Below are 57671 nucleotides of genomic sequence, written 5' to 3' on the forward strand. Positions count from 1 at the left end.
TGATCAGGTCTGGTCTCATCCGGACTGCCTCTTCCACATTAACCGGGGCAACTGCGTCATATGACTGATCTCCTAATAAACAAATGCCCAGCACTTGCAAATCTCCGCCGAAATCACCATAAAACATAATTCGCTCGGGCTGTGCCGGAATATTCACATCATGACCCAACCAATCCTGAACCAGTGTTTGTTGCTGAATAGATCGGTCATATTGACGAGGCGATAATCCGGTCATTTGACGAAAACGCCTGCTAAAATAATACTCATCCTTAAAGCCGACCCGGGTTGCTATATCCCGAAGCGGTTCATCGGATTTACGCAGCCAATCCTTAGCATGTTTAATTCGTACATGGTTCACATAATCAAGCGGCCTGTGGCCTGTTAATTGTCTAAACAAGTTTGTATATTGCACTGGTCGGATATCTGCAAGACGGGCCAGTTTCGTTACTGTGATTTCCTCAGCGTAATGGTCTTCTACATATTGAATTGTACTGTGTAGTCTGGATTCCATACTCTGCTCCGTTTTTGGTGAAGTGTACCGGGTGATGACCATCTCCATCCATCTCTGAAACTGTGCATTCAAATGGCTGTATTCGGCATCTGTTTGATAATCCCGAATGGCATACAATTGCTCCAACAGCCCACTCAACTGGGCATAAGGATAACCGTTCAATTGATTTCTGTGTTCGAATACAGGACGCGTATACTGCTCAGGATCTCCCGTCAACACATGAATAACATCAAATGATATCACCATATATTTCAATTCCAATCGATTTCCATGTTCAATCTGATATCCCTCGCCTGGAGAAAGCGGGTAAACACATCCGGTGGTAAAGGGAAACTGTTCATGCCCTATATATATTCGACCTTCCCCTTCTTCACAGATCAAAAATGTATGTTTATCGCATGCCACTTCCAGCATCACCTGTTCTGGTTGTTCAATTCGTTGTTCCAGATGATCCAGTCGAAACATAAATGCTGAAAAATATACCCCCCCCGCATCGCCATTCAAAGCCTGCATGATGGTTCACCTCGTTTTTAAAATGAGAATGATTATCATTCTATATGTATGAACTGATTATAAGCGAGCTTTTGTCATTAATCCAGATCTCGCTGTAATCAGCACAAAAAAGAGCTTTCAACGAAATGTTGAAGGCTCTTTTTTAGTCGGCATTTTCGTTCTTAATCCAATACAATATTATGATGTATCAATCGATAAACAATTATTGAATCATTTGTTTCGGCAACTCTTTCAAAAGCCATTCTCTTGAAGTTGCATCACTTGAAGCCTTGATCAGGTCAAAGCGATACACTTTTCCTTCTTTTACAGCGGGCAGGTTCTTCCAAATCGGGCTATCCAACAATTCTTTGGTAGACTGCTTCGCATCATCCGTTACTGGGTCCAGTATAAATACGCGATCACCCGCTATTTCAGGCAGCTTTTCAGTAGAAATCTCTGCAAATCCCATTCCTTCATCTAATATTTTCTGAATTTCCGCGGTTGGCTTCATCCCATCGGCACCATATAACAACTGTGGCAGTCCTGCTCCGGCCATTACAAACAAGCGATTACCGGGATACATGGTGAATACCGAAGTCGTTTCCCCTTCTTTCAGTCCATTCTCATGAAGCTGCTTCCACATCTCTTCCGTTGCTTTATGATGGGCCGTGATCCAAGCTTCCGCTTCTGGCTTTTTGTTCAATAGATCACCAAGAGTTCGCATGCGATCGTCCAATGAGGCAAATGAATCAAAGGTAACCGTGGGTGCGACCTTCGAGATTTGAGCATATTGTGCCTCATCGCTATTCGAGAAAATGATCAGATCAGGATTCAGGGTAAGCGCCTTTTCAACGCTCAATGGGAAACCTACATCTTCCGCTTGGGCTACCTGATCATCATATACAGTTCCATCTTGACGAAGAATACCTACTGGTACAACGCCCAGCGCTAGCAGATCACCTGTAACTTCACCATGATAAATTACACGCTTCGGCGTAACCGGAACCTCTACATCATGGCCTGTCCAGTCCTTGAACATCCGGGTTTCACCCTCATTGTTATCCGCGGATGCCGTCTGTTCCTGATTGGACTCATCTCCGTTTGTCTGTGTTTCATTAACCGTTTTGGAATCATCTGTTCCGGCAGATGGAGTTGAAGTCTGATTTCCACAAGCCAGCAAAAGAATGGACAACCATGTAACTGTCAATAATACTGCCGTATTTCGTAAACCCTTTTTCATTTCTATTTCTCCCCCTAATAAGTGCTTCGTTCCTGTTTATGAATGATATTGATTATCATTATCGAGTATTATCATAAAACAGGATTTCCCCTAATCTCAATGGACAAAACAAAATATCTCATTTCAGTTTTGTACAAAAACTCAATATTGGCTCCACCCAAGTGTTCATGAAGTATTCTCCCCCTATACAGCTCGGGATTGACGTGATAAATTAATGAGTACTATATTGCCATCTTTAATAACCGGAGTGATGTATAGCATGACTAATCAGCCTAAAACATCGGGTGGTTCAGCCTTTACCATACCTACATCCGATGTAATGACACAACTTCCAACACAATTTTTTGCTACCCTAGTTCAAAATGTAAACCGCGAAATCGCAAATGGTCACGATGTGATTAACCTAGGTCAGGGTAACCCGGATAAACCTACACCAGCCCACATTGTCAAAACATTGCAGGAGTCGGCGGAGAACCCGCTCTATCACAAATATTCGCCTTTTAGGGGACATGCTTTCCTGAAGGAGGCCGTTGCTCAGCGTTACAAGGAAGATTACAACGTGGACCTAGACCCCGAAACGGAAGTTGCGATTTTATTTGGCGGCAAAACGGGCTTGGTCCAGTTGCCCCAGGTATTGCTCAATCCTGGCGACGTATGTCTCGTACCTGATCCAGGTTATCCGGATTATTGGTCCGGTGTGGCACTGGCGAAAGCGCACATGTCTTTCATGCCACTGCTGGAGTCCAATGCATTTCTGCCTGATTATGAAGCAATCTCTACCGAAGATCGGGAAAAGGCCAAGCTGATGTTCCTGAACTACCCTAACAATCCAACATCGGCAACTGCCCCTCTTTCCTTCTATGAAGATACGGTAGAGTTCGCCATTCAAAATAAAATCGTCGTAGCCAGTGACTTCGCGTATGGTGCAATTGGATTTGATGGACATCGTCCAGTGAGCTTTTTGCAGGCACCAGGTGCTAAAGAAGTCGGCATTGAGTTCTACACATTATCCAAAACCTACAATATGGCAGGTTGGCGTGTCGGATTTGCTCTGGGCAATGCGGAGATCATTTCCAAAATCAATCTGCTACAAGATCATATCTACGTGAGCCTCTTCGGGGGCATCCAGGCCGCTGCTGCGGCAGCTCTGACATCTTCCCAGGAATGTGTCACTTCACTGGTTGCACGTTATGAATCACGTCGCAACGCTTTCTATGACGCACTCTCATCCATCGGCTGGCAGGCCCCTAAACCAGGAGGTTCCTTCTTTAGCTGGCTGCCTGTACCTGCAGGCTTTACTTCTGCTTCATTTGCTGACGTGTTACTACGTGAAGCAAAAGTCGCGGTAGCACCTGGTATTGGCTTCGGTTCACATGGTGAGGGCTATGTCCGCGCAGGACTGCTAAGTGATGAAGATCGATTAAGGGAAGCTGCGGAGCGGATTGGCAAGTTGAATTTATTCAAGTAATTTACAGGTGCATAACCCCTTTGCATCTGCCAAGTTTCCATGGTATGTTATAAGGAAATATTGAACGAAACGTGATGACGGGACCAGTACGAGAGGATCAGCCGCGCCCAGAGAGTAAATTCCATCGGGCTGCAAGAATTTACCGCGGCTTCTCTCCGAAACCTACCCCTGAGCGGCCTGTGATGCACAGGACAGTGCCTTCTGTTACAGGGCATGAAGCCGGATGATCCAATCATCAATAAAGGTGGTACCGCGGAAGTAACGAACTTTCGTCCTTTTTAATTAAAAGGGCGGGAGTTTTTTTTGTACCCAACGGTCTGCTCCAGGGTTAATCATTAATATTTTTTAAGGAAGTGAAATCATGACCTCACGTATTGTAGTTAAGATCGGAAGCAGTTCGCTTACTACGGAAGAAGGCGGGCTTGATCGGAGTGCCATTACTTTTTTTGCTGGAGAAATTGCTGCCTTGGCCGAACAGGGCCACGAGGTTCTTCTGGTCACTTCGGGAGCGGTAGCTGCCGGATTCCGGGAGATCGGTTACCCTCAGCGTCCCAAGCAGTTGCATGAAAAACAAGCCGCCGCGGCTGTTGGGCAAGCTTTGCTGATGCAGGCATATCAACAGGCTTTCGCAGCGCACCGCGTTACTACAGCACAAATTCTGCTCACTCGTACCGACTTTCACAGCCGGAAACGTATGGGCAACGCGGGTATGACCGTGGAAGAACTGCTCAAACAGCGCGTCATTCCGATCTTTAACGAGAATGATACCGTATCTGTCGATGAATTGAAGTTCGGAGATAACGATCTCCTGTCCGCTCTGGTAGCGAATCTGGTCAAGGCACAGCATCTGGTCATTCTTACAGATACCAACGGTCTGTACACGGCCGATCCACGAAAGGATCCGTCTGCGTTTCGTTATGACCGCATCCCTGAAATTACGGCAGAAATTTACGCCTATGCTGGCGGTTCAGGATCATCCGTAGGTACAGGCGGCATGCGATCCAAGGTAGATGCAGCCAAAGTGGCAACGCGTGGAGGCGTACCTGTCTTTGTTGGAAGTGTGAAGGAACCTGGAGATATGCAAAGAGCGGTTGATGGCACCGGAAAAGGAACGTATTTCGAGACTCGCCTTGCCGCTCTCTCTCGCAAAAAACAATGGCTTGGTTTCATGTCTACTCCGCTTGGTACCGTCGTTGTGGATAATGGTGCCGAAGAAGCACTGGTCCATGGTGGTCATAGTCTCCTGCCTGTAGGAGTTAAACGCGTGCTGGGTACTTTCCATGCCGGAGATGTTGTAGAGGTGCTGGGTATGGATGACACCTTGCTCGGTCGTGGTATCGTCAATTATGATGATGACCAGCTACGGCTCATCGCAGGACTGCCAAGTGGCGAAGTAATGAAGCAGTTGAACAGCATTCATCGACTTGAGGTTATTCATCGGGACGAGTGGATTACGTTAAAATAGAACACCTATAATCCTACCGAGTGTACTGCTCAGGTTTATATGAGATAGCCATTAAATAATCTTTTGTTTCCACTTATATATATGGGAGGAATTTATGATGAGTGAAGTCAGGGAAAAAGCGAGCAAGGCCCAAGCCGTGGTTACGCAGCTGAATCGACTGAGCACAGAACAAAAAAATAACGCCCTGCTGGTCATGGCGGACGCATTGATTGCCCAGTTGGATTCCATTATTGCAGCAAACGCTGACGATCTGGAACGTGGCAGACAGCAAGGCACGCCAGAATCGATGCTGGATCGCCTCGCTTTAAATAAGGAACGTATCGCTGGTATCGCTGAAGGACTGCGTCAGATCGTGGAGTTGCAAGACCCTGTAGGCGAAGTGCTGGAAACTTTCACTCGTCCGAACGGATTGCATGTTGAAAAATTGAGAGTGCCCATCGGTCTAATCGGCATCATCTACGAGGCACGTCCAAATGTTACAGTAGATGCAGCCGGACTATGCCTCAAAACAGGTAACGCTGTACTACTGCGAGGCGGCTCCTCTGCCCTCTCCTCCAATCGTAAAATTGTGGAGGTACTTCATCAGGCATTGGCAACAACAGATATGCCAGCTGATGCATTGCAGCTTGTTGAGGATGCAGACCGTTCCTCCGTGGACGAAATGCTTAAGTTAAATGGACTCCTCGATGTCATCATCCCACGTGGCGGAGCTTCACTGATCCGCAATGTAGTAGCCAATGCAACAGTGCCTGTGATCGAAACCGGCGCAGGAATCTGTCATACTTATGTGGATGAATCTGCCGATCCGGTCATGGCAGCGGAGATTGCTATTAATGCCAAGGCACAGCGTCCATCCGTGTGCAACTCCATGGAAACCCTGTTGCTGCACGCCGTTTACGCCGAGGAACATCTCCCGACACTGGCTGAACAACTCCGTGAGGCGAACGTCCAGTTGAAGGGGTGTGACACGGTCCGCCGTCTCGTTCCCTCTGCCCTTCCTGTGACGGAAGAAGATTATGCAACAGAGTACAATGATTATATTTTAAATATTCGTGTAGTTCAGAACCTGGATGAAGCGATGGAGCATATCGCACGTTATGGTACAAAGCATTCAGAGTGTATCGTCACCAAGGATACGAGTAATGCAGAACGTTTTTTACATGATGTAGATGCAGCCGCTGTATACCATAATGCTTCCACACGTTTCACAGACGGATTTGAATTCGGTTATGGAGCCGAAATAGGGATCAGTACTCAGAAGCTGCATGCTCGTGGACCTATGGGGCTGCCTGCATTAACGTCAACCAAATACCGTATCACTGGAAATGGACAAATCCGGCAATAATATCGAGCTACAGTTATATAGGAGGAACGATAAATATGAGTCAAGAACAACAGACGTTATTACAACAGAAGATTACTTTTCACGGAGCAGGTGCGATGGCTGAAGCCATCGTGCGCGGATTAATTTCCCGCCTTGTCGTACGTCCGCAGGACATTACGATGCTGAACCGCAGCAACCAGAAACGTCAGGAGGAGCTCAGCACCCGTTATGCCGTACATACCGGAACTGCTGCACAATCGCTGGATCATCTCGCTGCTTCTCCAGTTATTGTACTCTGCATGAAACCGAAGGATGCTGCCGCAGCGCTGCGTGAACTTGGGCCTCTCCTGTCGTCGGATCAATTAATCGTTTCAGTTATTGCCGGATTATCGATCCGTACGATGCAATCCCTACTGGGACGCAAGCAACCGATCGCCCGCACCATGCCGAATACATCCAGTACAATCGGACTTGGCGCAACCGGACTTGCCTTTTCTGAAGAGATTACGGATGAACAACGCAGTACAGTCATGACGATGTTCGAAGCTGTTGGAATCGTGACCATCGTGCCTGAAGATAAACTCGAAGTGCTCACAGGTATTTCCGGAAGTGGTCCGGCTTATGTATACTATTTGATGGAGGCCATGATTGCCGCAGGTATTCGTGGCGGCTTGTCCAGCCAACAATCCCGCGATCTGACTGTTCAGACTGTCCTTGGTGCTTCACGCATGGTGCAGCAAACTGGCTTAGAGCCAATGAAACTCCGTAGTGATGTGACCTCCCCGGGAGGCGCAACTCAGGCGGCTCTAAAGACGCTGGACGAAGGAGATTTCTTTGAAAATGTAATCGCAGCCGTCAACCGCTGTGCAGAGCGCTCACGGGAGATGGGGGCTGCTTTGGAAGGAGATTTAAAATGAATAATATGTGCACAGCCACATATCGTCTGCATGATGATCGTGCAGACTTCCGCAAGAAGGCTGAGTCCATTGCTATCGGCATGACTGTTGGCAGTTGGACTGAATTGCCTCAGGCCAAGCGTGAGGCGATGCAGAAACATTTGGGCGAAGTCATCAGCGTTGAGGTGCATGAAGCTGAGGGCATGGCCCCAGGTGAGCGTTACGCCGATATTACCATCGGTTATCCGGATGTGAATTTCAGCCGTGACATTCCTGCCCTACTCGTGACGGTCTTTGGTAAAATCTCAATGGATGGACGTATCAAACTGACACGGCTTGGATTCTCGGATGGCTTCCTTAGCGCATTCCCTGGTCCTAAGTTTGGACTGAATGGTGTTCGTGATCTGCTAGGTGTACATGATCGTCCATTGTTAATGAGTATCTTTAAATCAGTTATTGGACTGGATGCTGACGAACTGAAGGAACAGTTTATTCGCCAAGCTCTTGGTGGAGTAGACTTGATTAAAGATGATGAAATTCTGTTTGAGAACAAACTGACTCCGATTGAGAAAAGAGTCGAGGTCTGCATGAAAGCCGCGGAACAGGCACGCAAGGAGACAGGTAAGAAACTTCTTTATGCCGCAAATTTAACTGGACCTACCTCACGCCTGAAGCAACAGGCTGAACGTGCCATAGGCGCAGGAGCAAATGCACTGTTGTTTAATGTCTTGTCTTATGGATATGACGTTCTGCACGAACTTAGCAGTGATCCGGACATCAATGTGCCAATCATGGCTCACCCTGCGCTTGCAGGTGCACTGTATCCTTCACCACACTATGGTATCTCAGCATCTGTCCTGCTGGGACAACTGATGCGACTTGCTGGAGCGGATCTGGTGCTCTTCCCTTCCCCTTACGGATCGGTTACGATGCCGAAGGAAGAGAATATGGCCATTACAGAACAATTGCTGTCATCTGAACTTCCAGTCAGAACCAGCATGCCTGTGCCTTCAGCAGGTATACATCCAGGGCTTGTACCGCTTATTCTGCGTGACTTCGGCACTGATGTCATCGTTAATGCTGGCGGAGGTATTCATGGACATCCCATGGGCACTGAGGCAGGCGGACGGGCATTCTTGCAGGCTATCGAGGCAGCCCAACGTTCCATTCCACTGGCAGAATATGCAGTCGAACATCCAGAACTGAAAAGTGCACTGGATCTGTGGGGTGGCGAACGATGAGAAGTGATAAAAAAACAGTTATTTTCTGTGATTTTGATGGCACGATCACCCTTTCGGACAATATCGTAGCGATTATGAAACATTTTAAACCTGAAGGCATTGAAGCGATTATGAAAGACACGATTGAACAGCGAATTTCGCTTCGTGAAGGTGTGGGAGCAATGTTCGCTCTGTTGCATTCTTCGCAGAAAGATGAGATTGTGGAATTTGTACTGGGACAGGCAGGCATCCGAGAAGGGTTCAGCGAATTTCTTGCATACGTTCGGAACGAGGGCATTGAATTTAATGTCACCAGCGGCGGAATGGACTTTTTTATCGAGCCTTTGCTCGCTCCATTCGATATTCCACAGGATCACGTTTATTGCAATGGGGCGGATTTCACAGATGAATTCATACGTATTGAATGGCCTAATCCATGTCAGCCTCCTTGTGAGAATGGCTGCGGCATGTGTAAAACGACGGTTATTCGTACATTCCCGGAAGAACAATATAATCGTATCCTCATTGGAGACAGTCTAACGGATTTTGAAGGTGCCAAAATTGCTGATCTTGTCTACTCCCGTTCTATCCTGACAGATAAGTGTATAGAGCTGGGTGTGGATCATGTCCCATTCACAACCTTCTACGATATTATGGAAGATATGAAACAGAAGCAAACACAAGGAGTGCTGTAAAAATGGGTTTTGAAAAGATTACATTGGAACATAAACGCCAGGTCCTCGAAGAGCTGGCTGATATCAAAGCGCTGTTTGCCAGCCGGAATTGGTTCCCTGGTACAAGTGGCAACCTGTCGATGCGTGTGGGCGACTTCGACCCGGAGCAATTCTATTTTGCAGTTACTGCATCAGGCAAAGACAAATCTCTCCGTACACCGGAAGACTTTCTGTTTGTGGACAAACATGGTAAGGCCATTGAGACCACAACCCTGAAACCGAGCGCTGAAACGTTGATTCACTGCGAAATCTATCGTTTAACCGGCTGCGGTGCCGTGTTCCATGTGCATACCGTATTTAACAACCTGATCAGTGAATTCTTTGGAGCAGATGGACACGTACCAATTCAAGGCATCGAATTGATCAAGGCTTTCAACATCTGGGAAGAAAATGCGGAGATTCGTGTACCGGTTCTGCCTAACTTTGCGGATATTCCATCTATCGCTGAATTGGTGCCAGGTGTACTTGATGCCAATGTACCAGGAATTTTGCTGCGTAACCACGGTATTTATGCCTGGGGCAAAGATGCTTTTGAAGCGAAACGTCATCTGGAAGCGTTCGAATTCCTGTTTGAAGTAATGTATCGTCAGCTGCTGCTGAAGGGTGCTACGAAATAGCAATCATTTATTCGAAATCAAAGCTGCATAAACAAAAACCAGCTAATGTTTGTCAAGCATTTCAGGTTGGATGAGTTCTCTTTTCGTGTTATACTTTTTTCGACCAACACGAATAACCTCCACGGCCATGGAGGTTTTGGTTAAATATGGATTACGCTTGGTAGGGCTGCCCCTTCTGCAAGATGGCGAAAATGTGATGCAACAGCTTGTTCGCGCAAGCGATCACAACCACCTTGTAGGGCTTGCCCTCGTTTCTTTTTTTCTCGTAGTACGAATGGATTCTTGCATTTGCATTCTTCCGCATTCCGCATTGCACCGCTAAATACAGCGATCGTCTGAGCCTTTTAGAGCCTCGTTTCGTGATTCGTGTACTGGTCGCTGTGAACTTTCCTGAACTGAAAATCCCTGGGTCAAGGCCTGCAAACGCCACAAGTTGCTTCGCATCACTAAACTGTTTTACATCACCTAGTTCAGCTACAATAGCTGCCGCCAATTTCATTCCAATTCCCGGGATGCTTTTCACAAGTTCAACTTCGGGTAGGCTTGCCGCTATTTCCTCCATTTGCTTTTCGAGCCCCTCCAGTTGCCCGATTATTGTCAGCAATAACGTGACCATCCCGAGAAGAGCCTGGCTTTGAGACGGACTACGCCGAGTTTTTTTCCAGTCACACAGCATTTCCTCCAGTTTTCCGACTTTTTCAATCGCCCACTGCTGGGAACGAGATTTTCGTGTGCCTCCTTGAATAATTTCAATCCAATCCGCTGTACCTTCCTCTAAACAACGGGCTAGTATCGTCAATGACGTTACCGAAAACACATTCGAAAATAACCCTTCGTACCTCGGAAACACTTGCTCCAATAGGGCTCTACTGTTCAGTTTTGCCTGCACAAAGATTCCTGTAACGAATTCATGCTGCCGTGTCAAATGTTGCAACTCCGTATACGTCTCATCCCAGGTCCGGTGCGGCTTCACGTCGCCACGGTAGTACATCTCTGCCAGATGCCAAGCATCCAGTGCATCCGTTTTGACTTTGCGTAGCTGGGCTCCCTTGGCTCGTTTGGACTGCAACGGATTCACCATATAGTAGGTGTAGCCACTTCGTTCCAAGTACGAAACCAATGCGCGATGGTAATGCCCTGTCGCTTCCAGAACCACCACGGGCGCCAAGCCCGTTTCGGCCTGAAGCGTGTCTAGCATGACCGAGAAACGTTCGAATCCATTCTTTTCATGTATAATCTCTACTGCTTTGCCATACGGTTCATTTCTCTTCCTAAACGCTTGAACTACACTCGAACCTTTGGCAACATCCACACCGACAACAGGTTCCATGTCCTCACTCCTTATCTTTTGTTTCGCCGGTCCTTTTCCACGATGGTTCCAAACCCATAGCTTCGCTTGTTATACGGGGTCAACTGCCCCTACCAGCCCAAACATGGTCTTTTGGAGGTCGTGGGAGAACTGTTTTTGTTACGAGGTCCTAGCCCCTAAAGCCGCCACGTTCTCCCGGCTCCCCCCATCGTAAAACGACCACAAAAAAAGGCCAACCAGTAATTACTGGCTAACCTGATAATACGAAACACGCCAAGGCTGGTATACATAGGCCTCGGCGTGTTTTTATGTTTGGGGAATTCCTTGTTTTCTATGATTTCTTTGTTTTCCCTTTTGAAAAGAGAATCAAAAAACTGGGGATAACAGCGATTAGAAGGTTGCTCTGTCATCGTAGTGTTAGTGTAAATATTCTTCAGTTCACTCTAAAGACGATCATCCCGATCCTTGAATAAAAAGAGACTGTCTGCTCCCTCATCAGATCGATGAACCGCACTATTCGTATTCGCCCCGCGCTGCTTGCCGAACAATAACTTCAGACCGCCAAAAATGAGCAGCAAGGAGACAATCACGGTGTTCACATACGAACGAATCTCGTACGTCATAAATGCATCCGGAAACAGCTCATTTAGCTGTGGAATGACCAGACGGATAAACAGATAGTACAGTCCGAGAGCAGCAATTCCGAATCCAATCAGGCGCTGGTGACGAGTCCAATCCTTGAAAATAGGTTGATCGGTCAACGGTTCGCGGCCATACCGGCTTGAACACTGCAGTCCGTCAAAGAAGCTGTAGAACCAGATTAACGGAATCATGAACAGGAACACCGATAAATGAAGCAGGTCCAGAATGTAGATGCTGCCGAGAAACAGGAACATGAGTTGCATGCCTCTTTTTTGCAGTCCCAGATACAGATGACCCGCACCCGGGAAGGCTGATAACAAGGTTGCCAGCACTTTGCTGCGCCGTCCAGAAGCCCTGCCCATCTCCAGCTCCTCGAACAACGTACGATCCTGTAATACCTCACCGGCCTGCTTGCGATGCACATGCTGGACGGCATCAAACATGCAGTATACCCAGATGACAGGCAGAATGAGCAAGAACATCAGAAATACGGATTCATTCGTAATGGAAGCTACAAAAACCATCATGGCAAATGAGCCAAAGAACGCGATCAGGAATGATAAACCGCGATGTAACAGTCCGAGATGCAGATGTCCCAGACCTGGAACAAAGGAAAGCAAAATCGTGAAGAATCGTTCGCTTTCACTGCCTTTTCGATACATGGGTTGACCGTAAGCCCCTTCGGGGCCACCATACTCACCACCCTGATGCTGATGTATTCCCTCCTGGTCCATGTCCATCTGTCCCAAATGACCTTCCTGACCAGCGTATGCTCCCTGATATGCCACTCCCTGATGAGGTCCACAGTAATGTGCTCCATATCCATGGTATCGGGCATCATTAGGCGATGGGGCACGCAGCAGAACGATAATCATATCCAACATGCTGACACACCAGAAGAATATGGCTCCCAGGGCTCCAACAATCATTAATTCCCTTTCACTCACCAGAATGGCCAGCATAAACGAACCAACAGCTGTCCCAAAAAAGAGTAATGGATAGATTACCGCTCTGGCAGGGCGACCCCAATAGAGAAAACCCAGACCCGGAATCAGGTTTAATAAGAATGCAAGTAATTTGTTACGATCTGATTGCACAGTCGTCATCCTTTCTTTTCAGGCAATGCGAAACAATTTATGGTCCAGGCTTGAAGTGATCCAGCCATGATGTGGCTGCCTCCGTCCATTTTTCCGTAAATGACCCCCTGTGATCACCTTCCTGAAACTTATGATAAGGCGCAACCTTGTCAAACAGCCCTGAGGAGAGGAAGATTAACGTCAGACAAGCCGCTACAGCATAATGAAACACTTTGTGATCCAGCCAGAGACGTCTTCGTCCGGAACGCGATTTGCGCTTTGACTTGGAGGATTGCATCTCCGTAATTTGATTCATGACCGAATCGGCGAAGCCTACCGGGTCCTTCAGTTGTGGCAGCTCCCGATGAATGCCGAGTGCCTCGAGATAGTTGTCCATCGCTTCCGGAACGTCCATAAGCATCTGTTCCATCATACTTGCCTGGTCTGCAGTCATTCGGCCTTCAATATAATCAGTCCATTCCTGGACGGTATACATCCTTTTATTCCTCACGCCACTCATCCTCCTTCCAATGATTTCGAATCCACTGCCGGGCACGATACAGACGGGACTCCACAGTTTTTACGGCCACCTGTGCATCACGGGCAATCTGCTCATAATTTTTCTCGCTTAAGTAATACGCAGTAATAATGTCCCTGTGCTGGGCAGGCAGCTGGTTGATTCGCTCGCGTAACTTTTCCTGACGTTCTTCACGCACGAGGCGGACAAGTATGTCTTCTTCACGACCGGGCATGTTCATTATTTTTTCTTCTCCGCCCAGATCCTCAGCGCTTCGTCTGCCCAGCTTGCGTTTGGCATCAATTGCTTTGTGAAAAGCAATTCGGGTTAACCACGTTTTGAAACCTTCGGATCGGTAATCGGGGAGAGATTTAACCATTTGTATGAACGCCTCCTGCGCTGCATCCTGTGCTTCCTGATCGTTCCGTAATACGGAGTAGGCCACATGGTATACATGCTGGCTGTACTTATCAATCAACAAACGCATCTGGGATGTATCGCCTTGACGGATTTGTTCGATTAAGCGCGCTTCATCAATAACTCTCCCCTCCTCTCCACTACAATAGACGACAACTGGTTTATGGAACCCTGCATATTCATTCAATTTTTTATAAAAGGTTGCACATTGCCTGAAAAGTAGTTCAACTTTGAACTTAACATGTCTGACTTAACATCTCTATAATCTAAAAAAACAGGCTCAGAATATCTTCTGGCCTGTTTTTTGGTTTATTCTGAATGAAGATGTTGCTTGATCTAACTTCGGTATTAACGCCCTCCGTTACGAAACCGCTGCGTATATGCCTTGGCGTCCTGCACATTCTTCACGCGGTTACGGCTCCATTCAAGCAGAATTCGATCGATATAGCGGAAATGGACTTTGCCAGCAAACACCGCTTCCTTCAATGCCATGAGAATCAGTTCCTCCTGATAGCGATCCTGATCCAGCCAGCTGGATATCGTCTCGCATTCCATCGGGGAAAGCGGGCGGCCAAATTCTTTTTCAAAAATAGAGAACATATTTCGTTCTTCCTCTTCTTTTTGAACACTGTTCGAATCGGGGTGCAATGCATTACTGTCCAGCTGCTGCTTGCGGGCCACGGCCATATCGTCTGCTATACATCCTGCCAGCTTGGCATGTAATCCGTGCAGATCATAACGTTCATACTGAATGTCACGCTCTTCATCCCGATGCTCGTCAATGTGAATGTACCCGTCTCTCATGAGACGTTGCAGCATTCTGGCGATACCTTCAGGGGCAAGACCCATACGGGTAGCAAGCTCTTCAAGCGTTGGAAACTCATTGAATTCAACTTGCCGGAATCCAAATAATTGAATCAGCAGAAGTACCTCTGCGTCACTTAACCCCAGCTGATGATAATTGCGCAATAAGGCATATGGGAGCTGCGCTGTCCCTGATGCCATACCGTATGCCGCCCCATTCAACCAGGCTTTGGAGCCGGTCTCTTCCATGAACTCGCGGTTAAGCATTAAGGATACAGACGATAGAGCATCCGAGGGAATGCAATTGTCTCACGTACATGATCCAATCCACAGATCCATGCTACCGTCCGCTCCAATCCCAGACCGAAGCCGGAGTGAGGAACCGATCCGTATTTACGCAAGTCCAGATACCACTGATATGCCTCTTCCGACAATTGATGCTCATCAAAGCGCTGCTGCATCAGTTCCGGATCATCAATACGCTGAGAACCGCCAATAATCTCTCCGTATCCTTCCGGTGCAATCATGTCTGCACAGAGGACCACTTCAGGACGATTTGGATCAGGTTTCATGTAGAATGCCTTGATTCCAGCCGGATAATGTGTGATAAAGACAGGTGTATTGTACTTCTCGGCAATTGCCGTTTCATGCGGAGCACCGAAGTCTTCTCCCCAAGGAATATCGAAGCCTTGTCCATTCAGGAACTCAATCGCTTCATCATACGTAATGCGCGGGAATGGAGCTACAATGTTTTCAAGCTTGGATACATCACGTCCGATGGACTCCAGTTCAGCACGGCAGTTTTTCAGAACCGTTTGAACCACGTGAGCAATAAACTTCTCTTGCACGCGCAGGCTTTCCTCATGATCCACAAACGCCATTTCCGGCTCAATCATCCAGAACTCAATCAGGTGACGACGAGTTTTGGATTTCTCAGCACGGAATGTAGGACCGAAAGAGTACACTTTGCCTAGCGCCATCGCTGCTGCTTCCATATAGAGCTGTCCACTTTGCGTCAGATAAGCATCTTCATCAAAGTACTTGATGTGGAACAGATTCGTCGTTCCTTCAGCAGATGAAGGTGTAAGAATTGGAGGATCAACCTGTGTGAATCCGTTACCATCAAAGAACTGCTGAACAGCGCGAATGATCTCTGCACGAATAACCATAATCGCACGTTGTTTCGTTGAACGCAGCCACAGATGGCGATGATCCATCAGGAAATCTACTCCGTGTTCTTTCGGAGTAATTGGATAGTTCTCAGTCAGATGGATAATGTCCACACCAGTAACCGTCATCTCATAACCGGACGCACTACGTGGTTCTTCGCGGATAATACCCGTTACATACAATGAACTTTCCTGAGTCAAGCTCTTGGCAGCATTCCAGATATCTTCGCTGACTTCACTCTTGACCACTACTCCTTGAATATATCCGGTTCCATCACGCAGTTGCAAAAATTGAATTTTGCCGCTGGAACGTTTGTTGTTAATCCAGGCGCCGATCTTAACCGTCTCGCCCACATGCTCACTCACATTACGAATTACACAATCCGTACTCATGCCCTATCTCTCCTTGGAATCCTGAATTTGAAAATGCAGCGGGCAGGCATATGCCTGTCCCCTGCACTTCCTTGTCATGCTATATTCACTTTACAATTAGATTACAGAGAATTCAATACGATTCGGTGTGTATCTCTTGCAATCACCAATTCTTCGTTCGTAGGAACTACAAGAACATCCACTTTGGAATTTGCTGTAGTGATACGGCGTGGTTCTCCAGAGCGAATTGCATTCAGCGCTTCATCCAGTTCAACACCCAAGTACGTCAGCTGCTCACATACTTTTTGGCGAAGAACCACGGAGTTCTCACCTACACCAGCCGTAAATACGATCACGTCTACACCGTTCATTGCTGCTGCATAAGAACCGATGTATTTACGCAAACGATATTCGTACATCTCGAATGCAAGTGTAGAGTTAGCATCGCCAGCCTCCATACCTTCCGTGATTTCACGCATGTCGCTGCTGATGCCGGAGATTGCAAGAAGTCCACTATGCTTATTCAACATGGAGTTTACTTCGCTCACGCTCAGTTCTTCCTTGTTCATCACATAAGGGACAATTGCCGGATCCAGGTCACCACTACGTGTTCCCATCATTAATCCTTCGAGTGGAGTCATGCCCATGGACGTGTCCACGGATACGCCGCCCTGTACAGCTGTTACGCTACCACCATTACCGACGTGGCATGTGATGATCTTCAGATCTTCCAATGGACGATCCAGATATTCAGCTGCTGCCTTGCTTACGTAATCATGGGAAGTACCATGTGCTCCATAACGACGCACTTTATACTTTTTGTAAAGCACACGTGGAATGGCATACAGATATGCTTTTTCCGGCATCGTTTGATGGAAAGCCGTATCAAAGACCATGACCTGTGGTACCCCTGGCATATTGGATTCAGCCGCACGAATACCCATCATTGCTGCAGGGTTATGCAGTGGAGCCAGATCGAACAGACGGCGAATTTCTGCTTTGGAAGCATCATCAACCAAGACTGATTCCTTAAATGCTTCACCACCGTGAACTACACGATGTCCAACAGCCTGAATTTCATCAACGGAACCAAGCACACCATTTTCTTTGTCTGTCAGGATGTCAATAACTTTACGAATAGCTGTAGTATGTTCGAGAATTTCACTAACTTCCGTAACATCCTCACGGCCGGTCGGTTTATGAGTCAGAATGGAAGAGTCCATCCCGATCCGCTCTACCAACCCTTTGGCCAATACCGATTCATCCGTCATGTTATACAATTGATATTTGAGCGAGGAACTCCCCGCATTAATTACGAGTACTTTCACAGCCGGTCACCATCCTTGTCGTACTTGAAGAATCCTTCGCCTGTTTTGACACCCAGGTGTCCTGCACGTACCATTTTCTTCAGGACTGTGGAAGGACGATATTTCAATTCACCGAATTCACGGAACATTCTTTCGAGTGCAGCTTCTACTGAATCCAATCCGAAACGGTCTGCCATCTCAAGCGGTCCGTGCTGGAAATTGTATCCGATACGCATAGCGTCATCAATATCTTCAGCGGATGCGACACCTTCCTGCAGTACATGCAATGCTTCGTTGATCAAAAGACAAATCAGTCTAGACGTAACAAATCCAGGTGATTCATAGATCATAACGCCTTTTTTGTCCGCTACTTCTTCTACAAAACGTCTAGTTTCTGCAAAAGTGGAATCAGATGTTTTCAGACCACGAATAATCTCTACAAGATCAACCCGGGAAACCGGGTGAATAAAGTGCATACCAATAACACGCTCTGGGTATTTGGTTGAGCTTGCAAGCTCAGTCAAACTCAGCGTGGATGTATTACTTGCAAGAATTACGTTGCTTGGGCAAACCTGGTCAAGTTGACTGAATACCGCTTTTTTCGCTTCCAGATCTTCAGAAATAGTCTCAATGACCATATCGCAAGTTCCGAGTTCAGCCAGATGAGCAACTTTGGTAATACGGGAGAGAATCAATTTCTTCTCAGCCTTCGTAATAGCCCATTTCTCCAGTTGTTTATCGAGGTTGGTTTCAATCATGTTATATGCATGATCCAGCTTCTCCGTTGTGTGTTCTACCAGAAGCACATCAAGTCCTTTGGCTGCAAGCATCTGGGAAATACCTTGCCCCATCGTGCCGCCGCCGACAACTCCTATCTTTTTGAAAAACATGGTTCTGCTCCATCCTTTCGGTTCTCTATTTCTCTATTGTACCCTGTTCGCCGAAAATTACAAATTTCGACCCAACATATAATAATATCTTAGCACGACTGAAATGTAAAAAAAAATAACCGACATAAATAAATTATGCCGGTAGAAGGGCGCTGTCACGAAATTGACAACGAAATTGATCGCCAGACAATACTTCTTCCCTGAGCAGCGTGTCGAGGGAATTGTCGAAAATTGTCCGCTGTTCTTCAAGCAATCGCTTGGTCTGTTCCATCAGGTCTTGCAGGATCAATTTGTTCTCCCGCATTAATTCTTCCGTAGTTACCATATCCATGTTAACAATACCCAACGTTGTGAGCCCGGAAGCCATCATCGTCTGTACCACATTCGTTGCTTGTTCAAAGTCATTGCGTGATCCTGTACTGCGACCACCGTAATACATTTCCTCCGCTGCTGCACCTCCGAGGGCAATCATGATTTGCTCTTCAAGGAAACGCTTCGTGTATAGAAATTGCTCTTGTTGCGGGTTATGACGTACATATCCCAGGGCCTGTCCACGCGGGCTCAGTGCAACCTGACTCACACTGCCAGGACGAACTAGTTCAGCCATGATGGCATGTCCCAATTCATGAATAGCCACTCTTTTCTTCTCTTCTACGCTGGATTCGCGGTCTGTCTTCTCACCCATCATTACTTTATCAATCGCAAGGGACAGATGACGCTGTTCAATGTTGGGCAGCCCATCCCTCATCGCGTAAATTGCGGCTTCGTTCATCACGCTTTCCAGTTGTGCTCCAGAAAAACCATAGGATTCCTCTGCTGTCTTCTCAAGGCTGACCCCTTCCAAAAGAGGTTTATTGACCGCATGCAGCTCCAATATGTGTTTTCTGCCTTTCTTATCCGGCAAGTCTACCTGAATATGACGGTCAAAGCGTCCTGGACGTGTCAACGCGCTGTCCAGCATTTCTTTACGGTTCGTAGCGGCGATCACGAGGATGCGCGGTGTGTCAGAAGAGTATATGCCATCCATCTCCGTCAACAGCTGATTCAGCGTCTGATCATATTCACGCTGTTGTCCGCCTTCCCGTTTTCCACCGATCACATCAATTTCATCGATAAATATAATGGCATTTTCCTTATTTTCTTTAGCAGCACGTGTTCTTGCATCACGGAATAAATCCCGTATTCTGCCTGCACCTACACCAACATACATCTCAACAAACTCACTGCCTGAAGCAGCTACAAAAACAGAGTCGGTATAATGAGCAGCAGCTTTGGCCATCAAGGTTTTACCTGTTCCTGGAGGACCAGTAAGCAGAATACCTTTCAAAGGACGAATACCAAACTTCTGAATTTCTTCATGTCGAATGAGAAAATCAAGCGCTTCTCTCAGTTCCTGCTTGGCACTCTCCTGACCACCGATTTCTTCAAAAGTCAGCTTGGAAGGTCCTTTTTTCTTGCGTTTACGTTCCTGACCTGCTCCCACCGTAATTCCGCCACGCATTTGCATCATAAGCAGCAGAGCACCCACAAGCATTGCAGCAATCAGAATAGGAATCATGTTTACACCGATAAAAGCGAGAAAGATTATTAATACGGGTACAAATCCAATGGCAATTTCTTTCGTCCATTTAGGCATTAGGCCACACTCCTATCTGACCGGGCACACGCGGCAGAATGATAAACTTGCTGGCATCTCCATCTCTGAGACTGACATATACATTATTGTCATCCATGGCTGTATTTACCTTGATCCCATTTGTAGCCATTTTAGACAAGGTCGGTGTAATCTCGGTGTATTGCTTGTTCTCCATCGCTTGAGCTACAGTAAACATCGCGCTTCCCCACCAGCTCTCCAGCGCTTCGTTGGAATGATCCACGACATCCAGCTTCAACGAACGAGTGCCAATCAAGGTCTGTCCTTCTTTGTGAATATATTGTACCAACCTGCCCAGATCAACATCCGGCTGCAGATCGAGTTTCAACTGTACATCATTGCGGTTAATAGTTAATTGAACATCATTGACTCCATCGTACTGGGTAACCATCTTTTCAATTGGGCTTTGCACAGCCACATGACGATACACAAACCAACCTCCAAACAACACAACGGCTGAAATGACGGCAGTCAGAGCAATAGGCAATACTTTTATCTTCAAGTGAGTTACCCCTCCTAAATTTTGGCCCATCCTATAACTTGTAGGCAAGAATATAAATATGTGTACGTAACGTCCTGTGATGTGCCTAACAGGATTTATTTGTGTATGATGTATCCTTGAATACATATTTGAGTATATCACATCGTATATACAATATCTAAGGCGAAAATATGAATTTTAACTATTCAAATCCAAAATGATCAAGAAAATACGTCAAAGAACCGGTTCAGTCGGGTTTCCGTCTGCCGGTTCTTTAATGTATTCTTTTCAGACGATAACACGTCTGCTAATTCTAGCTGTTCGGTATTGTATAGACCAGGTCCACCTGTTCCCCGTTGCTGAAGCGGTAAAATCGATAATAGTTGTGAGTATCATCGTTATAATACACTTGCCATACATAGATCCCATTCACAACACCTGGCATAATGCGCTTGATCTCTCCACCCGGAACTTCAGAGCTGAACCGATTTCGAATCTGAGCTTCATTCATGCCGTTCTTTAACAGTTCACCGTGCACCGCATTGGTTCCCGTCACAGGTTTATTATTCTCATCAAACTTGATCCATACCATGACATCCTGGTTATCCTTATCTTTGCCGACCAGGGTCCAGTATATGTTGTCTCCGCCGTCTTTTTGCCCCCAGACATACTTACGCAACTCTTCGTGGGACGTAATGCCCAGCTGTTCCTGAGCCGCCTGTATAGCCAACGCTTCTTCCTTGCGCTGATCCTGAGTCACATAGACATAATAACGCTGAAGTCCAAACAAAATCAGAACCAGGAGCAGCAGCGAAATCCATATCCACTTCTTTTTTTTCTTCAAAAGCCGAACTTCCTTTCCCTATGACGCTGCTGTCCTTGTAATTAACGGGCCAGCAGACTGTCAAATGCCAGTTGAGACTCACGCAGAATGCGCTCTTCATCCATTGTAAGACATTCGCCATGTTTAACCACTTGTTTACCATCCACCCATACATGCTCCACATCTTTGGCCGATGCGGAGTAAACTGTATGGGAAATCAGATCCGTATGCGGATAGAAATGGGCTTGTTCGATGTTCAACGCAATAAAATCAGCTTTCATGCCAACTTGCAGAGCGCCTGTATCGTTCAGGAATATGGATTTGGCACCATATGAAGTTCCAAGCAGAAGCGCTTCCCCTGCCGGCACTGCAGTAGGATCACCGGACACCCCTTTGTGAATCAATGCAGCCAGTCTCATCTCTTCAAACATATCCAGGTTATTGTTACTCGCTGGTCCGTCTGTTCCGAGGGACACGGTCACGCCTGCTTTCAGCAGATCAGGTACTCGTGCAACACCTGAAGCCAATTTCAGGTTGCTGCCTGGATTGTGGGAAACCGCTACATCATGCTTCGCCAGAATCTCAATCTCCTCATCATTCAGATGTACCGCATGCGCAACCAGAGATGGACGGGAGAAAAATCCTAGCTTCTCCAGATGTGCAACCGGGCGCAGACCGTAATCAGCCACATTCTGCTCCACTTCGCGAAGTGTTTCAGACATATGCGTATGCAAAGGCAGATTCAGGTCATGAGCAACCTGTACCAGCTTCTCTATGTAATCCGGAGGGCAAGTGTAAGGGGCGTGCGGAGAAATTACGGTTGTAATTTTTCCGTCTGCTTGTCCATTCCATTGACGAGCAAATGCTGCAGACTCTTCGAGCTTGCGCAACTGTTCTTCTTCTGAGCAAAGTCCGATTACCCCACGTGCCAGAGCAGCCCGAACGCCGGATTGTTCCACCACTTTCGCAACCTGATCCATATGATCATACATATCTAGGAAAGCTGTTGTTCCGCCCTTCAACATTTCAAGTACGGAAAGTGATGTGCCCCAATATACGTCTTCAGACGTCATTTTGGCCTCCATTGGCCACATTTTCTCCTGCAACCATACTTGTAACGCCAGATCGTCTCCATGGCCTCTCAGAAGCGACATGGCCGCGTGACCATGCGTATTGATCAGACCCGGCAAGAAGAACAGTCCTTTTCCGTCCACCTTTGTCAGGCTTTCGTCTCCTTCCGGCAATGTCTCACCAATATGCACAATCTTGTCATTCTCAACAACCATAAAACCTTGAACCACGTTCCAATTCGTACCCTCACTCACGGCAAATTTGCCGTTGTGAATGACCCATCTATTTGTCGTCATCTTCCTCGTCGTCCTTTCCATTCTCCAAGTAATAAGCCAGGCTAAGCAGATCCGTCGTAAAATCGGCATGATGAATGCGGATATGCGGCGGGGTCTTCAGGATCGTAGGCGCAAAATTCAGGATCGCTTCAATTCCTGACTCAATCAGCTGATCTGCAACATTTTGGGCTTCCGTATCCGGAACCGTGATAATACCTATACGAATGTTATCTTTTTTGACCGAATCCGTTAATTCATTCATCGGCTGCACCGTCAGACTGTTGATTTGGCTCCCAATCTTCGGACCGTAGGCATCAAATACAGCGACGATCTTCATGTTGTCTTTGAGGTAGGCATTGTAATTGGACAAAGCATGTCCCAAATTACCTGCTCCGACAAGAGCCACATTGATCTGCTGGTCTATTTTTAAAATATGGCGGATTTTCTCGATGAGATATGAAACGTCATACCCGATCCCTTTACGACCAAAGTCACCGAAGTAAGCCAAGTCTTTACGAATCTGGGCAGGATTCAGATCCAGCCTCAGTCCAAGTTCTTGTGAAGAAACCGTATTGACTTCGCGCTGATGCAGTTCATTCAAATAACGCAAGTAAACAGGCAATCTACGCACCACGGCTTCCGAAATTTTATCTGATTTCATTCATTGCTCCCCCTTACCAAGGCCACGATAGATAGATGAAAAGATGAGCACCCTGTCGGCAACGATGTAAAATGACTACTGAATTCAACAGGATGCTCCTTGTTATAAAATCGATTATTGCTTCAATTGCTTTCGCTTGGAATCCCTTTACTCGTTTACCCATGAAACGAATGAATACTATATCTCAATTTTACCGCCAATCACTGGCGTCTTGCAATAATGGAAGCTACAGAGCGTATCTATTATTGTTGTTCATCGGTTGGTCTCTCGAGCCACTCCGAAATGCGTGGAACCATCTGCTCGGTGAGCATGTGTTCCATTTTGGGACCAGGCAGTGAATATAAAAAGTACTTGCCATAATACGCTTCAATGACGCGTGTATCGTACACAATTACAATGCCTCTGTCTTTGCCTGTGCGAACCAGCCTGCCAAATCCCTGCTTGAAACGAATAACGGCTTGTGGCACGGACAGCTTCATGAACGGGTTTTTCTTCTGTTGTTGCAAAAGCTCACTCTTCGCTTCGACTAAAGGATGGTTCGGTGGCTGGAAAGGCAATCTGACAATCGCAAGACAGGTCAGAGCCTCTCCGGGAATGTCCACCCCTTCCCAGAAGCTGCTTGTGCCAAGAAGCACCGTTGCTTTTGCATCCTGGAAGCGGCGTGTAAGCTTGGAACGGCTGCCGCTGTCGACCCCCTGCCCCAGCAAAGAGATATCGTTGCCTGACAAGGCCTCCTTAAGCGGGTCATACACCTGGCGCAGCATGCGATAGGAGGTGAACAACACCATCATGCGTCCACGGGTCGCGATCGCCGTTTCCGCAAGCGAATGCACGAGCATATCCACAAAGTGGGCATCACCTACGCTGCCCTTCACACTTGGGAAATCACGCGGAATGACGAGTAGGGCCTGTTCGCGATAATTGAACGGTGACGGCAGCATCGACGTTAGCAGACGGTTATTCTCGGCAGCTTCCTGCAAGCCCAGCTGTTCGATCATGAATTGAAATGACTTGTCAACGGAGAGCGTAGCCGATGTAAGCACAACGCTTTTCTTTTTATCAAAGAACATATCCTTCAACTGTGCACTGACATCGACAGGAACAGCATAGAGTTGCAGTGATTTACTGCGGAACTGGCCGCTAGCCTCCATCCAGTACACGGTGTTCGCATCATCCATCCGCATGAAGAAACGCAAATTATCCTTAATTGTTGCCAAGTCCTTGAGCAGACCTGATATATCCGTAATCAGACTATCCGACTGATAATCGTCCTGATCTTCTTTCACTTCAAGCAGCAGCTTGTCTCCTTTACGAATCAAGTCGCCAAGGGTGACATAGATCTGATTTTCAACATCCTGCAATTCCTGCCATTTGGCTGGTTTTTGCGAAGGCTTCAGTCGGAGAGAAAATTGTCCTGTCTCGCCTGGAGAAGCATCGCTGCGTTCGGGCAACAGGCCAAACAGTGTATCGCTGAGTCGATCCCATATCTCCTTGACTTCGACCGCAAGCGGGAACATCTGATCGATCATGGAGCCCCACTGTACCGAATTTTCATGTCCCGATAATTGAGAACGAAGCATAGGCAGTTGGCCATTACGGCTATCTTTGAACAGTCGGGTCAATGTATGAACCAACGTGAAATATTTCATATGAAGACCAAGGTGTTTACCTGCTACATCCTCCAGATGATGTGCTTCATCGATGACGAGACTTTCGTAGGCTGGCAGCAACTGATGTGCTGCTTTGACATCCGTAAACAATTTTGAATGATTCGTAATGACGATATCGGATAGCCCGGCTTCATGTTTCGCCCGGTGATAGAAACATTTGCGGAACCAGGGACAGGTACGTCCAAGACAGGATTCTGACTCACTCTGTACCGTCTCCCAGAAGTCTCCTCCGCGTCCGCTTAGATTAAGCTCCTCGTCGTCACCAGTCTCCGTCTGGGTAAGCCAGACAATCATCTGAGCCGCTGTAAAATAATCCTCTTTCGGTGTAGCGAATTCACGTTTGTTGATCTTATGCTCAAATTTGCGCAGACACAGATAGTGTCCACGTCCTTTAAACACTGCTGCCTTGAACGGGAACGGAACCACTTGCGTCAGCAAGGGAATATCACGCTCTCTCAATTGCTCCTGCAAGTTAATGGTATGTGTGCTGACCATAACTTTCTGTTCCTGTTTCACACTTTCATAGATGGCAGGCAGCAAATAACCCAATGATTTGCCTGTACCGGTCCCGGCTTCAATCAAGAGATGTTTCTCTTCATCCAACGCTTGTCGGACACTGCTGAACATCTGAGTTTGCGCTTCACGCTCCTCATAATGGTCCAGCGTCTGCTTCAAGTTATCTCTAACCTGGTCCATATACTGTTCAAAACTGACACCCTCCAGTGGATTACCCTGCCGCTCATCACGTGGTGAGCCAATATCGGTCCAATCACTAACGTTCAAGGCGAGCTGACGGTAATACGTATGACCCTCGAGATCCTGAATCGGCTCTGCTTCCTTCTCCGCGCGCATTCCGTCGAAGAACCACCCCAAGTCACTGTCTTCCGGAGCAAACAGATCACTGAGGCGCTGAATCGTAATCAAAGGCAATGCACGCAGCTCATCAAGACACTTCAGCAATACAAAAGCTGTCGCAAGTGCATCACTGTCTGCCTGATGAGGGCGGTCATGCTGAAATCCGAATTCTGAAGACACATAACCGAGTTGATAGGAGCCCAGTGACGGGAACGTGATCTTCAGGAAATCAATCGTATCCAGAATCCGTCCGGTAAACGGCAGGTAACCACAACGATCGAGTGCATTTTGAAGAAAATGAAAATCAAAAGCAACGTTGTGTCCAACAAGAACCACATCGTCGAGCAGCGGAACCATCTCCATCATCATCTCTTCCAATGAGGGAGCATTCGCCACGTCTTCATCAGTAATACCGGTTAACCCTGTAATAAACGGCGGAATCGATACACCTGGGTTCACATAAGAACTATATATTTGAGTTATGCTGTAGTCATGGTCTATGATGGCAAGTCCGGCCTGTATAATCTCACCGTCGGACTGCGTGCCGGTTGTTTCGAAATCCAATACGGCAAATTTCATTGCAATGTACGGTCCCTTCCATTCCAGTCTATGTTACAGCATAGCAAAAAAAAGGGCGTTTGAAAATTAACTGACAAAAAAAGGCGGTGTCCCGCCGCTATGCCAGAGGAGGGAACACCGTCTTCATGCCGCCGAATAGCCTTAAGTCAAGGCAGTCAGCTGATTTGCATATTGCCATTTTCCGCTGTTTATTCGACAGGCTTCCATGTTATACAGCGGTTCGGTCAACGTTGGGTCATACTGAAGTGCCTGCGCAAATAGTGAACATGCACCCTCCGGGTTCGCCAGTTTGGCCTCGATACAGCCCAGAACGTTACATACCAGTCCTTTTAATCTCGGCGAACCGTTCAGATGCATAATCCGCTGCAAGTGTATTCCAGCTTCCTCGGTTTGTTCCAGGTTAAGATGAGCCAGAGCCAGGTAAAAACGAGTCAATGCACTTTCCGGATAGTCGGTCACAACTACGGAAAATTGCATAATCGCCTGCGGGTACATTTGCAGTTTGAAATATCCCTGACCGCGACTGAAACATTCCAGATGCAGTTCTGGCAGCGCGGTAACAGCTTGCTGTTCAGGTTCAAGGGAGGCGGGCTTATCCAGTTCCCGTTCCCTTACCTGGCTCATTTTTTCTTCAAACATCAACCACTCATCAATCATCCCGTCACTCATCCGCTTCAGCAAATTCCACTTTTGCAGCAATTCCTGTTTGCTTAGGCCTTCAGCAGAAGGGTAGCGCTTGATAATTTCATCTAACATGTCGTTCATTTCTGCGAAAACATGCTGGAACATCGATGCATCCCCACCCTTGAAAAAATGGATTAGTGCAGTGACCTGTACTCATTTTTTGTAGAATGGGTCGATTTCATTCCCCTTACCAGTCGATTACATAATCGTGGCATGAACTTCGTGTTTCATCGTTTGCACAGGTTTATTCTGTCCATCCACAAAGACAACGGTAGGCTTGTGATTATTTGCCTCTTCTTGAGACATCATCGCATATGAAATGATAATGACGGTATCGCCGGGCTGTACCAGACGGGCTGCTGCTCCATTCAGGCATATCACTCCACTTCCACGTGGACCTGGAATGACATAGGTTTCCAGACGTGCACCATTGTTATTATTCACAATTTGCACTTTCTCATTTTCCATCAGATCAGAAGTTTCCATCAGATCTTCATCGATGGTAATGCTTCCCACATAGTTCAGGTTTGCTTCCGTAACGGTTGCCCGGTGAATTTTGGATTTCATTAGTGTTCTAAACATGGGACAGTACCTCCGATTTTTGCAGCCGTATATTGTCAATCAATCTGGTTTTGCCGAATTTTACTGCCAGCGCGATCAACAGATCGTCACGACCATGAACTTTTCCCTGATCAGCAAGTGGCTCCAGACTTGGAAAAGCCTGAATTTCAGCATAATCAATTACGGCCATTGGTGAACGTTCAATGTTTTTACGCAATATACCGCGGATATCCGCTGCTGTCATTGCCATACCTGCATCCACAGCTTCCTGTGCCTCACGCAGTGCCTGGGACAGGACAAGCGCTTCCTGGCGCTGTTCTGTGCTGAGGTACACGTTGCGCGAACTAAGCGCCAAGCCATCCCTTTCACGAACGATAGGACAAGGCACAACCTCAACCGCCATGTTCAGATCGTTAACCATCTGCTGAATCACAGCTACCTGCTGTGCGTCCTTCATGCCAAAAAATGCACGCTGCGGTTGAACAATGTTAAACAGCTTTGAGACAACCGTAGTCACTCCGTCAAAATGCCCCGGACGGGATGCACCGCACAATCGATCCGTTAAACGGGAAACCGATACGGTCGTTTGTGTAGGCTGTGGATACATCTCGTCAACCGAGGGAATAAATACGATATCCACTCCATTTGCACGTGCTGTTTCCAGGTCTCTGGCTTCATCCCTAGGATAACTGTCAAAGTCTTCATTTGGACCAAATTGAATCGGATTTACAAATATGCTAAGCACCACGACATCACTTTGTTGTTTGGCCGCATGCATCAAACTTGCATGTCCTTCATGAAGAAATCCCATGGTAGGTACAAGTCCTACAACGGACTCTCTGGACTGAATCGACTGACGGTTCAAGTTCAGTTCTTGTCTTAATTCTGCGATTGTCCGTATCACTTTCATACGTTCGTCTCCACCTTTTCTTTGCGATGCCCGTACAATTGATCCAGAACGCCATCAGCGGCGGTAAATACATGCTCCTCTGCTGGGAATGAGCGATCCTTGACTTCTTTCACATAGGACTCGATGCTATTGCGAATCAATGTACCTACGTCTCCATATGATTTGACAAAACGTTTTGGCGTGTATGGGGAAGCATACTGAACCACATCATGGAATACCAGTACCTGACCATCACAACCTCTGCCTGCGCCAATCCCAATCGTAGGAATTGACAGTTCTTCCGAGATGGCTCTTGCCACTTCTTCAGTGACCAGTTCGAGTACGATGCCGAAGGCTCCAGCTGCTTCTAGCGCCTTGGCTTCGTCCATCAGCCGTCTGGCATCTGCAGCATCCTTGCCCTGGATACGATAACCACCAATTTGATTGACGGATTGCGGTGTAAGCCCGATATGTCCAAGTACAGGTACACCGGCTCGCACAACCGCTTTTACCGTATCTGCAATTTCGAGACCGCCCTCCATCTTAACCGCTTGTGCATGACCTTCCTGCATCAGGCGACGGACACCTTTTAGCGTCTCGTCTATGCTGCCATGATACGTCATGAAGGGCATATCAGCCACGATAAACGTATTCCCCGCACCACGTACTACAGAACGTGTATGATACACCATATCGTCGATCGTAACAGGCAAGGTGGAGTTATAACCCAGTACCACGTTCCCGAGTGAATCGCCAACCAGAATCAGATCGATACCTGCTTCCTCGGCCAATTGGGCTGTCGGATAATCGTAAGCTGTAATCATACTAAGCGGCACGCCGTCCTGCTTATATTTTTTCATTTTCACAATATTCAATGCTTGTTTGTTTGCCATTTTCGTCATGGCTCCTCTCATCTTTTCAATTTAAACGCAACAAAAAAACCTTTTAGTTTCCACTAAAAAGTCCCGAAAAGTCAAAAAAGAGTCACTTGCGATCGTCCCTTCTGTCTCGGTCCTCTTCGGCTCAGAGCAGAATCCAACATCTCACTTTATTACCTTCTTGCTTTGTCACTGCAACATTTTTGAAGCAGAACAAAGCATACTATTGCCGGAGTGCAATTCGGTCTGCATTAGCCGATATCGCCTCACGAACACAGTATACCAAAGTTCTGCTCAAAGTTCACGTCTTATGTTCATTTTCAGGGTGCACATTCGACAAATTGTTTAATTTACCAATGAAACTTCACCGGAGTAAATCGATACACGCTCACCGTTTTCCTGTTCCACAATTAATGCCCCAGAAGGATCCAGGCCTATTGCTGTACCTTCGATGATCCCCTGCGGATTAGCCACCTTAATTGCACGGTTCATGGATACGGACAAAGCTTCCCAGAGCGAAGAGATCACACCGAACCCTTCCTTCTGATACAAAAAATACAAACGCTCCAATTCCGAGAGAATGGCCGCTGCAAGTTTGGTTCGGTCTATGGTTTGTCCAGTCTCCATTTTAAGTGAAGTTGCAATGGATATCAGATCCTCGGGATAATCCTTCTCATCGAAGTTAACATCGACACCTATGCCAGCTACACAATAACGTACCTCGTGGTCTTCAACGGTTGATTCAAGCAGAATCCCACACACCTTGCGGCCGCCGATCAAAAGGTCATTAGGCCATTTAATACCCGCATCTGCGCCCGTATATGAACGAATGGCACGACACACAGCCACACCTGCTAATAAAGTAAGCTGTGGCGTATTTTGCAGAGCAAGTTTAGGACGCATTAGAACACTCATCCAGATGCCTCGCCCGGGCGGGGAATACCATTTACGACCAAAACGGCCTCGCCCACCCGTCTGTTCTTCCGCTAGAACCACTGCCCCTTCGCCCTGCCCCAGTTCAGCCATGTGCTGAACATCACCTTGGGTGGACAATGTCGATTGCAGAATGGTAGCCTTGCGGCCAAACACTGTCGTTTCCAGCGCGAGCTGAAGCGCTGTGGCATCAATACTATCCGGTGTCGTAACCAAGCGATATCCTTTGCGAGATACGGCTTCAAACTCATAACCCATGTCACGCAGTTTGTTTACGTGCTTCCACACGGCCGTTCGGCTAATGGACAGATTGCGACTGATGTCCTCACCAGACACAAATTCTCCCTCTGCATTCAGTAACATATGTAGCAGTTCCTCATGCTTTGTCATCTGCAGCCACCCGCTTTACTTCGTTCGTCAGCATGTCATGCTGATTCGCTATATTTCCGATCGCCGTCTCTTTTAAGAGATATTTCATCAGTTGTCCCAGCCATGGGCCACCCTTGCGTCCAAGTAGCTGCAAAATGTCCTCACCTGTAATATGCAGATCTTTCAGTTCATGTACCTTCATGGATTGACTCCATCCAGCACCACGGGATTGTATTTCCCCGATCTGTTGTTCGTGCATAAGCTCTTGATCTCGCCAACCTGTTGGAAGCAGTGGTTGAATTGTGAGCCAGTCCTCTGTAGCCTGACGTCCACAAGACAACACAGTTATAATCCATTCTGATCGCAGTGTCTCTTCGCCCTTCTGCTCCTGTACGACAGCCTGAATCAACTGCTCGACCTGAAGCACTCCATTGATGCGGGAACGATCGTCATTAGAAAACGTCCATTTTCGAAGTAAAACGTCTGATTCATCCCACGTGTAATGGCCGGCAATCAGCAACATGGACCAGCGCAACAATATGTCTTTTCCGATTAATTGTTCAATAGTACACGTGAGGTCTTTATTGAATCGCTCCATACGTATCGGTGCCTTCACATGCTCAAGCGCCTGGCTTCGAAGCAGCAATTCCAAACCGCGCAGCGGATGAGGACCTGCCATCATTTTCACCATTTCGGTACGCACTCTTTCCATGGCGATATGTTGTAGCAAATCCTTTTGCTGAACTAGTCCCTTCCAGGTGTTGTAGGCAATTTTGAAATCGAATACCGAAGCAAAACGAACACACCGAAGCATCCGCAACGCATCTTCCCCAAAGCGTTCAGCCGCCGATCCCACACATCTGACCCGTCCATCCTGAATATCTGATTGTCCACCGAACGGATCAACGATATTTCCTTCTCGATCCATAGCGAGAGCATTCATCGTGAAGTCACGCCGCTGCAAATCTTCTTTGACATCCTGGACAAAATGAACGGCAGCGGGTCTTCGATTATCCTTATATTCAGTTTCCGTGCGGAACGTTGTAACCTCAAAGTAAAAGCCTCCGGAACGAACCGTAACCGTTCCATGCTGGAGGCCCGTGGGAATACAATCCGCGAACAGTGCCATGACTTGTTCAGGGGAAGCGGACGTGGTGATATCCATATCATCCACGCTACGTTCCAGCAGTTCGTCACGCACACAACCACCGACCCAGTAGGCTTCGTACCCTTTTTCATTTAAAGTCCGCAGTACCTGTTCACTTTGTCTCGCCATTTCATGATCTACCTGTGACCATTCAACCACTAACTATCACCTCATAACTGCGTGTTGCTTGTTGTCGCATATACAGGACTATTCTCGCGATGGAACAATCCTATCTGCTGACATTCAGCCACAAACGGGCTTCAGATTCGGAACTTCACGTCCCAGCACCCGGTAGTAAATTTGTTCATATTCATGCCGAATGGCGTCATTGCAGAAATCATGGTGCGCCCGTCTCAAGCACGCTTCTCTGAAATCAGCCGCCAGACGGTCGTCTGTCAACAAACGAATGGTGTTCTCTGCCATTGATTGTGTGTCGCCAATTGGAGACAAAAATCCGGTCTTGCCGTGCAATACCAGTTCAGGGATACCCCCGGCCTGTGAGCCGATGGTAGGTACACCGCAAGCCATGGCTTCAAGTGCCACCAGCCCAAAACTTTCCTTCTCCGACGGCAGCATAAGCACATCAGCCATTGAAATGACTTGAGCAATATCATCCTGCTTACCCAGAAAGTGAACCTTGTCATTCAGTCCAAGCTCATTAATTTTCCATTGAATCTTGGGCAGATCCGGCCCTTCTCCAACAAACAATAATTTCGCAGGTACCTGCTCCTGTACCTGACGGAACACCTCCACCACATCCTGTGTTCTCTTCACAGGGCGGAAGTTGGAAATATGCATCAGTATTTTTTCATGAGGTGCTGCGAAGTCTCTACGCAGACTTGCTGCATCACGTGGATAATAAATTCGTTTATCAATAAAGTTATAGGTCAGATCGATTGGGCGTCTTATATCCAGTAATTCAACCGTTTCACGAATCAAGTCCTGTGAAACTGCCGTAACCGCATCACTTTCATTTATAGCAAGACGGATCAGGTCTTTCAAAGACTCATCTTGTGCCAGAACGGTAATATCTGTTCCGTGTAACGTTGTGACCACCTTTAAATCCTCACCAACCATTTGTTTAGCCAAAAATGCACAAACCGCATGAGGCACTGCATAATGTACATGAAGCAGATCCAGCTTCTGGGACTTGGCTACTTGCGCCATTTTCGTGGCTAATGACAGGTCATAAGGCGGATAACGGAAGACATAATAATCGTTGACCTCAACTTCATGATAAAAAATGTTTTTCTGGAATGTACCCAGTCTAAACGGGATACTATTGGCAATAAAGTGAACCTGATGACCCTGTTCGGCAAGCAATTTGCCCAGCTCCGTTGCGACAACGCCAGACCCTCCGAGGGACGGATAACAGGTAATACCGATTTTTAGCTTTTGATCCATCCGGTGGACGCTCCTTTAATCTCCCGCGTATGCAGGTTGATGTAATGCAACGGAAATGCATTTGATAAATGATTTATACGAGCAAGTTCGATCGTTTTATGACTTGGCTGCCTGGCCAAATTGATGAACTACATAAGGTGTAATGCTAGCGAATCCTTCAGCAAATGGAATAAGGCTCCGCTGTCCGAGCAAAGAATCCCGGGCTTTTACACGTTCAATATATCCTTGAGTCAATGGAGTGGCCACTGCGCCTTCTCCCAATTCGAACTGGGAACGATAACTAAGCAATGAATTTTCCTTCTGCTCATAGTGTTCCGTAATATCCACAATCAAATCCGTTGGTCCGATATCGTTAATGAAGTAAAAATACAATTCTTTCACTTGAACTGCGGGCATGTCCGGCTTATAGTTTCTAAGCTTGGCATTAAAGACAGCCTCCTGCACCAGCTTGCTGCACATCACATGATCCGGGTGACGATCCTCCCAATATGGCGCGAACACGATTCGAGGGGCATGACGACGTATCTCGGCAGTCACAGCCTCAATGTGTTCAGGAGTAATAAACAGCCCCCGATCAGGCAAACCTAGGTTGCTTCGACACGAAAGACCGAGGACGCGGGAGGCTTGCTCCGCTTCCTCGGCTCTGCGCTCTACCGTCCCGTTGGAAGACATCTCCGCTCGGGTCAGATCACACACGCCTACTTTCAGTCCAGCTGCAGTATGTTTGGCAATTGTTCCTGCCATCCCAATCTCTGCATCATCCGCGTGTGCACCAAATATGAGAATGTCCAAACTCATTGAGCATCACCCGAATTCAATCCACCTTCAGGCTTGTATTTATGTACAAGCTCTCTCCAGCCAAAATCACCGCGATCGAGCGCTTTGACGAGAATCTCTGCAGTTGCAATATTCGTAGCAAGCGGGATTCCCTGTACATCGCACAGACGCAGCAAAGCGTTAATATCTGGTTCATGCGGCTGTGCCATCAATGGATCACGCAGGAAAATAATTAGATCCATCTCATTTTGTGCAACCAAGGCTCCGATCTGTTGATCTCCGCCCAGTGGACCGGATTCAAACCGATGGATCTGTAATGAAGTTCCTTCCATAATGCGAAGACCTGTTGTACCTGTCGAGTATAGTTGATGGTCTGTAAATACGTTTTCGTAGGCTGTCACGAAGTTAACCATCTCTTCTTTTTTGCGATCATGGGCAATAAATGCAATTTTCAACATGACAATCTCCTTTTAGTGTTACCTCTTTTAGTCGATAAAGTGATCAAATCCGTAGATAAGTCCCGTATATTCCATAACCTTCTGTACACCAATCTTAACACCAGGCATATAACCTGCACGCTCATATGAATCATGACGGATTTTGAGGGATTGGCCAAAGTCTCCAAATACCACTTCCTGCTGGGCGAATACCCCCGGCAACCGGACACTATGAATTCGGAATCCATTATAGTATCCGCCACGTGATCCTTCGATCGTCTCTTCTTCATTCGGATTACCCTGACGGAGTTCCTCGCGGTTTGCTGCAATTAGCTCGGCTGTTTTGATTGCTGTACCCGAAGGAGCATCAAGCTTCTGATCTCCGTGATATTCGATGATCTCCACATTCGGCATATGTTTGGCAGCCTGTGCGGCAAATCTCATCATCAGAATAGCACCGATTGAGAAGTTCGGGGCAATCAATCCTCCAATACCTTTGTCCTGACACAGCTTGTCCAGCTGTTCGATCTGTTCCGGCGTAAAGCCGGTAACACCCATAACAGGTCTGACCCCATGACGGATCGCAATCTCTGTATGGGTAAAGGCATATTGAGGGACTGTGAAGTCCACCATAACCTGTGGTTTAGTCTCTGCAAACGCCATCTCGATATCATCGGTCAAAAGCACACCACATTCGGGCAGACCGACAAGTGTTCCGGCATCCGTGCCTACTCCGGAGCGGTTGACCGCTGCGGCGAGCTCCAGTTCAGGATCTTGAAGCACCAGTTTCACTACTTCACGGCCCATCCGGCCAGCTGCTCCGATTACGGCAACTCTTATTACTTCACTCATCTTGACTGCATCTCCTCACTATGTTGGTTCGTTTGGTTGAATCCATTCAAAAGATATCCATCCCATTATGAAATGGCATCTTATTGAATGGATTTCATACGCTGCTTAATTTCCTGTAACAATAGATGCAGTTGATCATTCTGCGGGTCCAGCAACAATGCGTCACGAACGGAACGGGTTGCAAGGTCGAACTCATTCAGATCACTGTAAGCAAGAGCAAGCATGATATGCGCTTCCACATATAACGGGTCAAGTTTAACTGCCTGTTTCAGCAGATCGGCCGCCTGCACATATCGTTCATGCGTTCCGTTTCCGGCCTGTTCAAGCAGCACCTTAGCCTGAAGGCTTATCTGTTTGGCTTCGAGGGTCTGCAAATGCAAAACATACTCCTCTATCCCCTGTGACAGTTCAACAGCCTTACGTGCATATTCAAGCGCTGGAACAAGGTGTTGACTGCGGGCATGTGTAATGGAACAACGATAATAGAGCTCCGCATGTTTCGGGTAAGCATCAATGGCAGATTCAAACCAACGAATCGCCTGCTCAAAATCATTTTGCAAAATACAGCGGTAAGCATGCTGCATATACTCTTCCGGTTTCATCATCCAAGCTGTCCCTCCCCCATTGAGGTGATGGTACAGCATATGTAATCTACGCCTAATCGGTGTTTTTTGGCGTCCACCGATTTGCATCGCGTGTGTTAAATTTATGCATGACTTTGTCGTGCGCCTCTGCCAGATCGATCCCGAGAGAATTAGCAAAACAAATCGTGATAAATAAAATGTCCCCGAGCTCAAGCTCAATGGAATTGTCTGCTTCGGAAGTTTTTTTCGGTTTTTCACCGAACTCGTGATTTACTTCCCTTGCTAGCTCTCCCACCTCTTCAGACATACGGGCGAGCATGGCCAGCGGACTGAAGTATCCTTCTTTGAACTGGGAAATATACAGATCAACCTCACGCTGCATTTCTGCAATGCTTTTCTCCATGAGAACGGATTCTCCTTTTGAAATTGTGTCGTATTTGTTCCTAATATATCAGTTATTTAGATTCACTTCCACCATCATAAACGACAAATCATTTTTAAAGAATCAATAAACAGGTATACTAAGATGGGAATGATTGCTTTCTCATTCTAATTTGTAAAACGGAGAGGGAACTTATGAGCACTTCCAAAACCTGGGTTCAATTCAAATTGATTCTCCCCATCCTATTGGGTACGGCATTATATGCCTTTGGACTTCTGTACTTCATCATCCCCAACCAACTCATGGAAGGCGGAGTAACCGGGATTACGGTCCTGCTAAATTATGCGTTCAACATCTCTCCTTCGCTTACAACCTTGGTCGTTAATATTCCACTCTTTCTGGTGGGGCTCAAGATTTTGGGCGGCAGACAGATGATCTATACAGGCGTGGGTATAGGAGCGCTTACGGTGTTCCTGTGGTTATTTGAAAAAATGATTGATCTTGGCTGGATTGAACCGCTGCATACCGAGAATGACCTTTTACTTGCAGCGCTTTACGCTGGGGTTACATTGGGAGCAGGCCTTGGAATTGTATTCCGCTGGGGCGGAACGACAGGTGGATCTGACATCATTGCCCGCATTCTTAATCGAAAATATGGCTGGAGTATGGGACGTGTACTATTAGGTATCGATTTCATCATTATTGGTATCTCCCTCGTCTACATTCCCAAAGAAAAAATACTCTATACCCTTGTAGCTGTATTTATCGCCTCTAAAGTAATCGACTTCATTCAGGAAGGAGCCTATTCGGCCCGCGCATTTATGATCATCAGTGATCATGCACCTGAGATTGCAGATTTAATCACCCGTGATATGGATCGCGGCGTAACGCTCATTCCCGCCATTGGTGCTTATTCGAAACAAGCCAAACATGTTGCTTACTGTGTCATATCCAGACAGGAATTCAGACGTTTACAGACGATTGTGCGTTCGGTTGATCCTAGAGCTTTTGTTATTATTAGCGATGTGCATGACGTACATGGAGAAGGGTTTAAGGAAAGCTGAATTTTATACTGGTACAAAAATAAAACCTCTATCCTCAAGAGAAGAGCCAGGGAATGGCTGTCCTTGTAGACAGAGGTTTTTGTCATATCGTGATGACAATAATGGCCTAACGCCGAAACGGAAAAATGCCTTGCTGCTGTGCCCGATATTTACGGTAACCCGCATAACTTAGTGCTGCTATGATTATGGAAGTAATGAGCAATCCGGCTGCCCTGCGATTGGGTCCCTGAACAAAAGGTACAAAGGCACTTTCGTCCTTTTCCCGACCGAACAACTGATTCACCAACTCTTCACCATGGGCTACCATACTCTTTAATTGTGCAATGTCAGTCTGCTTGGCCGAAGTCAAACTCTTGGTATGAGACAACCAGGCATCCAGTTGGGCGATCTCGTATGGTTCACGGCGGATCATCGCCGCAGGTCGAATCGTCTCGTAATGCTCCTCCAGTAAGCTGTAGCGGCTCGCTATTATCGTCGAACTTAACTGCTGATCTGCCGCGGTTGACAGCGCATCAATATCATTTTTTACAATTTTATAATACTGGAGCCATAGAGGTTTGGCCGGGTTGGCGAGACTGTCCGCTGCAAGTCGCAGTTTGGCAGAGGCCTGCTGGAGAGACACATCATCACTTTTCACCCTGACCGCAGCTTCTTTCACTTCAACAATGGTCTCGGATAGGGCATGAATGCCTTCTACTGTCGTCTGACCCTCAAAGGAGATATGCTCCAGACCTTTACTGATTCGCAAAATACTGCCTCTAACCTCTTCGATATCATTCTCCAAGGCATGTCGATACAACAAGGCCGCTTCTTCATTTAATTGCTCAATTGAATTTTTGACGGATACTTGCTGATCTGTATTTCCGTTCGTACCTGTACTTTCCGCTGATACGCTGTATGACAAGTTCGTCCAGAACAGTAGAGTCATGAACGACACCACCATAAATCCAGTTTTGATCCTGAACGTTCTCTTCATGGACATCCCTCCCACCATCAATGTATGGCAGGGGAGAGTCCCTTAGAACAAGCTTAGATGATGAAATCAGGCCCGTTTGGCCTGTCTTAAGGCAAGCCACGCACAGAGAATACTCACTAGCGTCAGTCCAACAGTGAAATTGCGCACACCGTCCAGATTGTCCATTAGCGATGCGGGCAGCCAAGGGAAGATGTCATAGGTATAATCCATTGTATCGTTTAGCAGTGTCCACAAGGCAGCAATTACCAAAGCACCCCAACGGAACCCAAAGAACCTCACATACAGCAAAGCCTCGATAGCCATGGCGCTATGAGACGCAATTAACATCCAATCCTGCCAGTTCTGTGCGCCCCCCTGCATCCAGCCTGCAAAGATAATGGAGACTGCCCATACGCCATATTTCACCGAAGTAACCACAGCAAGCGCCTGTATGACATGTCCAATCCGATTCAGAAGCATCGATTTCGGCTTGTACAAAATCCACAACAAGGATAGTGTAAAAAACAGACTCGCTGTTGGGCTGTCCGGCACAAACACAATTTGCCATAGTGGTTGCTGTGCCAGCGTATATTCCAATTGATCCCCGTACCATATGTATCCATATACTGTTCCTAATGCGTTACACCAAAAAAGAAGCCACAGGAAATAACGGTTCGTTAGAAATTCCCGGCTCCAAAAGTACGATAAAGCCACAGGCTCTGCCCCTTCCATCATATGTATTCTTCGTTCCAAAAGATGATGTTGCGAAAAACGCCTCAAAAAAACCTGACCGCATAAACGATCAGGTTTCATTGCTTATTTCGATTTTACTGTTCTGCCTTCTGTTTCGCAAGCCATTCCGCCAAGTGATTGATGTCGTCATCTGTCAAACCTTGGGCGATGGCTTGATCATACATCGCGGGCATTGAGTTATATCCTTCTTTGATAATCGTCAGGATTTCTTCCTGGCTGTGTTTGTCACCCACACCCCGAAGCGAAGGCCCTCCTGCTCCCTTCATATCAGCCGCATGACATCCGATACATCCGGCCTTTTTGAAGGTTTCCATTGCAGGATCATCCTTCTCGACGATCGCCACTTCTTCGTTTTGGCCTGGCGCGTTGGAGGTAGGCAGACCCTGCGCGTGTTTCTCACGCGCTTCTTCTTCACGCTGAATATGTTCCGGCTTCTGGCCGCTTGCTTCCAACTCATGCGCGTAGTGTGTCCATGCAACATTGGTCAGGTAGAAGACGGCCATCACCGATAGAATCATAAGTGATGATGCAATCGGACGTTTGTAGAAACGCCGCTCCTTGCCTGTATCCAGAAAAGGGGCCAGTAACAAAGCGCCGAAAGCAACTCCGCTGACTCCAAGTACCCCGAGCAGGACATAGTCACCTGAGGCATAGGGGTATTTCAAATACTGATACAGAAAAAGGAAGTACCAGTCTGGCATCGGGATAACCGATGCACTTGGATTGGCCGGATAGCCCAGTGGTGCAGGTTCCGAAATCGTTAATACCAGAATACCAACCAGTACAACGACACCAACCATCCATTCCTTCAGCAAGAAGTTAGGAATAAAAGCCTCTGATTTGCCGGGATACGCCGTGTAATCCGGTGGAGTTATAAACCCCGCTCCTTTACGGACGCGTGAGTCCCCGACGAAGATAATCTTTTCCTGGTCATCTGACTTGTGTCCGTGAGCCATGTCGATTCCTCCCTTCTCAGATTATAGTGGTCCCGAAATGCCCTGTCTGCGGATCATAATAAAGTGACCGACCAGAAGCACCAGAAGCACAGCCGGAAGGAAGAAGACGTGCAGGGCAAAGAACCGTGTTAACGTCTGTGCACCTACAATAGTTCCGCCTTGCAGGAATTCCTTAATGATCGGCCCCAGCCAAGGAACCGTATTCGCAATCTCTAGAGTAACCTTGGTTGCAAAGTAGGCTTTGTTATCCCAAGGCAACAGGTACCCGGTAAGCCCCAGACCCAGCATGACAAAAAAGATCAGCATGCCGACAACCCAGTTCATCTCGCGTGGTGCTTTGTAAGAGCCGGTAAAGAACACACGCATCGTATGTAAGAACATCATAACGATAACCAAGCTGGCTCCCCAATGGTGCATCCCGCGTACAATTTGACCGAAGGCTACTTTGGTCTGCAAATACTCGACACTGGCGTAAGCATTAATAATATCAGGCACATAATACATGGTCAGGAACATCCCTGACAAAATTTGAATAACAGTGATAAAGAACGTCAATCCACCAAAGCAGTACACGAATGCGGAAAAGTGATGAGCCGGGTTTACGTGCTCTGGAACTTCATGATCCGCAACGTCCCTCCAAATTGGCGTGATATCGAGACGCTCGTCAATCCAGTCATAGACATTTTTAAACATCTGCGTTCACGCCTCCTATTTGACTCGGGTGTTCGGAACAATGTCGCCCAGATAAACCCAACCCTGATCTTCCTTAACCACATACTCATCAAGCGGCTTCGGGGCTACGGCAAGGTTCTTGCCTTCCTTGTTATAATGCGCGCCATGGCACGGACAATGATATTCGTCGGGATACTGCTTATCACTGTTCCAACCTACGGTACATCCCAAATGTTTACAAATGGGTGAAAGCGCATAGATTTTGCCCTGCTCATCTTTCCTGATCCAGGCGATTAACGAAGCATTGCTCAAATACCAACCGTCTTGCTGTTTCAATTCAAACGTAAATTCTTGAGGTTCATTCGTAATTTTGCTGATTTCCGCTACTTTGACAGAGGTGCCTTCTCCCTTGTGCTGCAAAATCGGGTCCACCGCAAAACGGACCATGGGGAGTATTGCACCGGCGGCCATGTAGGCTGTAGCTCCACCAAGCGTGTACGTCAAAAACTGCCTGCGTGACATTTCCAAGCGGCTTGGCAATTTCATCGAAGCTTCGTGCTGGTCATGCTCACTGCTCATACTGTCTCCAACCCCCTTTTTCAGCCAACTCTCTCAATCGTTTTCATTATCAGAAATTCCACGACTTACTAGAACATACATAATCATATAGTAGCCCTAGAACACCGTCAAGAATTTGTCACACATTTTTAAGGTTCATTTGTAAGCGTTATTAAAAAAATGTTGGTAAATTGTCACATTTGTCACAGGAAGGTCATCTTTTCCATAACTCACGGATTTTTTCCCCGACAAAACGCGAAATCCCCTCTTCTCCCACCTCTTGAATTAAAACAGAACGACTTAATACCAAATCTGCAGAAGTAATTTGGGTCTGTTCCAACTCGCCATCAGATGACATTATAACCACATATTTGAAACCGGAGGATTTGAGTTCTTCGGATAAGGTATTTAATGCCATTGACATATCTGGAGACACATAATGGAATGCAGGGTAAGTCATGATACGCCCTTTGAAAGGAATCTCCACCAGATCTAAAAAATCTCTAAGCCGCTCCAACGCCTCAGTTGCTTCAACCGGGGACTGCTTGCCCTTCAGGGCTGTATATGGAATAAGGCATGTATCCAGATAGAGTTGCAGTTCCGCCCAGCTGTCTTGAGTCATCTCACTGAATTTCAATTCCCTAATTCCCCTCTCTATCCATTTTATTCCCATATTATATATGAGCGTATATTATAAATCCAGAGATTCATACTTTTTCGGTGTAAGAATGGTCGTGGACGCAAAAAAGAAATGCGTGAAATACGCATTTCCTGTCTTATATATTATTTTTACATGCTCATCAGTTTATGGCCTTTAGTTCATCCGTCAGATTCCGGAAAGCTACTTCGTCTCCGGTAGCTAATGCCTTATCGATTTCCATATACAGCTTCTCGCTGCGCTGTTTACGAAGCGCGTCGTCCCACACCATCTCAGCAGCCAGCCCCAACATGACTTCATACGTAACTTTCATTTTATCCAATAGGATGCACCTCCAAAACGGATTTAAGAGCTCCTATATTCCTTTCCTTTGGAAACATAACCTAGTGTAGTTCTCGACATCCGCTCAAGATCTGCATCAGTCAACTCACGTATCACTTTGGCCGGTGTGCCCAAAGCAAGGGTATAGGGCGGTATTTTAGTATTTTCAGTTACAACAGAACCGGCCCCGATCAGCGTATATTCACCAATTTCGGCTCCATTGAGAAGGATTGCGCCCATACCAATCAGCGAACCTGTTCCGATACGACATCCATGGATAATCGCAGAATGCCCTACCGATACATCGTCGTCCAAAATCAAAGGTTGATCCGTGTTGACGTGCCCAACAGCATTATCCTGTATATTACAGCGCCGTCCAATCACGATGGGTGCCAGATCGGCCCGCAGCACTGCATTGAACCAGATCGTAGATTCTTCACCCATTGTCAGATCACCTATAAGTTTGGCGCCTTCAGCCATATATACCGAAGGGTGTAACTGGGGTTGTATACCTTTGTATGGAATTATCATAAGTATCACTCCTTAATTTGGGAGTGATTTTAGCAACTTGTCCTTCACTTGTCAAACATTACGGGGGTAGTATCCCCGGACAGCGAGCGACAGGATGACGCAAGGCGTGAACCCCATGCTGTCATTTGTACTGTTCGCCCATCTGCATGCTCTCCAATGCGAAGCATGCCTAGATGCAGCATCATTTTGAGTATCCTGTTGTCATAAATCGTCTCTGCAGAGTCATAATAGAACGGCTGAATGTAGGGACCAATCTGGCGGAATAAAGACTCTGCTGTGGACCAGCCAGCTGCACATTCCCCTGTCCAGTACACTATGGAGGACAGATTCGGAATAGCACCTTTATAAAGTCTTAACCAAAACCGAAATAGCTGTATCATCTCGGCTGTTTTCTCCGCACCCAGCTTGTCTTCACCGGAAGGTGACAATTTCAGCGTGCCCTGCTCCTCACGGACCAGACGATGATGAAAAGCATAGTCATAGATGAACGCAAATCGATCAGGGTAGTCTTTAAACGAACGACCATAACCGAATCTCCATCCTGCCTTACCCACCAGCGCCTCACTCACATGCAAATGCTCCATGATCTGCTGCTGAGAACGACGATACATCATACCTTCTGCGTTTAGTGCTATTTCATGCTGCTGGACAAATTGCAGAAACAGTTTCAGATCATCCGCGAGTAGATGGTATTCATCCCTGTAAACGGGAGGCTCGCTCGTCTGTGCAATACCTGCTTTCAGATGAGTGGATAACACATCCCGAAATCTCATTTGCAAATCCTTAGGCACCTGATACAGGTACCTGGTCTGCTGAGTTGTGCCATTGAATAACCATCCACTCTTCGTGAAGCGTACGATAAGATCACGTGGACTGGCTCCAGCCTCGCTATCTTTTTTATCCATCGATTGACGAGCAATGGCGACAAGTTCCTCCATACCGAAGTATTGGCGGGTATCAAACAGCAAGTTGTTCAAAAACCGCAGATCTACCTGATTTAGTTCCCTAACCTGCTGCTCAAAAAAAGGTCTGCTGCCCAATGTAGTGAGAATACTCTGGATGAGTTCATGTTTGGAATTGGGCTTACACTCGCACTGGTAATAGTCTGCTATTCGATTAAGCTGGCCGATATCGGCAAAAGTAAGCATATCCGCTAGATTCATGGGTCCATCGCCTCGCCCTTGACTACTTTTTGGCTATTGATTCGGGGCCTGGAGTAGTTTGGTTTTGTAAACATCGTTGACGGAATTCCCATGATCTAAACCTCTTTTTTGCAAATCTTTTATGTTTTAACCATACTATGCCCGAAGTTGCCTGCTCAGAAGAAGAATGAGAGGTTCAAAATCATATAGAATGACGATGATAAACACCAATAACGCAAAAAAAACAACCTGAGTTAATTACTCAGGTTGTTTCGCCAGATCCAATGAAAGGTGTCGTGTACAGTTATAAAGCAAAGGACTCCAATCGTCACGTTCCTTCTCCAGGATCGTAAGCGACAGGTTTCCAATTCGTTCCGTATAGCGGTCTTTATACAAAGCTGATAGCAGGCTGGCTAAAAAAGCGCCATGGGAGACAATCAGCACATTTTGGTCCTGATGAGCCTCCCATAAATCCTCCAAAAAGCCCAATGCACGTGTCTGAATATCAGCGATCTGTTCCTGTCCCAAATCCAGCGTCTCCCAGGAAGCGCCCCAGCGAGCCACACGCTCTTCGGATGTCAGACCTTCAATTTGACCAAAAGCACGCTCTTTCAAGCGTGCATCCGGCTCAAGCAAAGGAACATTCAATAGCCCGGAGATAATCTCTCCCGTCTCCTGAGCCCTGGACAACCCGCTCGTAATGATGTGGTCCCAGCGATATTCTTCGGTAAGCAAACGTCTACCCAGACGCTCAGCTTGCTCACGACCTTCCGCATTCAGAGGTATGTCTGTCTGTCCCTGAATACGCCCTGCCGCATTCCAGTCGGTTAGACCGTGACGAATAAGCCCAATGCGCATCTCATCCCTCATTTCTCTATACGGTGAACGAAAGCTTTACCTAAGCACGTGCACCTTGTTTGCGTTTGTTTGTTGAACGATGCATCCGCCCAAGAGAGAACAGAGCCATACCTATTGCAAGCAGCGACAACGCCATCCAGTACTGAGGATACGCTGGACCCATGCTCACAACGAAGGGCTCAATAATACTCCCTCTATCGGCTCCCGTCATGTTGTACTTGTACAATCCGGAAGAAGAAGGCTCACTGCCCGCTACTCCTGTCTCCAAAATACCCGTAGAGACCACGTTTGTCTGCTCAGCTTCTGATACGTCTGGCTTAAACATCGCCATGTACAGAAAGCTGCATAAGAAAATTGCCAGGAACGCAGCAATCCACAAAGACATATGCTTGCGGATCACAGCAGAGAAACGATTAACCTTTGCCTCTTCCGGCAGTAGCCATGGAGACTCCGCATAGATCCGGTCCATAACATTACGGTTCACTTTCTCTGCTTGTTGTTCTGTCACTGGGACCGGTATGCTGTGCATCAGAATTTGAGCTTCTTCCCAAACCTCAAACTGCTGCGAGCAATCTTCACAACCAGCGAGATGAGCATGAAATGCAATTCGCTGAGGATGAGCTTCCGGCAAGTCCCAGACCAGTGCAAACAGTTCCTGGGCTTCATTGCAATTCATCTGTTCTTCATCCCTTCATATGGCTCGTAGACCGGTTCGAAGAAATAAGGTTCCAATTGAGTTTTTACGCTTGACCTTGCTCTGAACAATAACGATTTTACAGAACTGACGCTCTGCCCAAGAATATTTGCAATCTCCTGGTAATCTAGTTGATCATACTCACGGAGTATAATGGCAGAACGCTGCTTCTCCGGTAAATTGTTAATTGCATCCCTAACCAGCATCACCCGCTCACTGCGCAATACAGCATGCTCTGGCGCATTCTCAGAAGGAGCAACAGGTACAATACCGCTCTCTTCAAGTGGAACACTCCCACTACGCTGTTTGCGAAGCTCACTCAGTACCGTATTTCTCGCAATGGTATATAACCAGGTTGAGAATGAGGCATCCACCTCACGGAATGAGTGCAGACTGCGGAACGCCTTATAGAAAGTCTCAGAACAGAGATCTTCCGCAAGCAGCTCCATATTAGAACTTTTCAACATATGATATACGAAAGCCAGTATTTTACGCTGATAACGACTCATCAGCTCGGAATATAACTCCAGGTTACCTTCCTTGATCTCTCGAATCAACTGGGAATCCGTCATTTGAGTGCGACCCCTCCTCGCCCATCCATGTGCTTCTCCCCGTTCGACTCTATCCATGTATTACCGAACAGGCACAAAAAAGTTGCGGTTTTCACCGCATAAAACAGCGTTCAGCGCCAAAACAGGCCTTCCCGCCAAATTCCCCTATGTAATGGCAATTTCCCCAACGTTTCTACATTAACAGTATTTATTGTACAACGGTCTGCATCATCCTGGCAAATCCATGGCTTCCGTTGAAGCCCGACCAGTCATTATTATGCGGCCATTTTCTCGTCCATGACTTCAATTTGATCCCTTTTGTGAAGCCACTCTTATATTGGACGAACGAAGGCCTCAAAAAGTTTGTGTAATTCAAAGAAATATTTTAAAATTTCAGCAGAATTTCGTTATAACATATTTTTCATACAATCACACTATGAAACCTTATTTACGACCATCAGGCAATGGTCTAAACGAATCTGTATCCCACTTTATGCAAGGATTATATTTCCTTAATTTACGAATGTTATAATTAATTCAAACAATTTTACTCAAAGTGTTGACAAAATGAAAACGGATACATATAATAAAAGTACAGTATGGTTTCTCTCCACTCCTATCCAATAACTGTATTGCTCCACGTGAGCAATGGCCGCTTATGTAAGCGGTCTTTTTTTTGTCTTTTTTTAGAACATGTCCTGTAACAGCTAGTTTACAACATAAAAAAAGAGGGCTTCCGCCCCCTTCCAATAACCTAAACCCACACTTGATACCCCAGGGAATCCAGCAACGTTTTGGCACGTTCCATCTCTTCTTCCTGCCGGAACGACAAACGCATAATGCCTGGCACATCGACCCGGTTCTCAATAATCTCCATGTTGCTTAAGTTAATATCATTCGCCCCAAGCTCGGTGGCAATCTTGCCGATCATCCCCGGTGCATCCTGCACATCCGTATAAAGATCAAACAACGACGAGATCATGCCTTTCCGTCGTTCTGGCAGCACACTACGGAACTCGCGCGCCTGACGGAACGCTTCCTCAATGCCCTCACCATTTTGTTGCTCCAGCATTTCGGTGAAAACCGCCATTTGGCCGTTCCAGTCCTTCAGCAAGCCCAACAGCACCTCGCGGTTGCTCAGCAGAATATCTCTCCATACAATGGCATCACTGGAGGCAATCCGAGTAATATCACGGAAACCGCCTGCAGCCAGCATTTTATACAAAGGGTTCGATTCATTATATTCGCGCACCTGGTTCACCAGCGCAACTGCAATAACATGTGGCAAATGGCTGATCGCTCCCACTATGTCATCGTGCAGCAGGGGCTCTACACGAACAATCTGGGCCCGTGTATACGCAAGAAGATCAGATAACCTGTCATAAGCTTCCTCAGGTACATGTTCTGAAGGGGTCAAGACATAGTATGCATTCTCAAATAATACAGCCGAAGCTGCATCCACACCTGCACGTTCAGATCCGGCCATCGGATGACCGCCGATAAAGTATGCATCACTCATGCGGACATGCTCAGCACAAGCTGCGATGGATGCCTTTGTGCTCCCTACGTCCGTAATGATACATCCCTTTTTCAAGGGAAGCTTGACCAATTGTTCAAAATAGGATTCGAGCAGCCCAACAGGTACGCACAAAAAAATAAAGTCGGCATCCTGTACCGCTTCCTCCAGAGAGAGCGTAGCATCATCCACTACACCACTCGCTATGTACTTGTCCTTCAGTTCAGGCAGATGAGCATAGCCCATCACCGTTACACCAGGCTTGCCTTTGAAGCAAAGCGCCAGTGAACCGCCGATGAGCCCTACACCGATCATTGCAATTTTTAGTTTCATGGGTCCTCACTCTTTTCATCGCCAGATTTAAGGGCGTGCTACAGCCTTCTCAGCCAGCGTGTTCTCCAGTGCCGTGACAAACGCACGGTTCTGTTCTGATGTTCCGACGGACACACGAATGTATGTTGGATATACATCGAATCCAGGACGAACAATAATGCCTTGTTTCAATAGCGACTGGAACGCCGTTGCAGAAGGCATGTCCAGATCAACCATGATGAAGTTACCCTGCGAAGGGAAAAACGGCAGTTCTAACCGTGTGAATTCATTTTGCAAATACGCTCGTTCTACCGCATTACGCTCCGCACATGCTTGGACAAAAGCCTGATCCTCAAGTGCAGCCTTTGCCGCAGCCTGACCGAAACGTGAAGTGTTAAACGGCTCACGTACACGGTTAATGAGATCAATCACTTCCGGGCGTGCAATACCGTATCCAATACGCAATGAAGCCAAGCCATAGATTTTGGAGAATGTCCGCAAAATAACCAGGTTAGGATAACGCTCAATCATAGGAACACTTTGTGGATACGCCTCATCCGTTACGAATTCATAATAAGCTTCATCCAACACAACCATCACATGAGAAGGTACTCGATCCAGGAATGCCGTCAATTCCTGCTCAGAGATAATTGTACCCGTTGGGTTATTGGGATTACACACCCAAACTGCTTTAGTCTTATCATTGATTTGCGCAAGCATGGAAGTCAGGTCATGAGTTCCATCTTTAAGTGGCACTTCAATGCTGACAGCACCTTCAATGTCAGCATTACTTTTGTATACAGAGAACGTCTGGTCGGCCATGATGTTCTCGTCTCCCGGGAGGAAGAATGCACGAGTAATCAACGCAATGATCTCATCCGATCCACAACCAAAGATCAAATTATTCCGTTCCACTCCCAGATGCTTCGCTAGCACCTCAGTCAGTTCCTTGGAACTTCCATCCGGATATATGCTTACATTGACCAGCTCTCTGGTGATCGCTTCAAGCGCAGCAGGCGAACTTCCATATGGATTTTCGTTGGAGGCCAGCTTGATTACTTGCTCCAAACCCAGCTCACGTTTCACTTCTTCAATCGGTTTGCCCGGTTTATATACAGGCAGATTGACAATCTGGGACTTCGGTTTCAACCCGACCGCCTCCTATTATTGAAATAGTTATGGACATGCCTCAGCCTGTGCTGAGCATGCCCTGGGATGTAACACCATTGAATCCCTATCCTTTTAATTGTGCCACAAAGTTGCGAATTTGCAACAGTCCCGCCTGACGAGTATCCGGATTTCCAAGAAGAGGTGTAGCTTCCTCCACCTGACGAACGATAGCACTGCCCACAACAACGCCGTCACAGATGCGGGAGAAACGAGCCACCTGCTCATGACTGGAAATGCCAAAGCCAACAGCGACCGGAAGATCTGTCAGGCTCTTTACAGTTTCAATGAAGCTCTCTACCCCATCGAAAAAGGAAGCTCTCTCTCCCGTGACACCAAGAGAAGAGACACAATAGATGAAACCACGTGCTCCCGTAACAATACGCTCGATTCTCGCATTGGACGTAGGGGCTACAAGCGGAACCAAATGCACACCTGCAGCATCCGCACGACGTCGCATATCCTCCGCTTCCTCAATCGGAAGATCCGGGATGATCATGCCACTGATCTCATGTTTGATCAACTCGTCAAAGAATAGATCCAGTCCCGTCTGTAACACCGGATTATAGTAGGTGAACAGTACAAAAGGCATTTTCACACCCGCAGCACGTGCTCTTGCTGCTGTCTCCATACAAGTCCGAATCGTGATCTGACTTTTTAATGCACGCTCGGAAGCACGCTGGATTACCGGTCCATCTGCAAGCGGATCAGAATAGGGAACACCGAGTTCCAAAATGTCCGCTCCTGCCTGTTCCAATTCCTTAATGATTTCCACCGTGGTGTCCACATCTGGATCTCCAACCGTAAGGAATGGAATAAGTGCTGTCCGGTTCTGTTCTTTCAAATGCTGGAAGGTCTGGTCCATCAGGTTCATGCCAAGTCCCCTCCTGTATATTTCATAATGGATTCAACGTCTTTGTCACCGCGACCGGAAAGACAGATCACAACGATATCATCAGCGCTGAGTTCAGGCGCAAGCTTGACGACCTGGGCAACAGCATGGGCTGACTCCAAAGCGGGAATAATGCCTTCTGTTCGGCTTAGTAATTGCAAGGCATCCAATGCCTCCTGATCCGTAATTGGAACATATTTGGCACGTTTAATATCTTTGAGATAGGAATGCTCGGGACCAACCCCCGGATAATCAAGTCCTGCTGAAATGGAATGGGCTGGCTGAACTTGTCCATATTCATCTTGCAGTAGATAACTCATCGAACCCTGGAATACACCATGTGTCCCTTTGCTCATCGTAGCCGCATGGAATTCGGTGTCCACCCCTTTACCTGCTGCTTCAACACCAACAAGCTTCACATCCTGATCACCAATAAACGGATAGAACATACCGATTGCATTACTTCCGCCGCCTACAGCTGCAACAATCACATCCGGCAACCGTCCTTCAATCTCCTGAATCTGGCGCCGTGTCTCATCACCGATCACTCGTTGGAAGTTACGTACCATCATTGGATACGGATGAGGACCGACTACAGATCCAAGCACGTAGAAGGTATCTTCCACATTACTAACCCAGTAGCGGAGCGCCTCGTTACCTGCATCTTTCAATGTGCGCGTGCCAGATGTCACCGGAATGACTTCCGCCCCAAGCAGCTTCATCCGAAATACGTTCAATTGTTGGCGCTGCGTATCTTCCTCACCCATAAACACTTTACATTCAAGCCCCAGCAATGCAGCAACGGTTGCCGTGGCAACGCCATGCTGTCCTGCACCCGTTTCGGCGATGACTTTCTTTTTACCCATCCGTTTAGCCAATAATCCCTGTCCAATAGCGTTATTGATCTTGTGCGCTCCTGTATGGTTCAGGTCTTCACGTTTCAGATAAATTTTGGGTCCACCCAAGCGACGGGACAATTGCTCTGCATGGTATAAAGGCGTTTCCCGTCCGGAATACTCACTTAGCAGATAATTCAGTTCCTTGTTGAATTCCTCATCTTCGGAGAAGTGGCTGTAAGCTTCCTCCAGTTCGATCAGAGCGTTCATTAATGTCTCAGGTACAAAGCGGCCTCCGAAGGGACCGAAACGCCCGTGTTGATCCGGCAATTGATGTGTCATGCCTGCTTCACCCTTTCTACAAATGCTGTAATTTTCGCTATATCCTTCACACCTTCGGATTCTACGCCGCTGGACACATCGACGCCGTCCGGTGCATATGTCTGTATTAGTTGTTGCACATTATCCGGCTGTAATCCTCCTGCCACGAACAACGCGATCCCATGTTTTCTTGCCCAGTCGGCGTAGAAAGGAATTCGTTCCCAGGCAAAGGTTTTACCGGAGCCCCCTCCATAGAGTGGGTCAAACGTATCGAGCAATATGGCGTCCACCACATTTTTATATGGATCAAGTGCCAGCAAGGCGGTATCGTCAGCTAATGAACCTGTTTCCTCTTTTGGAAAAGAGAAAGCCTTGAACACTTCGCTACCGAAGCGCTGCTTCACCTGTTCACAAAATTCCGGCGTTTCCTGTCCGTGCAGCTGAATGACATCCAGGCGTGAAATCTGCATGATGCTTTCCAGCTCTTCGAGCGTGGGATTCACGAAAACACCCGCCAGTTTCGGCCGATCGAACATCGTCCAGTCCAAGAGAACCGTTCTTAGCTCCGCACCCTGTTCAGGTGTAATACGGCGACGGGATGGGGCAAAAACAACACCAACGTAATCCACAGGCAAGTTTATCATCGATTTTAGCACTTCAACGTCCTGAAGTCCACATATTTTTACAGCCGCTGCCGGCCGGTTTCGCAGATCCACGTCTTTGCTGCTTGTACCGTCATGATTGATTGCATTCATGCTTTTGGTCCCATCAGTTCATATACCGCAGCTTCAACATCGTCCTTGCGCATCAGATGCTCCCCAACAAGGATACCATGCACACCTGCCTCAATAAGAGATTCCAATGGCTGAGGGCCGTCAATTCCACTTTCACTGATTAATGTTACCCCATCCGGAATCAAGTTCATCAAATCCAACGTGGTGTTCAGACTCGTTTCGAACGTTTTCAGATTGCGGTTGTTGATGCCCACAAGTGTTGCCTGCGGAATATCGAGTACTTGCTCCAGTTCAGCACGGTCATGGACTTCAATTAATGCATCAAGGCCCAGACTCTTGGCAAATGTCAGATATTGACGCATCTGTTCGGGTGTCAGAATGCTCGCAATCAGCAAAACGGCATCCGCACCAAGCAGCCTTGCCTCGGCAATCTGTCGCTCATCTATAATAAAATCCTTGCGCAGTAGCGGTATGTTCACAGCTTCATGAATGGCCTGCAAGTATTCGCTATTTCCCTGGAAATAAGAAACGTCGGTCAATACGGATATACAATCCGCACCAGCCCGTTCGTATGCGGAAGCAATCTCTATCGGATGGAAATCAGGACGAATCAGTCCTTTGGACGGAGAAGCCTTCTTCACTTCGGCTATGAGACCCAGCTTACGGTTACGTCTCTCTGATAGAGCACGTTCGAATCCACGAGTATTAGGTAAAGACTCTATCTTTTTCAGCGCATCGTTCATCTGAAATGTTTGGGCGAGAACTTCAACTTCTTTATGTTTGGTTGCTACGATTCGATCAAGATACATGACTGTACGCCTCCGTTGTATGAATTAACTGTTCCAGCTTCCCGGCAGCTTTGCCGGAGTCTACAGCTTCTGTCGCCATCAACACGCCTTCTGCAATGGTATTCGCCAGACCGGATACATAGATGCACGCCCCGGCATTCAGCAGAACGACATCGCGGTATGCGCTCCGTTCTCCCTGGAAGATCCTTTTAATAATTTCGGCATTCTGAGCCGCATCTCCTCCAAGAACCGATTCCAGCGGATGTAACGATAATCCCATATCACGTGGATCAATGTCATACGTATGCACTTCACCATTACGCAGCTCGGATACCTGGGTAGGTGCGGAAATGCTGATTTCATCCAGTCCATCATGACTTGCTACAACCAAAGCTCTTTTCAGACCCAATCGATTCAGCACTTCAGCGATCATCGGTGTCCGGCTGCGGTCGTATAAACCAAGCAATTGTCGATCCGCTCCAGCAGGATTGGTTAGAGGTCCGAGCATGTTAAAGATCGTACGCACACCCAGCTCTTTTCTTGGCGCAGCAGCATGTTTCATGGAAGGATGGTACACTTGAGCAAAACAGAAACAGATTCCGATCTCATCGAGACATTGTCTCGCCTGCTCTCCGTCCAGATGAATATTCACGCCCAATGCTTCAAGTACATCGGCACTGCCCGCCTTGCCTGATGCAGAACGATTACCATGCTTCGCCACCCGGACAGAAACAGCTGAAGCAATGATTGCCGATGCCGTTGAAATGTTGAACTTATGAATACCTGAACCACCTGTTCCACAGGTGTCCAGCAGTCCATTGCCGTCGGTCAGGATTCGCCCCCCCTGTCCACGCATGGCTTCGGCAAACCCCGTGATTTCATCCACCGTTTCCCCCTTCATCCGCAAGCCCATAAGCAAACCTCCGATTTGAGCCGGAGTGGCCTCACCTCTCATGATGGAGTACATCAAGTCGCGCGCTTCTGCCTGTTCCAGATGGCTGCCCTCCAAAATTTTGGCAAGGCCATTCTTCATCCCTTCCGCATGACTAACTTCAGTTGCGAACCGCTCGGATTCTTCATTCATGACTGGGTTCATATTCATTTCCGGTCTCTCCTCTCTCAGTTTTGTGCAGCCGTGGCTGGGGTAACAAAATAATCGGCGTTGGCAAGTTTCAAGGTGTGATCCTTCTCTTTGGCAGGAAACATCGCTTCTGCTGTACGAATCGCCTTCAGCAAAGCTTTGGCTTTATTTACGGTTTCTTCATATTCATTCTCAGGCACCGAATCCCATACGATTCCGGCTCCAGCCTGCACATAAGCTTTTCCCTTTTTGAAAATAATCGTTCGGATTGTAATGCAGGAGTCCATGTTTCCCGAGAAACCAAGATAACCGATAGCACCTGCGTATGCACCCCGTGCTTCTTTTTCCAGTTCCGCGATAATCTCCATCGCACGCAGCTTCGGCGCACCGGATACCGTACCCGCTGGTAAACATGAAAGAAATGCATCAAAGAAATCCTTGTCTTCTCTAAGCTCGCCTGTAACGTTGGACACCATGTGCATGACATGGGAATATCGTTCAATTTCCATGAACATGTCACATTTCACAGTTCCGAAGTTAGATACACGTCCCAGATCATTACGTCCCAGATCAACCAGCATCAGGTGCTCTGCACGTTCCTTCTCATCCTGCAGCAGGTCTGCGGCCAATGCACGATCTTCTGCTTCCGTAGCTCCCCTTGGACGAGTTCCCGCAATCGGCCGTGTCTCTACGCGGTTTCCATCCACTTTTACCAACGCTTCCGGTGAAGTACCTACAATAATTTCGTCGTCCATCTTCAGATAATACATGTAGGGCGATGGATTCAACGTCCGAAGCACGCGATATACATGCAGCGGAGATACTTCGGTATCAATATGGAAACGTTGGGATAATACCACTTGAAAAATATCTCCTGCCCGAATGTACTCTTTGGCCTGCTCTACATTCCCGATAAACTGTTCCTTCGTGAGATTGGAACGAATATCCCCCAATTCCACGTCTCCTGGAATGGAACGCGGATTCAGGTTCTCCCCTGGTCCTTGCTGCTGCAAGCGTTCAGCCGCCTGTTCCAGCTTCTCAGAAGTTAAAGCATAAGCTTGACGGATATCATCATCCGTTGCACCGTCTTTCACGTGAACATTGCCCACCAGCAGCATCTGCTGCTTCACATGGTCAAACACGATAATCTGGTCACAGAACATGAAGCGAATATCATCCATTTTCAGATCATCCAGCGCGTGAGCCGGAAGCTTCTCATAATATTGCAGCAGATCGTATCCAAAGAAACCAATGGCCCCGCCTGTAAATGGCGGCAGTTCATCATCTTTCGGACTGCGATACTTACGCAGCAGCGCTTTGAGTTCTTCAATCGGCTTACCTGGCAATTCTCGAATCTGTCCCGCTTCTTCTACCACGATCCGGCCTTTTTTGGCGGAGATCATCAGGAACGGATCTGTACCGATGAAGGAATATCTAGCCCATTGAATTCCACCCTCCACACTTTCCAGCAGAAATGCCCGGTCGTTGTCAGCATAACGGCGAAAAATCCGAATCGGGGTCTCCATGTCTGCCAGAATCCGTTTGACTACCGGAATCAGATTATATTCATTCGACATTTTCAGTACTTGATTAACGTTTGGCGTTATCATCAGATCACGTCCTTTCAGATTTATATAAGTTCAACTAAAGAGGTTTACACTGAGCACTCCGATGACAGAACAACCTTCCGATCGCTGTTATCCCCAGATTTTTTGATTCTCTTTCTAAAGGGAAAATCCGGTGATAAAGGCGAACGCTCCGCTTCTTCAGGTTATTTCTGTCCTCTCCGTTTTTGTGTAAAAAGTTTAGTTGAACCTATATGGGTAGAAGAAACAATTCAATATACAACAAAAAAACCTCTACCATCAGGTAGAGGTTTGGTTATAAGCTGTTTCAACAGGTTGGTGCTTCATAAATAACAAGTCCCTATACATGCATCCTTACCGAATTATCACACAGACTGTTGTATGGATGAATTAAGAAGTCTTAAATTCATCATATACAAAGGAAATGTCCCGGCTTACACTGTTTCTTACCCATAGCACTCATTCATTCATTCATTCATGAGATGCATGAGGATAACCGTCGTGTTATACCTAAACAAAACGATGTCGCTAGACACGTTTGCATTCCTTCATCCTGTTCTAATAATTCCGTAGCTCGACGTACCGCGAATCAGTTGACCGGCTTCTGTTGCTCCGGTTACCACCCGCTGGACTCTGCTATATACTCCACTCATCTCAGCTGCTCTCAGCTCAATCTCTACTCTACTCAACTGGTTCTCACTATACATCATTCCGAATGATTTGACAACCACTCTAAATTTACGAATTGGAAGGTGCCGCCAAATCAGGACGTAGAGACTGTGCACCGTTAAGATACACATGGTTGATTTCATTTTGACCTTTTGCAGTGTTAACATGTACCATAAAACGAATGCACTGCGGCAAGGCGCCTGCAACCGGAACTTCCAACGCACACATCAAGGGTACAAGCTCCCAGCCATCCAACTGGCGAATTGCCTTTGCCGGGAAAGCAGCATCCAGGTCTCCAGTCATTGTAATCCACACACTGCAAATATCTTCGGGTTGGATCTCGTTACGATCCACGATTTCCTGCAATAGTACAGCCGTTTCTTTCAAAATATGTTCTTCGTTATTATGCGTGACCGTAGTAGCCCCGCGAATTCCCCGAGTAACCATCGCTTTTAATCTCCCTTCTTGAGCATTTCAATGACTTCGCGTACTGCCGTAACCGGTACATCCTTCACAATTCTGGCAGCGCCGATCCGGTCAGGAATAATGAAGACCATATGGCCCTCACGGAACTTTTTGTCGTGCATCATTGCATCCATTAATGCATCTGTATCCAAATGTTTTGGCATCGTAACCGGGAGGCGCAATGAACGCAACATGCGAACCGTATCGTCATAAAGTCCTGCTGGGGCTCCCAACTTCTCGCCGAGCAATGCCGAGCCCGCCATACCAATCGAGATGGCTTCACCATGCAGAAATTCTCCGTAACCGGCAATGGCTTCAATAGCATGACCAATCGTATGACCCAGGTTTAACAGAGCGCGTTCTCCATTTTCCCGTTCATCACGTGAGACAATCTCTGCCTTGATACCACATCCTCGTTCCAAGCCATATCCCAGGGCCTCTGGATCAAGGGCAAGCAGCTCATCCGCATGCTCCTCACACCAGAATGCAAAAGCTTCATCCCGAATTAGTCCGTGCTTCAGCATTTCTGACAAACCAGCCGAGACATCGCGTGGCGGTAAGGTTTGAAGCGTATCCACATCATAGAGTACCAGCTCTGGCTGATGGAATGCACCAATCATATTTTTAGCCAGCGGATGATTGACAGCTACTTTGCCGCCAACACTGCTGTCATGCGCCAGGATCGTCGTAGGTACCTGTACAAACTTGATTCCACGCATATATGTAGCAGCAACAAAACCAGCCAGATCCCCTACAACACCCCCGCCTAGAGCAACAATCGCCGAACTGCGATCCAGTTTGCCTTCAATGGCGACAGTCATCATATCCTGGTATACCGAAAGGGATTTCGACGTTTCACCCGATGGAACAACTGCGGAGACGACTGTAAAACCAGCCGTGCGCAGTGTTTGTTCCAGATCGGACAAGTATTTGGGTGCCACATGCTCATCAGTAATAATGAGTAAGGGGCTTTTTTTGGTTAAGCCATATTGCTCAAAATATTGAGGTGCTTGAGCCAACAGGCCGCTGCCAATAAGGATTGGATAAGAGCGCTCCTCCAACTGCACTGTCAGCTGGCGCATCTTAGTAATTCTCCAGTTGATTATTGTAGTTGGCAAAGTTCGCTCGGATTTCCTCCATGGAATCTCCACCAAA

60 protein-coding genes (2 of these 60 cut by a window edge) are annotated in these 57671 nt (G+C 47.2%); 8 read left to right on the forward strand and 52 right to left on the reverse strand.

The features are described 5' to 3' along the window. Both RS891_RS20155 and RS891_RS20160 read right to left on the reverse strand, forming a co-directional pair. Window positions 1-1024, reverse strand: partial view of an ABC transporter substrate-binding protein gene (locus RS891_RS20155; protein ID WP_315793011.1) — the 5' portion only. Its footprint begins 623 nt before the window's first position; 1024 of the gene's 1647 nt are visible here — the first part of the coding sequence; it begins with the start codon at window positions 1022-1024; its stop codon lies off the left edge, out of view. Between the two features lie 202 nt (window positions 1025-1226). After that, the gene (locus tag RS891_RS20160) at window positions 1227-2243 is read right to left on the reverse strand and encodes an ABC transporter substrate-binding protein (RefSeq protein WP_315793012.1); all 1017 of its coding nucleotides are present in this window, start codon (window positions 2241-2243) and stop codon (window positions 1227-1229) included. A gap of 259 nt (window positions 2244-2502) precedes the next feature. Between RS891_RS20160 and RS891_RS20165 the strand changes: the two genes are divergently transcribed. The 7 genes from RS891_RS20165 (at window position 2503) to RS891_RS20195 (ending at window position 9967) form a co-directional block, all read left to right on the forward strand. Next, on the forward strand, window positions 2503-3711 hold the full coding sequence (locus tag RS891_RS20165; protein WP_315793013.1) for a pyridoxal phosphate-dependent aminotransferase: 1209 nt from the start codon (window positions 2503-2505) through the stop codon (window positions 3709-3711). A gap of 361 nt (window positions 3712-4072) precedes the next feature. After that, window positions 4073-5176 carry a glutamate 5-kinase gene (proB, locus tag RS891_RS20170; RefSeq protein ID WP_076288974.1) on the forward strand — a complete coding sequence of 368 codons (1104 nt, stop codon included), beginning with the start codon at window positions 4073-4075 and terminating at the stop codon, window positions 5174-5176. Window positions 5177-5273: 97 nt separating this feature from the next. Beyond that, entirely contained in the window at window positions 5274-6521 is a 1248-nt protein-coding gene (locus tag RS891_RS20175; protein ID WP_315796378.1) for a glutamate-5-semialdehyde dehydrogenase, read from the forward strand. A gap of 35 nt (window positions 6522-6556) precedes the next feature. Next, window positions 6557-7417 (forward strand): pyrroline-5-carboxylate reductase, encoded by an 861-nt coding sequence (gene proC / locus RS891_RS20180; protein WP_113051981.1) that lies wholly within the window; start codon window positions 6557-6559, stop codon window positions 7415-7417. Continuing rightward, entirely contained in the window at window positions 7414-8637 is a 1224-nt protein-coding gene (locus RS891_RS20185) for a 2,3-diketo-5-methylthiopentyl-1-phosphate enolase (protein WP_315793014.1), read from the forward strand. The genes proC and RS891_RS20185 overlap by 4 nt, the downstream gene beginning before the upstream one ends. Further along, entirely contained in the window at window positions 8634-9311 is a 678-nt protein-coding gene (locus RS891_RS20190) for a 2-hydroxy-3-keto-5-methylthiopentenyl-1-phosphate phosphatase (RefSeq protein WP_315793015.1), read from the forward strand. The genes RS891_RS20185 and RS891_RS20190 overlap by 4 nt, the downstream gene beginning before the upstream one ends. 2 nt (window positions 9312-9313) lie before the next feature. After that, entirely contained in the window at window positions 9314-9967 is a 654-nt protein-coding gene (locus RS891_RS20195) for a methylthioribulose 1-phosphate dehydratase (protein ID WP_036607600.1), read from the forward strand. Window positions 9968-10118: 151 nt separating this feature from the next. Here the strand turns inward: RS891_RS20195 and RS891_RS20200 are convergent, their stop codons facing one another. The 26 genes from RS891_RS20200 to RS891_RS20325 form a co-directional block, all read right to left on the reverse strand. Further along, window positions 10119-11297 carry an IS110 family RNA-guided transposase gene (locus RS891_RS20200; RefSeq protein ID WP_315792330.1) on the reverse strand — a complete coding sequence of 393 codons (1179 nt, stop codon included), beginning with the start codon at window positions 11295-11297 and terminating at the stop codon, window positions 10119-10121. A 422-nt stretch (window positions 11298-11719) separates the two neighbouring features. Continuing rightward, window positions 11720-13015, reverse strand: a complete 1296-nt coding sequence (locus RS891_RS20205) for a multi-tm2 domain protein (RefSeq protein WP_315793016.1) — start codon at window positions 13013-13015, stop codon at window positions 11720-11722. Window positions 13016-13052: 37 nt separating this feature from the next. Continuing rightward, a complete protein-coding gene (locus tag RS891_RS20210) occupies window positions 13053-13505 on the reverse strand; it encodes a hypothetical protein (protein WP_315793017.1) in 453 nt (150 codons plus the stop codon). Beyond that, window positions 13495-13998, reverse strand: coding sequence for an RNA polymerase sigma factor (locus RS891_RS20215; RefSeq protein ID WP_315793018.1), 504 nt, complete (start codon window positions 13996-13998; stop codon window positions 13495-13497). The genes RS891_RS20210 and RS891_RS20215 overlap by 11 nt, the downstream gene beginning before the upstream one ends. Before the next feature lie 278 nt (window positions 13999-14276). Further along, the gene (locus tag RS891_RS20220) at window positions 14277-14981 is read right to left on the reverse strand and encodes a DnaD domain protein (protein WP_315793019.1); all 705 of its coding nucleotides are present in this window, start codon (window positions 14979-14981) and stop codon (window positions 14277-14279) included. A gap of 17 nt (window positions 14982-14998) precedes the next feature. Continuing rightward, window positions 14999-16294, reverse strand: a complete 1296-nt coding sequence (gene asnS / locus RS891_RS20225) for an asparagine--tRNA ligase (RefSeq protein WP_315793020.1) — start codon at window positions 16292-16294, stop codon at window positions 14999-15001. Between the two features lie 101 nt (window positions 16295-16395). Next, window positions 16396-17601 (reverse strand): acetate/propionate family kinase, encoded by a 1206-nt coding sequence (locus tag RS891_RS20230; RefSeq protein WP_315793021.1) that lies wholly within the window; start codon window positions 17599-17601, stop codon window positions 16396-16398. After that, window positions 17598-18470: a 3-hydroxyacyl-CoA dehydrogenase family protein gene (locus RS891_RS20235; protein ID WP_063566802.1), complete on the reverse strand. Its 873-nt coding sequence runs from the start codon at window positions 18468-18470 to the stop codon at window positions 17598-17600. Before RS891_RS20235 ends, RS891_RS20230 begins: the two co-directional genes overlap by 4 nt. Before the next feature lie 133 nt (window positions 18471-18603). Beyond that, window positions 18604-20106, reverse strand: coding sequence for an AAA family ATPase (locus tag RS891_RS20240; protein WP_076288964.1), 1503 nt, complete (start codon window positions 20104-20106; stop codon window positions 18604-18606). Next, window positions 20099-20626: a hypothetical protein gene (locus tag RS891_RS20245; protein WP_063566800.1), complete on the reverse strand. Its 528-nt coding sequence runs from the start codon at window positions 20624-20626 to the stop codon at window positions 20099-20101. Before RS891_RS20245 ends, RS891_RS20240 begins: the two co-directional genes overlap by 8 nt. Before the next feature lie 292 nt (window positions 20627-20918). Then, on the reverse strand, window positions 20919-21449 hold the full coding sequence (locus tag RS891_RS20250; RefSeq protein ID WP_315793022.1) for a cell wall elongation regulator TseB-like domain-containing protein: 531 nt from the start codon (window positions 21447-21449) through the stop codon (window positions 20919-20921). 41 nt (window positions 21450-21490) lie between these two features. Then, window positions 21491-22795: an amidohydrolase gene (locus RS891_RS20255; protein WP_315793023.1), complete on the reverse strand. Its 1305-nt coding sequence runs from the start codon at window positions 22793-22795 to the stop codon at window positions 21491-21493. Next, a complete protein-coding gene (locus RS891_RS20260) occupies window positions 22782-23435 on the reverse strand; it encodes a redox-sensing transcriptional repressor Rex (RefSeq protein WP_053780717.1) in 654 nt (217 codons plus the stop codon). Before RS891_RS20260 ends, RS891_RS20255 begins: the two co-directional genes overlap by 14 nt. Before the next feature lie 242 nt (window positions 23436-23677). Continuing rightward, the gene (gene dinG, locus RS891_RS20265) at window positions 23678-26539 is read right to left on the reverse strand and encodes an ATP-dependent DNA helicase DinG (RefSeq protein ID WP_315793024.1); all 2862 of its coding nucleotides are present in this window, start codon (window positions 26537-26539) and stop codon (window positions 23678-23680) included. Window positions 26540-26680: 141 nt separating this feature from the next. Then, entirely contained in the window at window positions 26681-27328 is a 648-nt protein-coding gene (locus RS891_RS20270) for a tetratricopeptide repeat protein (RefSeq protein ID WP_315793025.1), read from the reverse strand. 93 nt (window positions 27329-27421) lie between these two features. Beyond that, window positions 27422-27805: an aspartate 1-decarboxylase gene (gene panD / locus RS891_RS20275; protein ID WP_024630626.1), complete on the reverse strand. Its 384-nt coding sequence runs from the start codon at window positions 27803-27805 to the stop codon at window positions 27422-27424. After that, window positions 27798-28694, reverse strand: coding sequence for a pantoate--beta-alanine ligase (panC, locus tag RS891_RS20280; protein ID WP_315793026.1), 897 nt, complete (start codon window positions 28692-28694; stop codon window positions 27798-27800). Before panC ends, panD begins: the two co-directional genes overlap by 8 nt. Then, on the reverse strand, window positions 28691-29566 hold the full coding sequence (gene panB, locus RS891_RS20285) for a 3-methyl-2-oxobutanoate hydroxymethyltransferase (RefSeq protein WP_315793027.1): 876 nt from the start codon (window positions 29564-29566) through the stop codon (window positions 28691-28693). Before panB ends, panC begins: the two co-directional genes overlap by 4 nt. A 330-nt stretch (window positions 29567-29896) precedes the next feature. Next, window positions 29897-30874, reverse strand: a complete 978-nt coding sequence (locus RS891_RS20290) for a biotin--[acetyl-CoA-carboxylase] ligase (RefSeq protein WP_315793028.1) — start codon at window positions 30872-30874, stop codon at window positions 29897-29899. After that, the gene (locus RS891_RS20295; RefSeq protein WP_315793029.1) at window positions 30861-32159 is read right to left on the reverse strand and encodes a CCA tRNA nucleotidyltransferase; all 1299 of its coding nucleotides are present in this window, start codon (window positions 32157-32159) and stop codon (window positions 30861-30863) included. The genes RS891_RS20290 and RS891_RS20295 overlap by 14 nt, the downstream gene beginning before the upstream one ends. Before the next feature lie 84 nt (window positions 32160-32243). Further along, entirely contained in the window at window positions 32244-33404 is a 1161-nt protein-coding gene (gene bshA, locus RS891_RS20300) for an N-acetyl-alpha-D-glucosaminyl L-malate synthase BshA (RefSeq protein ID WP_315793030.1), read from the reverse strand. A gap of 96 nt (window positions 33405-33500) precedes the next feature. Next, window positions 33501-34202: a bacillithiol biosynthesis deacetylase BshB1 gene (gene bshB1 / locus RS891_RS20305; protein ID WP_113051967.1), complete on the reverse strand. Its 702-nt coding sequence runs from the start codon at window positions 34200-34202 to the stop codon at window positions 33501-33503. Beyond that, a complete protein-coding gene (gene mgsA / locus RS891_RS20310) occupies window positions 34199-34639 on the reverse strand; it encodes a methylglyoxal synthase (protein ID WP_024630633.1) in 441 nt (146 codons plus the stop codon). The genes bshB1 and mgsA overlap by 4 nt, the downstream gene beginning before the upstream one ends. A 27-nt stretch (window positions 34640-34666) precedes the next feature. Next, on the reverse strand, window positions 34667-35470 hold the full coding sequence (gene dapB, locus RS891_RS20315; RefSeq protein WP_113051966.1) for a 4-hydroxy-tetrahydrodipicolinate reductase: 804 nt from the start codon (window positions 35468-35470) through the stop codon (window positions 34667-34669). Between the two features lie 80 nt (window positions 35471-35550). After that, window positions 35551-36075 carry a tetratricopeptide repeat protein gene (locus RS891_RS20320; RefSeq protein WP_258530544.1) on the reverse strand — a complete coding sequence of 175 codons (525 nt, stop codon included), beginning with the start codon at window positions 36073-36075 and terminating at the stop codon, window positions 35551-35553. A 52-nt stretch (window positions 36076-36127) separates the two neighbouring features. Continuing rightward, window positions 36128-36457, reverse strand: a complete 330-nt coding sequence (locus RS891_RS20325; protein WP_113051965.1) for a nucleotide pyrophosphohydrolase — start codon at window positions 36455-36457, stop codon at window positions 36128-36130. 173 nt (window positions 36458-36630) lie between these two features. Between RS891_RS20325 and RS891_RS20330 the strand changes: the two genes are divergently transcribed. After that, window positions 36631-37500, forward strand: a complete 870-nt coding sequence (locus RS891_RS20330; RefSeq protein WP_099858391.1) for a YitT family protein — start codon at window positions 36631-36633, stop codon at window positions 37498-37500. Window positions 37501-37606: 106 nt separating this feature from the next. Here RS891_RS20330 and RS891_RS20335 read toward each other — a convergent pair whose 3' ends face one another. From RS891_RS20335 to aroC, 24 genes are all read right to left on the reverse strand, one after another. Continuing rightward, window positions 37607-38476 carry a sporulation protein YpjB gene (locus RS891_RS20335; RefSeq protein ID WP_315793031.1) on the reverse strand — a complete coding sequence of 290 codons (870 nt, stop codon included), beginning with the start codon at window positions 38474-38476 and terminating at the stop codon, window positions 37607-37609. A gap of 66 nt (window positions 38477-38542) precedes the next feature. Next, a complete protein-coding gene (locus RS891_RS20340) occupies window positions 38543-39169 on the reverse strand; it encodes a DUF1405 domain-containing protein (protein WP_315793032.1) in 627 nt (208 codons plus the stop codon). 113 nt (window positions 39170-39282) lie between these two features. Continuing rightward, a complete protein-coding gene (locus tag RS891_RS20345; protein WP_113051963.1) occupies window positions 39283-40164 on the reverse strand; it encodes a menaquinol-cytochrome c reductase cytochrome b/c subunit in 882 nt (293 codons plus the stop codon). Window positions 40165-40185: 21 nt separating this feature from the next. Further along, window positions 40186-40857, reverse strand: coding sequence for a menaquinol-cytochrome c reductase cytochrome b subunit (gene qcrB / locus RS891_RS20350; protein ID WP_017687726.1), 672 nt, complete (start codon window positions 40855-40857; stop codon window positions 40186-40188). Window positions 40858-40872: 15 nt separating this feature from the next. Continuing rightward, window positions 40873-41415: a QcrA and Rieske domain-containing protein gene (locus RS891_RS20355; protein ID WP_113051962.1), complete on the reverse strand. Its 543-nt coding sequence runs from the start codon at window positions 41413-41415 to the stop codon at window positions 40873-40875. A 193-nt stretch (window positions 41416-41608) separates the two neighbouring features. After that, window positions 41609-42031 carry a DUF2487 family protein gene (locus tag RS891_RS20360; RefSeq protein ID WP_315793033.1) on the reverse strand — a complete coding sequence of 141 codons (423 nt, stop codon included), beginning with the start codon at window positions 42029-42031 and terminating at the stop codon, window positions 41609-41611. A 163-nt stretch (window positions 42032-42194) separates the two neighbouring features. Then, complete coding sequence (locus RS891_RS20365) at window positions 42195-42374, reverse strand: IDEAL domain-containing protein (protein WP_024630643.1); 180 nt, start codon at window positions 42372-42374, stop codon at window positions 42195-42197. A gap of 23 nt (window positions 42375-42397) precedes the next feature. Then, a complete protein-coding gene (locus RS891_RS20370; RefSeq protein WP_113051960.1) occupies window positions 42398-42904 on the reverse strand; it encodes a gamma carbonic anhydrase family protein in 507 nt (168 codons plus the stop codon). A 44-nt stretch (window positions 42905-42948) separates the two neighbouring features. Further along, window positions 42949-44067, reverse strand: coding sequence for a hypothetical protein (locus RS891_RS20375; protein WP_113051959.1), 1119 nt, complete (start codon window positions 44065-44067; stop codon window positions 42949-42951). 237 nt (window positions 44068-44304) lie between these two features. After that, a complete protein-coding gene (locus RS891_RS20380; RefSeq protein ID WP_076288947.1) occupies window positions 44305-44904 on the reverse strand; it encodes a histidine phosphatase family protein in 600 nt (199 codons plus the stop codon). 40 nt (window positions 44905-44944) lie between these two features. Next, the gene (locus tag RS891_RS20385) at window positions 44945-45580 is read right to left on the reverse strand and encodes an anti-sigma factor family protein (RefSeq protein ID WP_113051958.1); all 636 of its coding nucleotides are present in this window, start codon (window positions 45578-45580) and stop codon (window positions 44945-44947) included. Further along, window positions 45577-46170, reverse strand: coding sequence for an RNA polymerase sigma factor (locus tag RS891_RS20390; RefSeq protein ID WP_053780698.1), 594 nt, complete (start codon window positions 46168-46170; stop codon window positions 45577-45579). Before RS891_RS20390 ends, RS891_RS20385 begins: the two co-directional genes overlap by 4 nt. A 733-nt stretch (window positions 46171-46903) precedes the next feature. Then, window positions 46904-47998: a prephenate dehydrogenase gene (locus RS891_RS20395; protein ID WP_315793034.1), complete on the reverse strand. Its 1095-nt coding sequence runs from the start codon at window positions 47996-47998 to the stop codon at window positions 46904-46906. A gap of 27 nt (window positions 47999-48025) precedes the next feature. Then, complete coding sequence (gene hisC / locus RS891_RS20400) at window positions 48026-49126, reverse strand: histidinol-phosphate transaminase (protein WP_315793035.1); 1101 nt, start codon at window positions 49124-49126, stop codon at window positions 48026-48028. A gap of 85 nt (window positions 49127-49211) precedes the next feature. Beyond that, window positions 49212-50018: a tryptophan synthase subunit alpha gene (trpA, locus tag RS891_RS20405; RefSeq protein ID WP_315793036.1), complete on the reverse strand. Its 807-nt coding sequence runs from the start codon at window positions 50016-50018 to the stop codon at window positions 49212-49214. Next, complete coding sequence (gene trpB / locus RS891_RS20410; RefSeq protein WP_063566776.1) at window positions 50015-51214, reverse strand: tryptophan synthase subunit beta; 1200 nt, start codon at window positions 51212-51214, stop codon at window positions 50015-50017. Before trpB ends, trpA begins: the two co-directional genes overlap by 4 nt. Beyond that, complete coding sequence (locus RS891_RS20415; RefSeq protein WP_397386855.1) at window positions 51211-51948, reverse strand: phosphoribosylanthranilate isomerase; 738 nt, start codon at window positions 51946-51948, stop codon at window positions 51211-51213. The genes trpB and RS891_RS20415 overlap by 4 nt, the downstream gene beginning before the upstream one ends. Beyond that, window positions 51945-52736: an indole-3-glycerol phosphate synthase TrpC gene (gene trpC / locus RS891_RS20420; protein ID WP_113051952.1), complete on the reverse strand. Its 792-nt coding sequence runs from the start codon at window positions 52734-52736 to the stop codon at window positions 51945-51947. Before trpC ends, RS891_RS20415 begins: the two co-directional genes overlap by 4 nt. Continuing rightward, window positions 52726-53748: an anthranilate phosphoribosyltransferase gene (gene trpD, locus RS891_RS20425; RefSeq protein WP_397333630.1), complete on the reverse strand. Its 1023-nt coding sequence runs from the start codon at window positions 53746-53748 to the stop codon at window positions 52726-52728. Before trpD ends, trpC begins: the two co-directional genes overlap by 11 nt. An 86-nt stretch (window positions 53749-53834) precedes the next feature. After that, entirely contained in the window at window positions 53835-55406 is a 1572-nt protein-coding gene (gene trpE / locus RS891_RS20430; RefSeq protein WP_315793037.1) for an anthranilate synthase component I, read from the reverse strand. A 524-nt stretch (window positions 55407-55930) separates the two neighbouring features. After that, a complete protein-coding gene (locus RS891_RS20435) occupies window positions 55931-56071 on the reverse strand; it encodes a hypothetical protein (protein WP_315793038.1) in 141 nt (46 codons plus the stop codon). Between the two features lie 49 nt (window positions 56072-56120). After that, entirely contained in the window at window positions 56121-56498 is a 378-nt protein-coding gene (gene aroH / locus RS891_RS20440; RefSeq protein WP_063566773.1) for a chorismate mutase, read from the reverse strand. Window positions 56499-56503: 5 nt separating this feature from the next. Continuing rightward, window positions 56504-57598 (reverse strand): 3-dehydroquinate synthase, encoded by a 1095-nt coding sequence (gene aroB / locus RS891_RS20445; protein WP_315793039.1) that lies wholly within the window; start codon window positions 57596-57598, stop codon window positions 56504-56506. Between the two features lies 1 nt (window position 57599). Next, on the reverse strand, window positions 57600-57671 hold the 3' portion of the coding sequence (gene aroC / locus RS891_RS20450) for a chorismate synthase (protein WP_063566771.1). 1098 nt of this gene lie beyond the right edge of the window; 72 of the gene's 1170 nt are visible here — the last part of the coding sequence; its start codon lies beyond the right edge, outside the window — the gene reads right to left on this strand; its stop codon occupies window positions 57600-57602.

The sequence above is a fragment of the Paenibacillus sp. BIC5C1 genome (assembly GCF_032399705.1).
GTDB lineage: Bacteria > Bacillota > Bacilli > Paenibacillales > Paenibacillaceae > Paenibacillus > Paenibacillus taichungensis_A.

Coding starts and splice junctions, on each gene's coding strand:
- RS891_RS20175 (WP_315796378.1), top strand. CDS start 5,274: ATGAGTGAAGTCAGGGAAAAAGCGAGCAAGGCCCAAGCCGTGGTTACG.
- RS891_RS20215 (WP_315793018.1), bottom strand. CDS start 13,998: ATGCGTTTGTTGATTGATAAGTACAGCCAGCATGTATACCATGTGGCC.
- RS891_RS20290 (WP_315793028.1), bottom strand. CDS start 30,874: ATGACAAAGCATGAGGAACTGCTACATATGTTACTGAATGCAGAGGGA.
- RS891_RS20320 (WP_258530544.1), bottom strand. CDS start 36,075: ATGATGAAACCGGAAGAGTATATGCAGCATGCTTACCGCTGTATTTTG.
- mgsA (WP_024630633.1), bottom strand. CDS start 34,639: ATGTTGAAAATTGCATTTATTGCCCATGATCGCAAAAAAGAAGAGATG.
- RS891_RS20260 (WP_053780717.1), bottom strand. CDS start 23,435: ATGAAATCAGATAAAATTTCGGAAGCCGTGGTGCGTAGATTGCCTGTT.
- RS891_RS20235 (WP_063566802.1), bottom strand. CDS start 18,470: ATGTTTTTCAAAAAGATAGGAGTTGTCGGCGGCGGCACGATGGGGCAA.
- RS891_RS20185 (WP_315793014.1), top strand. CDS start 7,414: ATGAATAATATGTGCACAGCCACATATCGTCTGCATGATGATCGTGCA.
- asnS (WP_315793020.1), bottom strand. CDS start 16,294: ATGAGTACGGATTGTGTAATTCGTAATGTGAGTGAGCATGTGGGCGAG.
- RS891_RS20195 (WP_036607600.1), top strand. CDS start 9,314: ATGGGTTTTGAAAAGATTACATTGGAACATAAACGCCAGGTCCTCGAA.
- bshB1 (WP_113051967.1), bottom strand. CDS start 34,202: ATGAGTTTGGACATTCTCATATTTGGTGCACACGCGGATGATGCAGAG.
- RS891_RS20395 (WP_315793034.1), bottom strand. CDS start 47,998: ATGAAACTAAAAATTGCAATGATCGGTGTAGGGCTCATCGGCGGTTCA.
- RS891_RS20335 (WP_315793031.1), bottom strand. CDS start 38,476: ATGAAGAGAACGTTCAGGATCAAAACTGGATTTATGGTGGTGTCGTTC.
- RS891_RS20390 (WP_053780698.1), bottom strand. CDS start 46,170: ATGACGGATTCCCAGTTGATTCGAGAGATCAAGGAAGGTAACCTGGAG.
- RS891_RS20330 (WP_099858391.1), top strand. CDS start 36,631: ATGAGCACTTCCAAAACCTGGGTTCAATTCAAATTGATTCTCCCCATC.
- proB (WP_076288974.1), top strand. CDS start 4,073: ATGACCTCACGTATTGTAGTTAAGATCGGAAGCAGTTCGCTTACTACG.
- trpE (WP_315793037.1), bottom strand. CDS start 55,406: ATGATAACGCCAAACGTTAATCAAGTACTGAAAATGTCGAATGAATAT.
- trpA (WP_315793036.1), bottom strand. CDS start 50,018: ATGAACCTGATGGACCAGACCTTCCAGCATTTGAAAGAACAGAACCGG.
- RS891_RS20255 (WP_315793023.1), bottom strand. CDS start 22,795: ATGACGACAAATAGATGGGTCATTCACAACGGCAAATTTGCCGTGAGT.
- RS891_RS20415 (WP_397386855.1), bottom strand. CDS start 51,948: ATGAATGCAATCAATCATGACGGTACAAGCAGCAAAGACGTGGATCTG.
- panB (WP_315793027.1), bottom strand. CDS start 29,566: ATGGCAAACAAACAAGCATTGAATATTGTGAAAATGAAAAAATATAAG.
- aroH (WP_063566773.1), bottom strand. CDS start 56,498: ATGGTTACTCGGGGAATTCGCGGGGCTACTACGGTCACGCATAATAAC.
- panC (WP_315793026.1), bottom strand. CDS start 28,694: ATGAAAGTGATACGGACAATCGCAGAATTAAGACAAGAACTGAACTTG.
- RS891_RS20370 (WP_113051960.1), bottom strand. CDS start 42,904: ATGATAATTCCATACAAAGGTATACAACCCCAGTTACACCCTTCGGTA.
- RS891_RS20165 (WP_315793013.1), top strand. CDS start 2,503: ATGACTAATCAGCCTAAAACATCGGGTGGTTCAGCCTTTACCATACCT.
- dinG (WP_315793024.1), bottom strand. CDS start 26,539: ATGAAATTTGCCGTATTGGATTTCGAAACAACCGGCACGCAGTCCGAC.
- trpC (WP_113051952.1), bottom strand. CDS start 52,736: ATGTATCTTGATCGAATCGTAGCAACCAAACATAAAGAAGTTGAAGTT.
- aroB (WP_315793039.1), bottom strand. CDS start 57,598: ATGCGCCAGCTGACAGTGCAGTTGGAGGAGCGCTCTTATCCAATCCTT.
- proC (WP_113051981.1), top strand. CDS start 6,557: ATGAGTCAAGAACAACAGACGTTATTACAACAGAAGATTACTTTTCAC.
- dapB (WP_113051966.1), bottom strand. CDS start 35,470: ATGAGTGAAGTAATAAGAGTTGCCGTAATCGGAGCAGCTGGCCGGATG.
- panD (WP_024630626.1), bottom strand. CDS start 27,805: ATGTTTAGAACACTAATGAAATCCAAAATTCACCGGGCAACCGTTACG.
- RS891_RS20355 (WP_113051962.1), bottom strand. CDS start 41,415: ATGAGCAGTGAGCATGACCAGCACGAAGCTTCGATGAAATTGCCAAGC.
- RS891_RS20160 (WP_315793012.1), bottom strand. CDS start 2,243: ATGAAAAAGGGTTTACGAAATACGGCAGTATTATTGACAGTTACATGG.
- RS891_RS20380 (WP_076288947.1), bottom strand. CDS start 44,904: ATGCGCATTGGGCTTATTCGTCACGGTCTAACCGACTGGAATGCGGCA.
- RS891_RS20385 (WP_113051958.1), bottom strand. CDS start 45,580: ATGAATTGCAATGAAGCCCAGGAACTGTTTGCACTGGTCTGGGACTTG.
- RS891_RS20200 (WP_315792330.1), bottom strand. CDS start 11,297: ATGGAACCTGTTGTCGGTGTGGATGTTGCCAAAGGTTCGAGTGTAGTT.
- RS891_RS20220 (WP_315793019.1), bottom strand. CDS start 14,981: ATGGAAGAGACCGGCTCCAAAGCCTGGTTGAATGGGGCGGCATACGGT.
- RS891_RS20190 (WP_315793015.1), top strand. CDS start 8,634: ATGAGAAGTGATAAAAAAACAGTTATTTTCTGTGATTTTGATGGCACG.
- RS891_RS20375 (WP_113051959.1), bottom strand. CDS start 44,067: ATGAATCTAGCGGATATGCTTACTTTTGCCGATATCGGCCAGCTTAAT.
- RS891_RS20325 (WP_113051965.1), bottom strand. CDS start 36,457: ATGGAGAAAAGCATTGCAGAAATGCAGCGTGAGGTTGATCTGTATATT.
- trpB (WP_063566776.1), bottom strand. CDS start 51,214: ATGACACATCAATTGCCGGATCAACACGGGCGTTTCGGTCCCTTCGGA.
- qcrB (WP_017687726.1), bottom strand. CDS start 40,857: ATGTTTAAAAATGTCTATGACTGGATTGACGAGCGTCTCGATATCACG.
- bshA (WP_315793030.1), bottom strand. CDS start 33,404: ATGGATCAAAAGCTAAAAATCGGTATTACCTGTTATCCGTCCCTCGGA.
- RS891_RS20270 (WP_315793025.1), bottom strand. CDS start 27,328: ATGTTCCAGCATGTTTTCGCAGAAATGAACGACATGTTAGATGAAATT.
- trpD (WP_397333630.1), bottom strand. CDS start 53,748: ATGAAGAATGGCCTTGCCAAAATTTTGGAGGGCAGCCATCTGGAACAG.
- RS891_RS20345 (WP_113051963.1), bottom strand. CDS start 40,164: ATGGCTCACGGACACAAGTCAGATGACCAGGAAAAGATTATCTTCGTC.
- RS891_RS20240 (WP_076288964.1), bottom strand. CDS start 20,106: ATGCCTAAATGGACGAAAGAAATTGCCATTGGATTTGTACCCGTATTA.